Consider the following 55,708-nt stretch of genomic DNA (forward strand, 5'->3'; position numbering starts at 1 on the left):
CGAGCGAGGGCACGGGCGACGGCAGCCTGGACGCCGACCCCGGGCAGACCTCGGGCACCGGCGACGCCGGCACGGCCACCACCAAGCCGACGGACCCGGGCCCCGACGGCACCCTGGGCACCTCGGACGACCCGACACCCCCCTCCGACACGAAGACGCCTTCGGCTTCGGCCACGGGGACGAAGGGGTCGTCGGGGGGCGGGACGACACACTCGCCGTCGGCGTCGCCTTCCAAGTCGCCGTCACCGTCGAAGTCGCCGTCCCCGAGCCCGTCGAAGTCCGAGTCCCAGCCGGCGAGCCCGTCGCCGTCGCCCTCGTCATCGGCCCCGAGCGAGACCCCGTCCACCAGCGACTCGGCGAGCGGCCCCGCTTCCGACTCCCCGAGCGTCGCGACGTCGAGCGCGTCGGAGAGCAGCGGCACGGGAACGTCGACCGGCACCCTGATCTGAGACCGGGCGTCCCACGCGCCACGCGTGGGACGCCCAGGCCCGTCTCAGGGAACCGCCGCCGAGCCCGGCTCGGGCCGGTCCGGCACCGCCGGACACCGCCGCAGCGGCTGAGCGCCGTCGCGGCGGTGTCGGGTGGCGGGGGAGAAGCGGGACGGGGACAACTGAGGCAGCAGCCGGCGGGAGTGGCCGTCGGCGGTCCTGGAACCGGCCCTGGTTCGTCGGCCTTGTTCAGGGCCCTCGGCCCGGCTGGTCAGAACAGGCGCAGCTTGTCGTCCTCGATGCCGCGCAGGGCGTCGTAGTCGAGGATCGTGCAGCCGATGCCGCGGTCCGTGGCGAGGACCTTTGCCTGGGGCTTGATCTCCTGGGCCGCGAAGATGCCCCGGACGGGGGCGAGGTGGGGGTCGCGGTTCAGGAGTTCCAGGTAGCGGGTGAGCTGCTCGACGCCGTCGATCTCGCCGCGGCGTTTGATCTCGATGGCCACCGTCTGGCCCTCGGCGTCGCGGCAGAGGATGTCCACCGGGCCGATCGCCGTCATGTACTCGCGCCGGATGAGGGTGTAGCCGTCGCCGAGGGTCTCGATGCGGTCGGCCAGGAGTTCCTGGAGGTGCGCCTCCACGCCGTCCTTGATCAGGCCGGGGTCGACGCCCAGCTCGTGCGAGGAGTCGTGCAGGACCTCCTCCATCGTGATGATGAGCTTCTCGCCCGCCTTGTTGATGACGGTCCAGACGCCGGCCTCGTCACCCGTGCCCTCCTTGAGGGTGCACGGCGGCGACATCCAGTTGAGGGGCTTGTAGGCCCGGTCGTCCGCGTGGATCGAGACACTGCCGTCCGCCTTGACCAGGATCAGGCGGGGAGCGGAGGGAAGGTGGGCGGTGAGCCGGCCGGCGTAGTCGACGGAGCACCGGGCGATGACGAGACGCATGGTCGGCAACGCTACTCGACGCGCCGCCCTCGACGCGATTCGCCCAGCCCCCTCCAGCCCCCTCCGGCCGGCCCCTCGCGACCGGTCCTGGAGAGTCTCCTGCACACGCCTGTTCAACCCTGGCCGATTGTGTGCCTAAAGGGACCGTCGCATATACGCAATCTCCTGGTGGGGGCACCGCAGGTTGCCTACCGTAGTAAACGGGAGGTCGCGGATTGTGTACTCAGCGTGTTCGGTATCGCGAACTCCCTTACCTGTCCGCCAACCCCTGCTGTTCGGGGGTGCGAGAGGAGTACCCATGTCGCTCGACGTCTCACCGGCCCTACTCGAACAGGCCGAGCGAGGCGAGGTCGACGAAGCAGATTTCGTCGACTGCGTCCGGACCTCCCTGCCTTACGCATGGGAGATGATCAGCTCCCTGGTGGCCCAGCTGAAGGTGGACGGCGGAGAGTTCGCCGACAACCAGACGCCCCCGCCGGACGAGCAGGCACGCGGTCAGCTGTTGCGTGCGCTCGCGAGTGACGCCATACGCGGCGCCCTGCAGCGGCACTTCGGTGTGCGGCTGGCCTTCCAGAACTGCCACCGTGTGGCGGTGTTCCCGCTGGACGCCTCGGTCGACGAGACGCTGGCCCGCTTCACCTCTGTGCGCAACCAGCTCCTGAACCAGTCCCCGGAACTCCGGGACTGCTGACGCCGTGCTCCGCCACTGCTGACGCAGTGAGCCGCTTGCTTGCCGCTCCACACGCGGGAGGTGCATCAGTCACTGGGGCGGCAAGCTCCCCGCGGCGGTGGGGTCACCGGAGGTGCGGCAGCACCTCGGCCCCCAGCCGTCGTACGTTCTCCTCCGTGGCCGCCAGATCCCCCGAGCCTTCGGTCAGCAGGGCGAAGCGGGAGATGCCGGTCCGCTCGGAGGTCGCGGCGAGCCGGTCGGCGCACAGCCGCGGGGTACCCACCGGGTGGAGTCCGCAGAGCAGTTCGGTGTATGCGAGCGGATCCCGCATCGAGCGGAACCGGCCGTCCACCGTCACATGCGCCTCCAGGCCCTGTTTCAGCCAGCCCGGCATCGCCTTCGTCAGGGTCTCCGCGGCGTCGGTGCGGCTGTCGGCGATCTGGCAGACGCCGGCCGAGACATGGGCCGCCGCGGCGATCTCGTCGCCCGGTCGCCCGGCCGCCCGCGCGTGCTGCCGCCACAACGCGACCATCTCGGCCTTCTCCTCGTCGCCGACGTGCATCCCGAGCAGCATCGGCAGCCCCCGCTCGGCCGCCAGCCGGATGCTCGCCGCGGAGGTGCAGGCGACCACCACCTCCGGCCCGGGTTCCTCCGTCAGCGCCTCCGACGGCCGCGGTACGACGGGGACTTCACGGAACGAGAAGCGCGGACCGGAGGCCGACACGGCGGGTTCGCGCAGCCAGCGCATCAGCAGATCGAGTGATTCGGGGAAGCCCTGTTCGTACGCCTCCAGGCCCGCTCCGAAGACCTCCAGATCCACCCAGGGCCCGCCCCGCCCCACGCCGAGCGTGAAGCGGCCGCCGCTCGTCACGTGCAGCAGCGCGGCCTGCTCGCCGAGGGCGACCGGGTGGACGGTGGGCAGCACGCTCACCGCCGTACCGACCCGCAGCCGCCGGGTACGGCCCAGCAGCAGGGCCGCCAGCGTGACCGCGGACGGGCAGGTGCCGTACGGCACGAAGTGGTGCTCGGCCAGCCAGACCGCGTCCAGACCGGACTCCTCGGCCACCTCCGCCGTGCGCACCGCCCGGTGCAGGGCCTCCCCTTGGCCCTGGCCCGGGAACTGGGCGGCCAGCACAAAACTACCTACGCGCATCGTTTCTTCCTGCTTTCCTGGCTCCGACCCGGAGCTCCCCCACCGGGCATAACCGTCTGACACGTGCCGAGGACACGGCCTGACGGAGAGATTTGCGGATTGTCTGGAGAATGGGTCGCCCTGGAGGGGGACTTGTCTGGGTTGGTGCCCTACGCGTACCCCCGCGCGCGCGTCGTAGGCTGGACACAGCCCGTGCTTCCTGTATAGCCCCGAGAGGTGTCCCGTGTCCCCGCGTCGCAACCGACCCAAGGGCCCGAACGGAGCGGCCTCGTCCGGCCGGAGCGCCGAGGACGACCGTGCGGACCGCTATGGCGGCTGGCAGTCCAGCGAGAGCTGGCAGGGCGAGGAGTGGAGCGTGCGGCACGTGGCCGGCGCCAGTGCGGTCGGCAAGACGTACCGCTGCCCGGGCTGCGACCAGGTGATCGCCTCCGGCGTCCCGCACGTGGTGGCGTGGCCGGAGCACTCCGGCGTGGACGAGCGCCGGCACTGGCACAAGGCCTGCTGGAACGCGAAGGACCGCCGCACCACGCGGGTGCAACGGTCCAGGAACGCGCCGAAGTTCTGAAGTTACGGAGCCGAGGTTCCGGGGCGGAATCAGACGTCCCGCTTCTCCAGCAGGGCGTAGGCGCCCGCGAACGCGACGGCCGTCACGCCCAGGATGATCCACAGCGGGTCCCAGCCCGAAGGGCCGGAATCGCTGAGGGAGTTGGAGTAGAAGACGCTCAGCTGGTTCGGGATCGAGTACTCGAACAGGGCGGTGCGCACCTTCTCCAGCGACTGGGAGAACATGAACAAGGCGATCACCAGCGGGGCGAGCACCGCGCCGATCATGATGGTGATGGCACCCGCCGAGTGCCGGATGACCGAGCCGATGATCAGCGAGAGCAGCCCGAGCAGCGCGATGTAGAGGCTGACGCCGACGGTGCCCTTCAGCCATTCCCCGCCGGTCGGCGTCCGGGCGACGCCGCTCAGCATCGACACCTGCGTCATGGCCACGAACGCGCTGGCCGCGAGGGTGATCACGAACGCCACCGCGAAGAAGACGATCGCCTTCGCCGCGAGTACGCGCGCACGGGAGGGGCAGGCCACCATCGTCGTACGGATCATGCCGGTGCCGTACTCCGAGGCGGTCGTCAGGACGCCGAGCGTGATGATGCACATGCTGCCGAGCAGCAGGCCGAAGAAGCCGAGCGACAGCGCGCTCTCGCCGGACAGGTCGCCGGACGAGGAGGAGTCGCTGACCACCGCGCCGGCCAGGAGGCCGATGCCGATCACGAGGAGAACGAAGACACCGAGCGTCCAGAGCGTCGAACGCACCGACCTGATCTTCGTCCACTCGGAGGCGATCGCGTGGCCGAGGTGGGTGCGCACCACCGGGATCGGCGAGACGTATCCGGGATACGAACCGCCGGGCGCCGCCTGCCAGTCGGGCGCGGACGGGGCGGCCTGCGGCAGCGGAGGCTGGTGGGTGCTCATCGGGCGTCCTCGGGCTTGGTCAGGTCGGCGGGAGCGGGGGCAGGTGCAGGGGCGGGGGCAGGGGCCGCATAGGGGTTGGGAGCGGCTTGCGGAGGCCCGTAGGGGCCCTGCGGGGCGGGAGGTGCGACGGGCGCCCTCGGCGGTCCGTACAGCCCCCCGAACGGCCGGCCGTCCTGCTGGGGCGGCGGCGGGGCGTACCAGCCCGGCTGGCCCTGTCCCGGCACCGGCATCGGCGGCAGGGCGCCCGGCGGCAGGGGCTGCTGGAGGCCCGCCTTCTGGTCGGTCGAGGACCGGTAGTCGACGGCGCCCTGCGTCATCCGCATGTACGCCTCCTCGAGGGAGGCCTGGTGCGGCGAGAGCTCCCACAGCCGTACGTCCGCCTCGTGCGCGAGGTCGCTGATCCGGGGCAGCGGCAGCCCGGTCACTCTGAGCGCGCCGTCCTGCTCCGGCATGACGTGGCCGCCGGCCTCGGTCAGCGCCGAGCTGAGCTTCTCGCGCAGCTGCGGCTCGGTGTCCGGGGTGCGCACGCGGGCGAAGTCGGCGGAGTTGGCCGAAATGAAGTCCGTCACGCTCATGTCGGCGAGCAGCTGGCCCCGGCCGATGACGATGAGGTGGTCGGCCGTCAGCGCCATCTCGCTCATCAGATGGGAGGAGACGAAGACCGTACGGCCCTCGGCGGCGAGGGACTTCATCAGGTTGCGCACCCAGAGGATGCCCTCGGGGTCGAGGCCGTTGACCGGCTCGTCGAAGAGCAGCACCTGGGGGTCGCCGAGCAGCGCGGCGGCGATGCCGAGGCGCTGGCCCATGCCGAGCGAGAAGCCCTTGGAGCGCTTTCCGGCCACTCCCTGGAGGCCCACCACGCCGAGCACCTCGTCGACCCGGCGGGCCGGGATGGCGGACAGCTGGGCCAGGGAGAGCAGGTGGTTGCGGGCGGACCGGCCGCCGTGCACCGCTTTGGCGTCGAGCAGCGCGCCGACCTGGCGGGCGGCGTTCGGGAGCTTTCGGTAGGGGAAGCCGCCGATCGTCACCGAGCCGGCGGTCGGGTTGTCCAGGCCCAGGATCATCCGCATGGTCGTCGACTTGCCCGAGCCGTTCGGCCCGAGGAAGCCGGTGACGGCTCCGGGGCGTACCTGGAAGGAAAGGTTGTAGACGGCGGTCTTGTCGCCGTAGCGCTTGGTCAGGCCGACAGCCTCGATCATGCTCCGCACCCATCGAAAGGATCAGGACAGCGGGGCAGACGCCCCCCGTAAGGGTTAGGAGGATATCGGGGCGCTGACGGTTCCGCCCAAGAGCATGTAAAGACTTCCGGCGACAGACCCGGTCACTGGGCGTCGCGCCGCTTCAGCAGGACGTACCCGCCGGCCAGTGCCGCGACCACCCACAGCGCCATGATCCCGAGCCCGCCCCAGGGTCCGTAGGGGACGTCGTCGCCGACCCTCGGCACCACCTGCATGATGTGGCTGCCCGCCTGGTCCGGCAGGAACCGGCCGATCTTCTTGGTGGCGTCGACGTTGCCGAGGATGTTGGAGATCAGGAAGAAGAACGGCATCAGGATGCCCAGCGACAGCATCGGCGAGCGCAGCATCGCGGCCACCCCCATGGAGAACATCGCGATCAGCGTCATGTACAGCCCGCCGCCGACGACCGCGCGCAGCACCCCGGGGTCGCCGAGGTGGGCCCGGTGCGAGCCGAGCATCGCCTGGCCGAGGAAGAAGGCGGCGAAGCTGGTCACCATGCCGACCACCAGCACCAGGCCGGCCGCGACCGCGATCTTGCTGAACAGGAAGGTGGCCCGCTGCGGCACGGCGGCCAGCGAGACCCTGATCATGCCGGTGCTGTACTCGTTGGAGACGACGAGCACCCCGAACACGATCATCGCCAGCTGCCCGAGCGTCATCCCGGCGAAGCTGATGTTCGTCGGGTCGAAGGAGAGCCGCTCCCGGGCCGGCATGTTGGAGAACTGGCTGTTCGCGAGCCCGGAGAGCAGCGTCCCGATGGCCACGGTGACCACCACGGCCAGCGACAGCGTCCACACCGTCGAGGCGACGGACCGGATCTTGGTCCATTCGGACCGTACGACCTGGGTGACGACGGCCATGTCAGGCTCCCTTGTCCCAGCCGGTGCCCCAGGCCTCTGTCACCGGGGGCGAGTCGGCGTGCGCGTGGTACTCCACGGACTCCGCCGTCAGTTGCATGAACGCCTCCTCCAGCGAGGCCTGCTGGACGCTCAGCTCGTGCAGCACGACCCCGTTCTGCGCGGCCAGCTCCCCGATCGGCTCGGCCTTCCCGCCCTCCACCTCGAGGGCGCCGGTGCCGGTCTCGACGACGGTGATGCCGGCGCCGTGCAGCACGTCGAGCAGCCGCTCGCGCTGCGGGGAGCGGACCCGGACGTACGACCGCGAGTTGGTCCGGATGAAGTCCGCCATGGAGGTGTCGGCGAGCAGCCGTCCCTGCCCGATGACGACGAGGTGGTCGGCGGTCAGCGCCATCTCGCTCATCAGGTGCGAGGAGACGAACACGGTCCGCCCCTGGGCGGCCAGCGATTTCATCAGGGTCCGGATCCAGTGGATCCCCTCCGGGTCGAGCCCGTTCACCGGCTCGTCGAACATCAGGATCCGCGGATCGCCCAGCAGCGCCCCCGCGATCCCGAGCCGCTGCCCCATGCCGAGCGAGAACCCCTTGGCCTTCTTCCGCGCCACCGCCGTCAGCCCGACGGTGTCAAGGACCTCGGCCACCCGCGCCCGCGGGATCCCGTTGCTCTGCGCGAGGCAGAGCAGGTGGTTGAAGGCACTGCGGCCACCGTGCACGGCCTTCGCGTCGAGCAGCGCCCCGACGTACGACAGCGGGTCCTTGAGCTGCTCGTACCGCTTGCCGTCGATCCGCACCCGGCCGGCCGTGGGGTGGTCGAGCCCGAGGATCATCCGCATGGTGGTGGACTTCCCGGCACCGTTGGGTCCGAGGAACCCCGTGACGATGCCGGGTCTGACGGTGAACGTGAGGTCGTCGACCGCCGTCTTGTCGCCGTAGCGCTTGGTCAGGCCCGCCAGCTCGATCATGCGGCCACGCTAAGACCGGCATATGGGGCCTGCCACCGGAGTTACTCCTCCGGGTCCCAGGCCAGGAGCCGGTCGAAGACGCGCCGGTCGCCGTCGGCCTTCAAGGCGGCCACCGGGATCCGGCCGTACAGGACGAGGAGCAGCTCGCCGGCCGGGCCCGTGAGCGAGGCGTCGGGCGTGGGGGCGGGAGCGGGGAGGGGTGCCGTCCGGGCGCCGTCGGCGGAGAGCCACAGGCGCCATGAGCGGCCCTCGGTGGCGTGGTAGTCGACGACGGCGGGCTCGTGCGGCCAGCGGGCCGTGGTCGCGCAGCAGGTGGACAGGAACTCGTCGACACCGTCGAGTGCCAGCTCGTCGGGCAGCGGCCGCGGGGCGTCCGCGGTGAGCTGGGCGTCGTAGGTGTGCAGCGCGATCTCGTACAGCTGGTGCCGGGCGGCGGCACCGGCGGTCTGCGGCGACTGCGACGTACCCCACCAGGTCCAGCAGCCGCGGTCCGGGCCGTACCGGCGCAGTGCGTCCAGCAGCTGCCGCGCCGATGCGGTCCACCAGTCCAGCAGGGCCTCCCGGTCCCGAGGCGCCGCCGGGGTGTCCCACACGGACCTGGCCGGGGGAGCGTCGGCGGGTCCCGCGGCGACGATGGCGGCCCACTTGCGCCGCCCCTCCCCGAGGTGCCGTACCAGGTCGAAGAGGGTCCACTCGGGGCACGTCGGCACCTGTATGCCGAGGCCGGGCGCGGCGGCCACCGCGGCACCGAAGGCGGTCGACCGTTCGTCGATCAGCCGCAGCAGATCGGTGAATTCCGGAGTCTTCTGCACCCCGGATGTGTATCACCGGGCTGCATCGGCGGGACACGGATTTTCCGGCCCCCGCCAACCAGGACGAGCAGGCCGAACAGGCCGAAGGCCCGCACCGCCCCCGGGAGGGAGATGCGGGCCTTCGTTCGGACGGCGAGGAGGCCGTTCTCGGGCGGTGCGTCAGCGGGACTGCTGGGCCGGAACCCCGCGGGAGATCGGCTCGTCCTCCGCCGGGGAGCTGGCAGCGGCCACCGCGGCGCCGGTCAGCGTGGCCAGCATCTCGCGGACGTTGGTCAGCTGGGCGTTGATGCTGTCGCGGCGGTTGGTCAGCGCGGCGAGCTCGCGCTCGGATTCCGAGCGGATCCGGTCGGCCTTGGCGTTCGCGTCCGCAACGATGTCCTCGGCCTGGCGCTGCGCCGTCTCGACCGTCTGGCGGGCCCGGCGCTCGGCGTCGGTGCGCAGCTTCTCGGCCTCCAGGCGCAGCTGCTCCGCGCGGTGCTCGATCTCCGCGAGACGCTTCTCCGCCTTCTGCTGACGCGAAGCGAGGTCACGCTCGGACTGCTCGCGGCGCTTGGCGAGGTTCGTCTCGAAGTCGGCGGCGGCCTGTGCGGCCTTCGCGCGGGTCTCCTCGAAGAGGGCGTCCGCCTCCTCGCGCTTGGACTGCGCGTCCTTCTGGGCCTCGGCGCGCAGCTGCGAGGCGTCACTCTTGGCCTTCTCGACGATCCGGACGCCCTCGTCCTCGGCCTTGGACTTGCGCTCCGCAGCGAACGATTCTGCGTCGTTGCGCACCTGCTGGGCCGCCGACTCGGCGAGCTCGCGGTGCTGCTCGGCCGCGCGCCGGGCCTCCTCGCGCAGGTCCTTCGCCTCCTCCTCGGCGAGGCGGAGGATCTTCTCGACACGCGCGCCGAGGCCGGCGTACGACGGCTCCGCGTCGGTTACCTGGGCCTGGGCGTTCTGCGTCTCGAGGTGGAGCTCCTCGATGCGCTTTTCCAGAGCGGTGATGCGGGCGAGAGCGCTGTCACGGTCGGAGACGAGCTTGGAGATCCGTTCGTCCACCTGAGCGCGGTCGTACCCACGCCGCACTAGCTCGAAGCCGTAGGGGGAAGTGTCGCTCATGGGGTTCCTGTCGAAAGAGACCGGTGAGGTGATAGGGGGAATCCTAGGGGCCGAAGCGGTGTGTCATCGAGCGGATACGTGTTTGATCTGGAGAATGACACCCCTTTTGGGTGGCTAGCTGTGAGATCGCTTGCCAAAGCCTCTGCCGCAGATTTAATCAAAAGCCTCAGAACACTACAGAACCGGCCCGGCTCTCTAGCCTTCTGACGACTTGCCACCCGATCGGGGTGCGCCCACCGTGCTGCCCGCCTTGACCCCGCCGTCCTTGCCGGCCGACGGGGCCTCGAAGGATTCCAACGCCTCCAGGACGTCCTGGACACGGGAGATCTCGCCGTTGATGTTCTCCCGCCGGCGCTCCAGGATCTCCAGTTCGCGCTTTCCCTCCTCGACCGTGCGGCGGGCCTCGCGGATCGCCTCGGCCTTGAGCTCCTCGGCCTCCCGGACCAGCGTGGCCTTCTTCTGCTCGGCCTCCTTGAGCAGCCCCTCGGCCTTCTTGACGGCGGCGATCCGGACCTTGCCCGCCTCCGAGTTGGCCTCCGAAACCAGGTCCTTGGCCTTGGCCTGGGCCTTGGCGAGCTGCTCCTCGGCGGCCTTGATGAGCGCGTCACAGCGGTCGCCGGTGGACTTCATGGTCTCGGCGGCCTCACGGCGGGCCCGCTCGTGCAGCTCCTCGATCTCGGCGGTGATGCGCTCGCGCAGCTCCTCCGCCCGCTCCCTGATGGCGGTGGCGTCCCGGCGGGCGCCGACGAGCAGCTCGTCCGCGTCCGTACGGGCCTTCTCCACCCGCGTGTTGCCCTCGACCGTGGCCTCGGACACCAGCCGGTCGGCCTCCTTGCGGGCCGCGCCCACCATGGTGTCGGCCTGCGACTCGGCGTCCGCGGTGGTCTTCATCGCCTGCTGCTGAGCCTCGGTGAGCAGCTTGTCCGCCTCGGCGGTCGTCTCGTTGATGAGCGTGTCGACCTGCTCGGCCACGTCCTGACGGCGCTTGTTGGCGTCCTTGCGGGCCTCGTCGAGGGTGCGGTCGGCCTCCTCGCGGGCCGCGTTCAGCATGCGCTCCGCCTCGGCCTCCGCGTCCGCCCTGAGCCGCTCGACGTCGGCACGGGTCCGGTCGGCGTGCAGCTGGGCGGAGCCGACCGTCTCGGCGGCCTCGGCCCGCAGCCGCTCCGCGTCGCCGGTGGCGTCCGAGATCAGCTTCTCCGCCTTGGCGATCGCGTCGGCGCGGACCCGGTCGGCCTCGGTGATGGTCTCGTTCTGGAGCCGCTCGGCCTCGCTGCGCGCCTCGGTGATGAGGGTGTCGGCCTGGGTCGCCGCGTCCGAACGCATCCGGTTGGCGTCCTCACGCGCCTCGGCACGCGTGCGCGCGGCGTCCTGGTCCGCCTGGGCGATGGTGTCGGAAGCCTCGGTGCGCACCCGCTGGGCGTGCGCCGCCGCCTCGGAACGCAGCCGCTCCGACTCCGCCACCGCGTCGGCGACGGTCCGCTCGGCCAGCGCCTTCGCCGCTTCGGACGCCTCGTTGGCCTCGCGACGGATCCGGGTCGCGTCCTCGCTGGCCCGCTCCCGCTCGGCGTAGGCATCGGCGCGGACCCGGTCGGACTCCTCCTCGGCCTCCCGCCGGGTGCGGTCCGCGGCGTGCTCGGCGGCCGAGCGCAGCCCGGTGATCTCCTCCTGCGCCTGCTCGTGCAGCCCGGATACCGAGTCCCGCACCTGCTGGGCGTGGAGTTCGGCGGCCGACACCATCTCGGTGGCCCGCCGGTCCGCCTCCTCGACCAGCCGTACGGCCTCGGCCTGTGCCTCCTCGACCCGGTTGCGCGCCTGCGCCAGCAGGTCCTCGCTCTGCTCGCGGGCCCGCTCGCGCTCCTGGTCGGCCTCCTGACGGGCCGAACCGAGGAGCTCCTCGGCCTCCCGGCGCCGCCGGGCGGCCTCCTCCTGGGCGGCGGCCAGCGTCTCGGACGCCTCGGTGGACAGCCGCTCGGCGGCCGCCTGCGCCTCGGCGCGGACCCGGTCGGCGGTGTCCTGGGCCTCCTGCTTGAGCCGCTCCGCCTCGGCCGCGGCCTCGGACCGCAGCCGTACGGCGACGGCCTCGCCCTCCGCCCGGGACACGGACGCGTCGGCGGCCGCCTCGTCGCGCAGCCGCACGGCCTCGGCCTCGGCCTGCTGCTGGAGCGTGCGGATCCGCTCGGCGGCCTCGCCGCGCAGCCGGTCGGTCTCCTCGGCGGCCTCCCGGCGGATCCGGCCGGCCTCCTCGCGCGCCTCGGTCAGCGCCTGGTCGGCGGCCGTGAGCCGGTCCTCGGCCTCGGTGTGCAGCCGGGTGAGCTCCTCGGCGGCCTCCGCGCGCCGGGCCTCGACGCCCCGCTCGGTCTCCTCGCGCAGCTCGGCCGCGGCCCGCTCGGCGTCCGCCCGCATCGCGTCGGACTGCTCCTGGGCCTCCGCACGGAGCCGGTCGGCCTCCTGGCGGGTGCGCTCCAGCGTCTCCTCGGCCTGCCGGCGCAGCGTGGTGGCGCGCTCGATGGCCTCGGTGCGGACCTTCTCGCTGTCCGTGGTCGCGGTCTGCCGCAGCTCGTCGGCGTCCGCCTTGGCCTTGGCGAGCAGCTCCTCGGCGGACTTCGCCGCCTCCTCGATCTGCTGCACGGCCTCGCGCCGGGCCTCGGCACGGATCGACTCGCCCTCGGCGACCGCGTCGGACCGCAGCTGCTCGGCCTCGCCGCGCAGCCGGCGCGCCTCCTCCTGGAGCTCGACGGTCTTGGCGCGGTACTCCTTGGTGTCGTCCTTCGCCGTGCCCTTGAGCTGCTCGGCGATGTCGTGCGCCTCGGCACGCAGCCGGTCGGCCTCGGTCTCCGCCTCGGTGCGGATCCGCTCGGCCTCCTCGGCGGCGGCCTTGGTGGTCCGCTTGGCTTCCTCGGACGCCTTGTTCAGGACGTCCTCGGCGGTCTTGGCGGCCTTCGCCAGCTGGGAGGCGCTCTCCTCGGCGGTGAGGCTGCGGGCCTTCTCGGAGGCCTCGGCGATGATCTTCTCGGCCTCGGCCCTGGCGTCGGCGACGACCTGCTCGGCGCTCGCCTTGGTGGCCTCGGCGTCCTTGGTGGCCTCGCTGACCAGCCGGGCGACCTGCTCCTTGGCGGTGCGGGTGCGCTGCTCGTTGGTGGCCTCGGCGCTGGAGAGGGCCTTCGAGGCGTTGGCCTCGGCCTCGGCGACCAGCTTCTCGGCCTCGGACTGCGCCTTGCGCAGCGCCTCCTCGGCCTCCGCCATCCGCTGCTCGGCGGCCCGGCTCAGCTCGCTCGCCTGCCGACGGGCGGCGTCCGACTCCGTCGCGGTGGAGCTGCGGAGCTGCTCCGCGTGGTCGGTGGCCTCCTGGGCCTGCGTGGACGCGGCGTTCAGCAGCCGTTCGGCGTCCCGGCGGGCGCGCAGCAGGATCTGCTCGGCCTCCGTGCGGGCCGCCTCGGCGTCGCTGGTCAGCCGCTGCCGGGCCTCGTCGGTCAGCCGCTGGGCCTCGGCCCGGGCGGCGGCCATGGCCTGCTCGGCCTCGGCCCGCGACTCGTCGAGCAGCCGCCGGGCCTGCGACTCGGTGCGCGCCCGCAGCTGCTCGGCCCACGACACGTTCTCGTTGACGTGCGACTCGACGGTCTGCCGGCGCTCGGCCAGCTCCTGGTCCAGCTGCTGGCGGCGGGTCACCGCCTCCTGGTGCAGCTCGGCCTGGAGCCGCGCGGCCTGCTCGGCGTGCTCCTGGAGGATCCGCTGGGTCTGCGCCCGGGCCTCCGCGGCCACCCGCTCCGCCTCCTGGCGGATCTGGTCGGCCTGCACCTGGGCGTTCCGCAGCAGCTGCTCGGCGTGGTAGCCGATGTCACCGCCGTCGAACGCGGGCCGGGACATGATGGTGCGCCGCGCCTCGTGCAGCTTGGCGCGCAGCACCTCGACCTGGTAGCCGAGGTCCTCGGCATGCTGGATCGCCTTTTCCCGCTCGGTCTTCAGCCGTTTCATCTCGGCCTCGAACCGAGAGAGGTGGTCGACGTCAGCCGCCGGCTCTCGCTCCTGGCTCTCGTAGCCCCGCACTGCGCGGTCCCATCCGTCCCCTGGTCGCAACCTTCTCCGAACGAGCTCCGTCCATCCGCCGAACGGGGCCCCCGGGGAATGGTGTCAGATCAACGGCGGAGCACGGGCTGCTGCCCCGACGCTCGTCCCCCGAAACCCGGACCCCGGCATGCGGCCGCCCCGGCCCTGCGAACGTGCGAAGGGACGACCGCCCCCAACCCTACCGGCCCATATGTACGAGGGTCAGTGCTCAGGTGACTCAACAGCCGCCGAAGTGACCAGTTCTGTCAGTACGCCGTGGCAGTCCTTCGGGTGCAGGAAGGTGATCCGCGACCCCATGGAGCCGATCCGTGGCTCGTCGTACAGAACGCGTACGCCCTTGCCGCGGATCTCGGCCGCGTCCCCGTCCACATCCGCCGTACCGAAGGCGATGTGGTGCACCCCCTCGCCGTTCTTCGCGAGCCACTTGCCGACCGCCGAGTCCTCCCGGGTCGGTTCGAGAAGCTGCAGGTAGGAGGCACCGCCGTCGGACGTCTCGTTGATCTTGAGCATGGCCTCGCGCACGCCCTGTTCCTCGTTGACCTCGGTGTGGAACACCTCGAAGCCGTACGTGGCCCGGTAGAACTCGACGGTCGCGTCGAGGTCGTGGCAGGCGATCCCGATGTGGTCGATTCGCGTCAGCATGGATTCAGTGCAGCGCCACGGCGGTGGTTACGCAACGTGCCAGCGATCACACTGACGGCCCGATGACGGCACGGAGTGCCACGCAATACATTCGAAGTAAACCCTCGTTCACTCCTCGGCAGTGCAGCCGGAAGGGGATTCGCAGCTCATGACTTCTGGAACCTCTGGAACTACCTCGGTGATCGTCGCGGGCGCGCGTACGCCCATGGGACGACTGCTGGGCTCGCTGAAGTCCTTCTCCGGAGCCGACCTCGGCGGCTTCGCGATCAAGGCCGCCCTCGACCGTGCGGGAATCGGGGGCGACCAGGTGCAGTACGTGATCATGGGACAGGTGCTCCAGGCCGGCGCGGGGCAGATCCCGGCCCGCCAGGCCGCCGTGAAGGCCGGCATCCCGATGAGCGTCCCGGCCCTCACGATCAACAAGGTGTGCCTCTCCGGCCTGGACGCCATCGCGCTGGCCGACCAGCTGATCCGCGCCGGCGAGTTCGACATCGTGGTCGCGGGCGGCCAGGAGTCCATGACCAACGCCCCGCACCTGCTCCCCAAGTCCCGCGAGGGCTTCAAGTACGGCGCGATCGAGATGCTCGACGCGATGGCGTACGACGGCCTGACCGACGCCTGGGAGAACATCCCGATGGGCGAGTCGACCGAGAAGCACAACACCCGCCTCGGCCTCGGCCGCGAGCAGCAGGACGAGATCGCCGCCCTGTCCCACCAGCGGGCCGCCGCCGCCCAGAAGAACGGGATCTTCGAGGCCGAGATCACCCCGGTCGAGATCCCGCAGCGCAAGGGCGAGCCGGTCGTCTTCAGCAAGGACGAGGGCATCCGCGGCGACACCACGGCCGAGTCGCTGGGCAGGCTCCGCCCGGCGTTCACCAAGGACGGCACGATCACCGCCGGCAGCTCCTCCCAGATCTCCGACGGCGCGGCGGCCGTGGTCGTGATGAGCAGGGCCAAGGCCGAAGAGCTGGGCCTGGAGTGGCTCGCCGAGATCGGCGCCCACGGCAACGTGGCCGGACCGGACAACTCCCTGCAGTCCCAGCCGTCGAACGCCATCAACCACGCCCTCGAGAAGGAGGGCCTGGAGGTCGGCGACCTGGACCTCATCGAGATCAACGAGGCCTTCGCCGCCGTTGCCGTCCAGTCAATGAAGGACCTCGAGGTGTCCACCGAAAAGGTGAACGTGAACGGCGGAGCCATCGCCCTGGGGCACCCCATCGGCATGTCCGGCGCCCGGCTCGTCCTGCACCTGGCCCTGGAGCTCAAGCGCCGGGGCGGCGGGGTCGGCGCGGCCGCGCTGTGCGGTGGCGGCGGCCAGGGTGACGCGCTGATCGTGCGGGTACCGAAGGCCTGAGTACGTTTCGCTGAGCCTTACGGAAGCGAACGCAAGCGAAACGGAGCGAACGGAGCTGTGATGCAGGACGTCTCCTCACTGGTGGCCCAGGCCAGGGAGGGCCGACCGCGTGCGGTGGCCCGTCTGATCTCCCTGGTGGAGGGGGCGTCCCCGCAGCTCAGGGAGGTCATGGCGGCGCTCGCGCCGCTGACCGGCAATGCCTACGTCGTGGGCCTGACCGGCTCGCCGGGAGTCGGCAAGTCGACCTCGACGTCGGCGCTCGTGACCGCCTATCGCAAACAGGGCAAACGGGTCGGCGTGCTGGCGGTCGACCCGTCGTCCCCCTTCTCCGGAGGCGCCCTGCTCGGCGACCGCGTCCGCATGTCCGACCACGCGTCCGACCCCGGCGTCTACATCCGCTCGATGGCGACGCGGGGCCACCTGGGCGGCCTCGCCTGGGCGGCTCCCCAGGCCATCCGTGTCCTGGACGCGGCGGGTTGCGAGGTGATCCTGGTGGAGACGGTCGGCGTCGGCCAGTCGGAGGTCGAGATCGCCTCCCAGGCGGACACCAGCGTGGTGCTGCTGGCCCCCGGCATGGGCGACGGCATCCAGGCCGCCAAGGCCGGGATCCTGGAGATCGGCGACGTGTACGTCGTCAACAAGGCCGACCGGGACGGCGCGGACGCCACGGCCCGCGAGCTGAACCACATGCTGGGCCTCGGCGAGTCGCGCGGCCCGGGCGACTGGCGGCCCCCGATCGTCAAGACGGTCGCCGCGCGGGCGGAGGGCGTCGACGAGCTGGTGGAAGCCCTGGAGAAACACCGCGCCTGGATGGAGGAGCGGGGCGTCCTTGCGGAACGCCGCGTGGCCCGCGCCGCCCGCGAGGTCGAGACCATCGCGGTGACGGCCCTGCGGGCGCGCATCGGCGACCTGCACGGCGACCGCCACATCGACGCTCTCGCGGACCGCATCGTGGCCGGCGAGCTCGATCCCTACCGGGCGGCGGACGAGCTGGTGGCGGGGTTGACGGAGGGCTAGCCGCCGTAGGGGCGCGGGCCGTCCCCCGGCTGCGGGCGGGAGGGGGCTGGTCGCGCAGTTCTCCCGCCAGCCTTCGGCCGGTGGTACCCCCAGCGCCCCTTTGGGGCGCGCTGTCCAGCCGTGTCATTCATCCAGCCGCGGGCAGTCGTGCCGCTGGGGCGATGGGGGTTCCCCCCGCGCGAGCGAAGCCGAGCGTGGGGGAGGGTGGGCGCGGGCGGCGACCTGTAAACGCCGGTGAGCGTCCCCGCCCAGATGCGGCAACAGCGCGGACGAGTCCTCGTCCGTGCTGCTAGCTTGAGCGGCATGTTCCTCTCCTTGGCGTAAGAGCGCACCCGGCGCCGCCACCGGCATGTGAAGACCCCATGCCGTGGCGCGCTCAGGTGTCCCCTCTTCCGCCTCTGCCCGAGGAACTCACTCATGTCCGCGTTGACCTCGTCGCGCCCTTCACCTGCCCGGCGGCCCTCCTACGCCGCCGTCCTGCGCGTCCCGCACGCGCGCCACACCTTCCTGGCCGCCCTCGCGGCCCGTCTCTCCTACGGCACGGTCTCGCTGTCCGTGCTGCTCTCCGTGACCAGGGCGTCCGGCTCCTATGCCGTCTCCGGTCTGGTGATGGCACTCTTCGGCGGCACCGTGGTCGTCCTGCTGCCCGCCCGGGCGGCCCTGGTGGACCGCTACGGCCCACGGCGCGCCCTGCCGCCCCTGGCGGCCGTCTACAGCGTTCTGCTCTGCCTCCTGGCCGCCCTGACCTGGCGGCCGGGTACGCCACCGGCGGCCCTCGCCGTGGCCGCCGCGCTCACCGGCTGCGTCGCACCGCCGCTCGGCCCCGCGATGCGCGCGGTATGGGGCGAGCTGGTCGACGACCCCGCCCTGCTGCGGCGGGCGTACAGCCTGGACGGAGTCGCAGAGGAACTGCTGTTCGTGTCGGGGCCGGCGCTGGTGGGCCTGCTGCTGCGGTTCGGTCCGCCGCCGGCGGGGCTGCTGCTGAGCGCGGTGCTGATGCTGGCCGGGACGTGTGTGTTCGTGATGTCACCGGCGGTGCGGGGGGCCGTCCCGCCGAAGAGGGAGCGGGGCCGATCGCCCGGACGCTTCCCGGCGGCGCCGGTCGTGGCGGCCGCCGGCCTCGGTCTGGCGCTGAGCGCGGCGGACCTGCTGGTGATGGCGTTCGCGGAGCAGCGGTCGTACGGCGACGGGGCCGTCCCCTGGGTACTGGCCGCGCTCTCCGCGGGCAGCGCGGTGGGAGGGCTGCTGAACGGGGCGGTGGAGTGGCGCCGTCCGGCGGGGGAGCGGCTGGCGTGGCTTGCGGCGGGGCTGGGGGTGGTCCTGGTGGCCGCCGGGTCCGCGCCCGGGATGTGGACGCTGGCGGCGGCCATGGCGGTGGCGGGGGCGTTCGTGGCTCCGACCCTGACGACGGCGTATCTGCTGGCCGACGAGACGGCGGCGGAGGGGGAGCGGACCCGGGCCGGGGCCTGGGTGAACGCGGCGGTGAACGCCGGGAGTTCGGGTGGGTCGGTGGTGGCCGGCCTGCTGGTGGGATCGGTTCCGCTGTGGGTGTGCTTCGCGCTGTCGGGGGGTGTCGCGGTCGTGGCCGCCGTCGCCGTGCGGGCCGTCTCCGCGGCGGGCCGGTGGGGGCTGCTCGCGCCCATGCGGCGGTAGCAGCGCCGTAGGTCACACCGGCCCCATCCGGAGAAAACGAACGGCGGACGGGACCTGAACCCCCGTCCGCCGTTCAGCTACCGCACAGCCGTCACGGGCGCCCGCGCTGCCCCCGCAGGTGCTCCGCGATCGGCTTGAGGCCCTTGTCCAGCTCTATGAGTGCCTCCGGCGACAGCAGGTCGATGAAGTGCCGTCGCACGGAGGCGACATGATGTGGCGCCACCTTCTTCATCGTCTCCATGCCGTGCTCGGTGAGGACGGCGAACAGCCCGCGGCGGTCGGACTCGCAGTTCTCGCGGCGGACCAGGTTCGCGTTCTCCATGCGGGTGATCTGGTGGGACAGCCGGCTCTTGGACTGGAGGGTGGCGGAGGCGAGGTCGCTCATCCGCATCCGGTAGTCCTCCGACTCGGACAGGTTCACCAGGATCTCGTAGTCGTTCATTGTCAGGCCGAACGGCTGCAGGTCCTTTTCGAGCTGGTACGTCAACAGCCTGTTGACCTCCAGGTGGGTGCGCCAGGCGCACTGCTCCGCATCGGTCAGCCAGCGCGTGGCCGTCTCGGTCTCCATGATTGAAGTCTACCTAAAATGTTGAAAGGCGAACTAGTGAGGGTGGTGTGACGGTGCGCACGCGTTCGATGTCACACTCCGCAGACTACCGCTCACAGCCCGAAGCGACGCTGGAGGTCCCCCAGCTGTCCGGGAAGGCGCGGTGCGCCCGGTTGTTGTGAATGACCTGTGGAGGGGACGCCTCCACCGGGCACTCCGGGCTCGTGCGGAACCGCTCCCGCGGCCTGCTCGGCCATCAGGGTCTCGGTGGACTGGAGCAGGACCGTGCCGGCCCCTGTGAACTCGAACTGATGCTCCTCTCCGGAGGCCCCGCCGAGGCCTGTCAGTGCACGTAGACCGCCCATCACGCCGGTCATGTACCCATGGTCGTAGTGGTGGCACGGGGAGGGGCAGTCGGCCCACCCCACCAGTGCCTGCGGGTCCACCCGGATGGGGGGTTCCATGAACACCACCGGACCGTTGGACGCGGCCACAAACTTTCCGGTTCCGATAAGGGTCAGAAAACCGGGAACGATTGATTGCTTCAGCGCGAGACTTGGCTGAAAAGCGAGCAGGTTGCCGGAGCGAATGGTCAGGTTGCCGTCGTCCAGGTCGTAGGAGTTCACGTCGAACGCCCGGTCGGCGAGGAGCATCTTGCCCGAGCCCGCCGCCACCACCCAGTCGCTCGCGTGCAGAGGCGAATGGAAGGACGTACGGACAAGTCGGTCCAAACGGCCGTGTCCGATGCCGTTGAAGTCGATCGAGCCGTAGTAGGCGATCATCTTCCCCTTCTGCAGGAACCACTCGCTGCTCTTGAGCTCCACGCAGAAGGTGTACTTGTTGACGTTGTCGTCGACGGGGAGGGTCATCGGGTCGTACACGACCGGTCCGGCCGCTCCGTATGCGCTCACAGCTTCTCCTCCGACGCCTGCACGTACACCATGCCGTTGCCGCTGAGCTCCAGCTGGAACGCCTCGCCGGAGCCGCGGCCCACCATCTCCCGCCAGCCGAGCGCGGACGACAGCTTGTTGCGCACGTCGCCGTGGTGGGCGACGTAGGCCTGGGGGTCGACGTGGACCGGGCGCTGCGGGGTGACCGGGATCTCGAAGACCCCGCCGTGGGCCATCACGGCGACCGCGCCGTGGCCCTTGAGGGTGGTGGTGAACAGGCCCTGGCCGGTGACCTGGCCGCGCACCATGCCCATCACACCGCCCTGGGAGCCCATGAACATCGTCCCCTGCTGCAGCGTGCCCTCGAAGGCGAGCAGCCGGTCCGCCTCGACGTAGAGGGTGTCGCCGGTGAGGGCGATGACGTGGACGTGGTGGCCGCCGTGCCCGAAGAAGACGGTGCCGCTGCCCTCGACGGTCATCAACGGGGTCGCCTCGCCGGCGACCCGGCGGCCGAGCATCGACATCAGCCCGCCCTGGCCGCCCTGGATGTTGGGCGTGAAGGACACCTCGCCCTGGTAGGCGAGCATCGCGCCGCGCTGGCTGAACAGCCGCTGCCCGGGCACGACGGTCGCCTCGACCATCTTGGAGTTCACCTCGCGCAGGGCCATGTCAGACGTCCCCCGCGATCGTGTTGCGCTCGCTCGGCTGTACGTACACCAGGCCGTCCCCCTCGAACCGGATCTGGAAGGCCTCCCCGCCGCCCTCTCCCAGGAACGTGCGGAAGGTCACACCCGACTGGAAGGACTGGCGGAGCTCGCCCTGGTGGGCGATGTAGGCACCCGGGTCGACGGTCAACGGGTACTGCGGGCTGACCCTGAGCACCACCGCCGGGCCGTCCGACATGATCGCCGCCTGGCCGTGGCCCTCGACCGTGGTGGTGAACAGGCCGTTGCCCTGGGAGGCGCCGCGCAGGCCGGTGAACGTCGTGCCGGTGCGCAGGCCGGCGTCGGTCGCGAGCAGGTTGCTGGACTCGACGTACAGCTTGTCGCCCCGGAGACCGACCAGGTTGATCTCGGAGGCCCGGTCCGCGAACCAGCACGTCCCGTGCCCCTTCACCTCCATCACCGTCATCTGCTCGCCGGTGAGCCGCCGGGTCACCATCCCGCGCAGCCCCTCGCCGCCGCCGCTCAGCTTCTTGAACGCCATCTGCCCGTCGTACGCGACCATCGAGCCGTTCTTCGCCTTCACGGCGTCCCCGGTCATGTCGACGGCGAGCACCTTGCTGCCCTGGAGTCGGAACATCGCCACGCTGCGAAGGTAGCCGCAGGCAGGCGGCGGCGACAGGTCCCGTGGGTGGACATCACCCCGGATCCGCCCCCTAGGGGTGCGGCGGGCAGGGGTGCGGCCGTCAGGGGTGCCGGCACTCACCGGGGAGGCGTATCACCGCCGTACCGGCCGGCAGGTCGACCGTGGACTTCGGCGGCGCGCCGTCCTCCTCCTCGTCGTCGCGCAGTACCGGCGCGCTCTGCCGCTCCTTGAGCTCGTTCTGCTTGCCGGGGGAGAGGGCCGCGTGCAGCTGCTTGAAGCCGCGATGAAGAACTGCTTGAAGCCACGATGAAGAACACGAACTGCACCCCCGCCCCTCTCGTCGCGCCGCCCGGCCGGCCACCCCCGCGCCGGGTCCGCGCCGTCCCTTTGCCACAATGGGTGGACGTTTGTGCTCGCGTTCACAAAGAGTGGACGTCTCTCCCACCGAAGGTGACTCGTGGACATCAAGACCGCCACCGCCATCCGCCGCCTGCGCCTGGTCTCCGCCCCTGAGGCCGTTTCCTTCCTGATCCTCCTCGTCTGCTCGGTGCTCAAGCGGACCACGGACTTCAACGCGGTGCCCGTGATGGGCGCGATCCACGGTGTCCTGTTCATCCTCTACGTGATCTTCTGGGCCGACGCCTGGAACCGCACCAAGTGGCCCCTGAAGACCGGCCTCTTCTACTTCGTCCTCTCCGTCCTGCCGACCGGCGGCTTCTTCGCCGAGCGCAGGCTCAAGCGTGCCGCCGAGGACGAGGTCATCGCCGCCCGTGCCCGCAAGGAAGGGGTCGTGAACGCATGATCGTCGCTTTCTCCGTGACGCCGCTCGGCGTCGGCGAGGACGTCGGGGAGTACGTCGCCGACGCCGTCCGGGTGGTCCGCGAGTCCGGGCTGCCCCACCGCACCGACGCCATGTTCACCTCGATCGAGGGCGAGTCGTGGGACGAGGTCATGGACGTCGTCAAGCGGGCCGTCGCCGCCGTGGAGGCGCGCGCCCCGCGCGTCTCCCTGGTCCTCAAGGCGGACATCCGGCCGGGCGTCACCGACGGACTCACCAGCAAGGTGGCGACGGTGGAGCGGCACCTCGCCCAGTAGCCGACAGCGGCACACGGAAAACCCCGGCACGCGCGGCCGGGGTTTTCTTCCGCCTTCTGATTGAGCGATCGCTCAAAACTCGGTACGGTCATCACCGGAGAGTTTGAGCGGTCGCTCAAAAGGCGCTCCGAGGACCAGGTGACGGGGGTAACAACACTGATGGGGCTCTACATAGAGGCGCACATCCGCGCCGATCTCGACGAACTCTGGGCCCGAACGCAGGACCCGGCCCGGCACCAGCGCTGGGACCTGAGGTTCACCGAGATCGACCACCTCCCGCGCACGGCGGGCGAGCCGCAGCGCTTCCGCTACGCCACGCGCGTGCTGCCGTTCCTGACGATCGCCGGCACCGGCGTCTCGGCGGGGGAGAAGGAGCGGCCCGACGGCACCCGCACCTCGGCCCTGCGCTTCGCCTCCCCGCACCCCCTCTCACTGCTCGCCGAGGGCAGCGGCTACTGGCGGTACGTCCCGGTCGCCGACGGCGTCCGCTTCCTCACCGGGTACGACTACCGGCCCCGCTGGGGTGCCTTCGGCGCGCTCGCCGACCGGCTGGTCCTCCGCCCCCTGATGGGCTGGGCGACCGCCTGGTCCTTCGACCGGCTGCGGCTGTGGCTGGAACGCGGGATCACCCCGGAGCGGGCCCGCCGGAACTGGCTGGCCGAACTGGCGGCCCGCGCGGTGACGGTCGCCGGGTGTGCCACCGCCCTCGGCCGGGGCCCGGGCCTCGGCGCGCCCTCGCCCACCGTCGCCTTCCTGATCCCGCTTCTCCTCGTGGTCGCCCTCTCCCTGGCCCTCTTCGCGGCCCCGCTCGCGACCACCCCCGCCGCCCGCCGCTGCCTGCGCACCCCGCCGGTCAAGGTCACCGCGCCCCGGGTCCTGCACACCCTGGAGAAGCAGTCGTGACCTCCATGTTCCGCACGGTCATGGGTGCCGGCTTCGACCGGCTCCACCCCGAACTGCGTCGGCGTTTCTCGGTCGGTCTGGCAAGCGGTGAGGCCTGCACCGGCCGGGGCGTGATGGAGCGCATCTGGCACGGGCCGGCGTTCGTGAAGCCGTTCCTTGCGCTGGGCGCCACCCGCAACATCCTGGTCCCGGAGGCCGCCCGGAACGTGCCCTTCAAGATCGAGAATGTGCCCTACGCGGACACCTACGGCCGTGAGACGGTGACCTTCGTGCGCACCTTCGACCTGCCCGGCCGCTCCCGTCGCTTCGACGCCCAGATGGTGCTCAGCCCCAAGGGCGACCGCATCCTCGACTACCTCGGCACCCACCAGCACCTCGCCAGCGAGCTGCACTTCCACGCCGAGGCCGACGGCTCGCTGCTGATCCGCTCCGGCGAACACCGGTTCCGGGAGGGCCCGGTGGACGTCCGCGTCCCCGAACTCGCCGGTGCCACCGCCGAGGTGCGCGAGTCCTACGACGACCGCGCCGGCCGCTTCCGGATCCGGGTGCGGGTCGTGAACCGGTACTTCGGGCCGCTCTTCGGCTACCAGGGCTCCTTCGAGGCGTCGTACAGCGATGTCCGCCGCCGCGGGGTCCGGCCGGGGCTGCGGCCGGTCCGTGAGGAGTCGCGCGCGTGAGCCCGGAGACCGCCAAGTCGCTGGAGACCAAGAACAAGCTGCTGGAGGGCGCGCTGCGGACGCTCACCGAGCAGGGCATCGCCAAGACCTCGGCCCGTACCGTGGCGGCGGCGGCCGGGGTCAACCAGGCACTGGTCTTCTACCACTTCGGATCCGTGGACGAACTCCTCTCCGCCGCCTGCCGGTACGGCGCCGAGCAGGCCGTCGCCCGCTTCCGCCCCCGCCTCGCCGCGGTCGGCTCGCTCTCCGAACTCCTCACCGTGGGGCGGCAGATCCACGAGGAGGCACGCGCGGGCGGCCATGTCGCCCTGCTCGGCCAGCTGCTGGCCGGCGCCCAGACCCACGAGGCGCTCGGGCCCGCCACGGCGGCCGGGCTCGACCTGTGGATCGCCGAGATCGAGGAGGTGCTGGTCCGCGTCCTCGCGGCCACCCCGTTCGGTGAGTTCGCCGACCCGGCCGGGCTCGCCCGCGCGGTCGCCGCGTCCTTCGTCGGCATCGAGCTGTACGAGGGCGTCGACGCGACCGGCGCCCATGCGGCCCTGGAGGCCCTTGAGCAACTCGGCGCCCTGGTGGCCGCGCTGGAGGACCTCGGCCCGGTGGCCCAGCGCGCGGTCCGCCACCATCTGCGCCGGGCCGGGCGCCGGTAGGGCCGTCGGGGCTCAGGGCCGCCGGGGCTCGGACGCCAGTGCGATGCCCAGCGGGGTCCGCTCGTACAGCACCTGGTGGCCGTAGCGGCGCGAGGTCAGCAGGCCCGCGTCGCGCAGTGCCGCCAGGTGTGCGGAGACCGAGGAGGGGGCGAGGCGCAGCCGGTGCGCGAGGGCGGTGGTGGTGGCCGGTTCGGCGAGGGCGGCCAGGACCGTGGCGCGGCCCCGGCCCAGCAGCCGTACCAGGGCGTCGGGCGTGGCCTCGGCCGGGTCCGTCCACAGGCCGCCGATGCCCCGGGCCGGGTAGACCAGCGTGGGCCGGGCCGGCGGCTCGAAGGTGCTGACGACGTCCGGCCAGGTGAAGACGCTCGGCATCAGCACCAGGCCCTGCCCGCCCAGCCGCCGCTCGTACGCGCCGCCGGGCGAGGCCACGGTCAGCGTGCCGGACCGCCAGCCGAACCGGTGGTGGATCTCCGGCAGCAGGCCGCCCAGACCGACCTCCGCGAGCCGCCGTGAGTGGAAGGCGATGTCCGCCTCCAGCAGGGCGCGCAGCCGGGGCCAGTCCGGGGCCACCAGCACGCGCCAGGCCTCCTCCAGCGCGTCCGTCAGCTCCCGCACCAGGCGCGGCGGGTCGGCCAGCCAGGCCCGGCCGGTCGCCGACTCCAGCGCGCCCGGCGTGTCCGCGAGCGAGCGCGCGGTGTCCGCCCGGGCCGTCTCCGGGTCCACCGCCCGCAGGGCCGCCAGCTCCTCCTCGACGGAGGCGGCCGGACCCGTCGGCGGCGCCACCAGCCAGTCCGGCGAGTGGCCGCGCCGGGGCATCAGCAGCCACAGCGGCCTCAGGTCGAGACCGGCCGCCACCGCCCTGATCCGCCGCAGCCAGGGCGCGTGATAGCCGTGCCGGTCCGGCCGCCGCAGCGTGCGCACCGCCTCCTGCGTCTCCCACAGCGGCGACACGGCGAACCGGCACCGGAGGAAGTCGTCCTCGTCGAAGTGGAGGTGGGAGGGCATGGCGGGACCGGTCCGGGGCGATGAGGCGAAGATTCGGCTGGTGCCGAAACTCTAAGCGGTGGGCCGGAGCGCGGTCAGGCTGCCGTCCATGTCCGTGCCTGCCCTCCAGCGACCCGCCGGCTACGGCCGGGTCCTCGCCGTGCCCGAGTTCCGTGCCGTCTTCGCCGCCCACGTCCTGTCCATGCTCGGCGTGATCGTCAGCGAGATCGCGCTCTCCGTGCTGGTGTACGACCTCACGGGATCACCCCTGCTCAGCGCCCTGACCTTCGCGCTGGGCTTCCTGCCCTACCTGGTCGGCGGCACCCTCCTGGCCCCGGTCGCCGACCGGTTCCCGGCGCGCCGGGTGCTGGTGGTGTGCGACCTGGTGTGCGCGGGCTGCGTGGCCGTGATGACGGTCCCGGGGACCGGGATCGGCGTGCTGCTCGGACTGCGCTGCGCGCTCGCCGTCGTCTCACCCGTCTTCGCCGGCACTCGCATGGCGACCCTCTCCGAGGTCCTCGGCGGCGGCGACCTGTTCGTGCTCGGCCGCTCCCTGCTGCGGATCGTCGCGCAGAGCGCCCTGCTGGCCGGCTACGGCCTCGGCGGACTGCTCCTCGCCGTCCTCGCCCCGCGGCACGCGCTGCTGATCACCGTCGGCACCTTCCTCGCCTCGGCCGCGCTGCTGCGCCTCGGCACCCGGCGCCGCCCCGCCCGCGCGCAGGCCCGGGAGCGCGGCGGCACCCGGCAGCTGCTCGCCGACCGCCGCATCCGCCTGCTGCTCCTCCTCTTCTGGGTCCCGGCGATGTTCGCCGTCGTCCCCGAGGCGCTCGCCGCCCCCTACGCCGACGTGCTCGGCACCGGATCGCCGGGGCTCGGCCTGCTGATGTGCGCGCTGCCGGTCGGCACGGTCGCCGGGGAGCTGTACGCGGGCGCCCGGCTCGGCCCGGCCGCCCGGGAGCGGATCGCCCTCCCGCTGGTCTGCCTCGCCCTGCTGCCGTACCTGGGGTACGCCCTGCACCCGTCGCTCCCGCTCTCGCTGCTGCTCCTGCTGGCGGCGGGGGCCGGGTCGGCGTACACGCTGGGCCTGGACCAGTGGTTCGTGCGGGCCGTGCCCGAGGAGTTGCGCGGCCGGGCCATGACCGTGCTCAGCGCCGGGCTGATGACCGTGCAGGGCGTCGGCATGACGCTGGCGGGGCTGGCGGCGGAGGCCGTGGGCGTGCGGGCGGCCGTGACGGGCGCCGGGGTGATGGGGGCGGTGTGCTGCTGCGGCCTGGCGGCGGCCGCCCGGCGGCTGCCGCGGCCGGTGCCGTAGCGGTGGTCCGGGAGGGTGCGGTGCGGGTGCCGTGGCGGTTGTCCGGGAGGGTGCGGGGCCGGTGCCGCGGGGGCCCGCCCTGGGCAGAGGTGACCGAAAGCCGAGACAGGGCTGACCGCTATATGACCGGCCGGTAGGGTCGGTGACGTGCCCAAGCCACTCAGTCTCCCCTTCGACCCCATCGCCCGTGCCGACGACCTCTGGAAGCAGCGCTGGGGGAACGTCCCGTCGATGGCCGCGATCACGTCGATCATGCGGGCCCAGCAGATCCTGCTGGCCGAGGTCGACGCGGTGGTCAAGCCGTACGGGCTGACGTTCGCGCGCTACGAGGCGCTGGTGCTGCTCACCTTCTCCAAGGCCGGCGAGCTGCCGATGTCCAAGATCGGTGAGCGGCTGATGGTCCACCCGACCTCGGTGACGAACACCGTCGACCGGCTGGTGAAGTCCGGCCTGGTCGACAAGCGTCCCAACCCCAACGACGGGCGCGGCACGCTCGCCACCATCACCAAGAAGGGCCGTGAGGTCGTCGAGGCGGCCACCCGTGACCTGATGGCGATGGACTTCGGGCTCGGGGTGTACGACGCCGAGGAGTGCGGGGAGATCTTCGCGATGCTGCGGCCGCTGCGGGTCCACGCGAACGACTTCGACGAGGATTGAACCCGCCGTCCGCCGAGCGGTGACCCGGGGCAAGATCTCCCGGAACGGGTGGTTACGCTCGTCCCCATGAAAAAGAGCGTGCTGACCCGCTACCGCGTCCTGGCCTACGTCACCGGTGTGCTGCTGGTGCTGCTGTGCCTGAGCATGATCGCCAAGTACGGGCTGGACATCGACGGTGCGGCCGACGTCACGCGCGTCGTCGCCATCGCGCACGGCTGGCTCTACGTCGTCTACCTGGTCTTCGCCTTCGACCTGGGCTCCAAGGCGAAGTGGCCGGTCGGCAAGCAGCTGTGGGTGCTGCTGGCGGGCACCGTCCCGACCGCCGCCTTCTTCGTGGAGCGCAAGGTCACCCGCGAGCTGGACGCCAAGGTCACCGAGGGTTCTCCGGTGGCCGCGAAGGTCCGGGCCTAGGCCGTAGCCCCCGGACGTACCGCCGTACGGACACCCGTACGGCGGTTCCCCATCGACATTTACTAGGACGTCCTAGTAACTTCGAAGGCATGGACGCTGACGCCATCGAGGAGGGCCGCCGACGCTGGCAGGCCCGTTACGACGCGGCCCGCAAGCGGGACGCCGATTTCACCACGCTCTCCGGGGATCCCGTGGAGCCGGTGTACGGGCCCCGACCGGGGGACACCTACGAGGGATTCGAGCGGATCGGCTGGCCGGGGGAGTACCCCTTCACGCGCGGCCTGTATCCGACCGGCTACCGGGGGCGGACCTGGACCATCCGCCAGTTCGCCGGGTTCGGCAACGCCGAGCAGACCAACGAGCGCTACAAGATGATCCTCGCCAACGGCGGCGGCGGCCTCTCCGTGGCCTTCGACATGCCGACCCTCATGGGGCGGGACTCGGACGACGGCCGCTCGCTCGGCGAGGTCGGGCACTGCGGGGTCGCCATCGACTCCGCGGCCGACATGGAGGTCCTGTTCAAGGACATCCCGCTGGGCGACGTCACGACGTCCATGACCATCAGCGGGCCCGCCGTGCCCGTCTTCTGCATGTACCTCGTCGCGGCCGAACGCCAGGGCGTCGACCCGTCGGTCCTCAACGGCACGCTCCAGACCGACATCTTCAAGGAGTACATCGCCCAGAAGGAGTGGCTGTTCCAGCCCGAACCCCATCTGCGGCTGATAGGCGACCTGATGGAGTACTGCGCCGCCGGCATCCCCGCGTACAAGCCGCTCTCCGTCTCCGGCTACCACATCCGTGAGGCGGGTGCGACGGCCGCGCAGGAGCTCGCCTACACGCTCGCCGACGGCTTCGGCTACGTCGAACTCGGGCTCTCCCGCGGCCTCGACGTGGACGTCTTCGCGCCCGGCCTCTCCTTCTTCTTCGACGCGCACGTCGACTTCTTCGAGGAGATCGCCAAGTTCCGTGCCGCGCGCCGGATCTGGGCCCGGTGGATGCGGGACGTCTACGGCTCCCGGTCGGACAAGGCGCAGTGGCTGCGCTTCCACACCCAGACCGCCGGAGTCTCGCTGACCGCCCAGCAGCCGTACAACAACGTCGTGCGGACGGCGGTGGAGGCGCTGGCGGCCGTGCTCGGCGGGACCAACTCGCTGCACACCAACGCCCTCGACGAAACCCTCGCCCTGCCGAGCGAGCAGGCCGCCGAGATCGCGCTGCGCACGCAGCAGGTGCTCATGGAGGAGACCGGCGTCGCCAACGTGGCGGACCCGCTGGGCGGTTCCTGGTACGTGGAGCAGCTCACCGACCGGATCGAGGCCGACGCCGAGAAGATCTTCGACCAGATCAAGGAGCGGGGGCTGCGCGCCCACCCGGACGGGCGGCACCCGATCGGGCCTGTCACCTCGGGCATCCTGCGCGGGATCGAGGACGGCTGGTTCACCGGCGAGATCGCCGAGTCCGCCTTCCAGTACCAGCAGGCGCTGGAGAAGGGCGACAAGCGGGTCGTGGGCGTCAACGTCCACACCGGGTCCGTCACCGGGGACCTGGAGATCCTGCGGGTCTCGCACGAGGTCGAGCGGGAGCAGGTGCGCGTGCTGGGCGAGCGGCGGGCCGCGCGGGACGAGGGCGCGGTGCGCGCCGCCCTGGACGCGATGCTGGGCGCTGCGCGGTCCGGGGCCAACATGATCGAGCCGATGCTGGACGCGGTGCGGGCCGAGGCGACCCTGGGCGAGATCTGCGGGGTGCTGCGCGACGAGTGGGGGGTGTACACGGAGCCGGCGGGGTTCTAGTCGCGCACCAGGGGGCTCCGCCCCCTGGGCCCCCGAAGCCCATGCGCCCCATCCGACTCGGTGGGTCGAGAAGTGGCCGCCGCCCCGGCCGACTCGGCCGGTCGAGGAGTTGCTGTCCGGGGCGGCTCGGTGGGCTCAGGGGCGGCTGCTGTGAGTGGGTCAGGTCGGCGGTTGGGCGGTGAGGCCCAGGAGGAGGACGCGGGTGAAGTCGCGGACCCACTCCTCGTCCGCCGGCTTGCCGCTCATCAGGGTGCGGTGGACCACCGCACCCGCCACCATGTCGAAGATCAGGTCCACCGTGCGGGCGGCCTCCTCCGGGTCCGGCTCGGAGGGGAGTTCGCCCCGGCACTGCGCCCGCGCCCGGCCCTCCAGGACCAGCCGCTTCTGGCGGTCCACGATGGACGCGCGGATGCGTTCCCGCAGCGCGTCGTCGCGGGTCGACTCGGCGACCGCCGCCATCAGGCCGCTGCGGGCCTCCGGGCGGTCCAGGATCGCCGCGAACTGGAGCACGACGCCCTCGATGTCGTTCGCCAGGCTGCCGCGGTCGGGGAGTTCGAGTTCGTCGAACAGCTCCGCGACCGCGTCGACGACGAGTTCGTTCTTGCCCGCCCAGCGGCGATAGAGGGTCGTCTTCGCGACCCCGGCCCGCGTGGCCACGTCTCCGAGGGTCAGCTTCGACCAGCCCAGTTCGACCAGCGCCTGCCGCGTCGCCGCCAGGATCGCCGCGTCCGCGGCGGCGCTGCGCGGGCGGCCGGTACGTCCGGCGGGGGTGCGGCTCTGCATTCCACGACCATAACCGGCCATTCATGTGATGCCGTGAGGGAGATCACCGGAACGTGGTGTCGCACGGGTCCCCGATGGCATTACGCTACGGGTCGTAGCGAAAGCTCGTGGGTGACGGTACGGGCGACGACCACGGCGTGGGGTGGGGACCCGGCGCCGCCTGAGAAACATACGTTCGGCCCGGCTTTCACAACGCTTTTCACACACGCGCGGGAACGGGGGAGGATAGACGCATGCAGCCACGGAACATGTCCATGAGCGGCGTCGTCGACCTCGCCGCGGTCAAGGCGGCCCAGGAGGCCAAGACCAAGGCCGAGCAGGCGCGCGCCGAAGCGGCCCGGCAGGGTGGTGCCGGTGCCGTGTCCCCGGCCGATCTGGTCATCGACGTCGACGAAGCCGGCTTCGAGCGCGATGTCCTCCAGCGGTCCGCCGAAGTCCCCGTCGTCATCGACTTCTGGGCCGAGTGGTGTCAGCCCTGCAAGCAGCTGAGCCCGGTCCTTGAGCGCCTCGCCGTCGAGTACAACGGCCGCTTCCTGCTGGCGAAGATCGACGTCGACGCCAACCAGATGCTGATGCAGCAGTTCGGGGTCCAGGGGATCCCGGCGGTGTTCGCCGTCGTCGCCGGGCAGGCGCTGCCGCTCTTCCAGGGCGCGGCCGGCGAGGACCAGATCCGCGGGACGCTGGATCAGCTGGTGCAGGTCGCCGAGCAGCGCTTCGGCCTGACCGGCCTCGTCGTCGACCCCGACGCGGAGCCGGGTGCCCAGGCCGGGCCCGCGGCGATGCCCGCGGGACCGTACGACGCGCTCCTGGAGGCCGCCGTCCAGGCGCTGGACGCAGGTGACTTCGGCGGTGCGGTCCAGGCGTACAAGAACGTGCTGAGCGACGACCCGGGCAACAGCGAGGCCAAGCTGGGGCTCGCACAGGCCGAGTTGCTCCAGCGAGTGCAGGGGATGGACCCCCAGCAGGTGCGCAGGGACGCGGCCGAGAAGCCGGCTGACGCCGGGGCGCAGATCGCGGCCGCCGACCTGGACCTGGTGGGCGGGCATGTCGAGGACGCCTTCGGACGGCTGATCGAGACCGTGCAGCGGACGGCCGGGGACGACCGGGATGCCGTACGCCGGCGGCTTCTTGAGCTCTTCGAGGTCGTGGGCACCGACGACCCGCGGGTCGTGGGAGCGCGCAGGGCGCTGGCGCGCGCGCTGTTCTAGGCAACGGTCTGAACACGGTTCTGACCAGTCGCTAAACGTCACGTCCTGTGATGCCCGAGTGAAAGATTTGCCCGGACGGGGTCACGGCGGCCGCTCTTTACCAAATCTTGGTAATCGCGGCCGCTGTTACTCGGAGTAAAACAGGGCTGTTGGTCTGTCTGATTTCGTCCACTGATCAACTGTTTTGATCCTCCCCTGGACGCCACCGAGAGTCGCTTTCCGAGACCGGTGGGTCGTCCTTCGGTTATCCGGCCGTTACTACCGAGTAACGAAGCCCCTTGTGCGGGCGGCGAGAATGCACCACGATCGGCGACGCTCGGTCCATTCCCGTACCCCGACAGCCGGTCGGGCCGCGGGTTCATCTGGGTCCCCACCGAGCAGAGTCGGCGGCAGTGACGCCGGCTCTTGGGCAGGGGGGTCTTCGCCTCACCGCGAAGCCTGTCCAGCAAGGTTGTGCGTGATGCGTGTCAGGCGCGACCAGTGGTTGTCGCTCGGGGGTGATCGCCGGTGATCGAGGTGCGTTCGTGCCTCCGAGTACGGGCGCTCCCCTTCCGAGGACGTAGCACTTCTCCCATCCCTGCCCGGCCGAGCCGCCGTTGGGGGCGATTCCGGGCCAGGAGATGTACGTCCGAGAAGGAGGAAATATGGAGTCCCAGGTGCGTGGCGGGACCAGATGGAAGCGGTTCGCTGTGGTCATGGTGCCCAGCGTCGCCGCCACGGCGTGTATAGGTGTCGCCCTCGCGCAGGGCGCTCTCGCCGCGTCGTTCAGCGTGTCGGGCCAGCAGTTCAAGGTCTCGGCCGACTCGCTCGAGGGTGATGGCTTCGAGCAGTACGGTGCTGTCGACATGGGCAGCAGCGCCACCAAGGCGAACACCCACCCGGTGGCGGTGTCGGCGTTCAACAGCGCGACCATCACCAACCTGTGCCAGTCCGTGGTCACGCCGAACGTGCCGTTCTTCGGGAACGTCAGCCTGATCCTGCACGCGGGCGCCGACGCGAAGAAGCCGGTCGAGGCCACCAAGCTGTACATCGACCTCGACGACCTCACCGCTGACGCGACGTTCACCAACATCAACATCGGTGTCGCCGCCGGAAGCATGAGTAAGGGTCCTGGCATCAAGCAGGACGAGGTCAGCAAGGGGCTGACCAACCCGAACGGGTTCGGACAGGAGGCGGACCACGCCTCGCTGACCGGCGTGAAGCAGACGGCGTGGGCCACCACTGCCGGAACCTTCAAGCTGAGCGGTCTGCACATGTCGGTCTCGACTTCGGGCGCGGAGTGCTACTGAGCACTCCGTGACGGGCGGGGGAGCCGATGGCACCCCCGCCCGTCGACCTTCCGCCCACGGTCTTCACACGTGGTGCACCGCATCACCCCCGCACCACCACAGCAACACCACCACAGCAACGCCGCACCAGGGAGCTGTTTTCCATGAGCGCCGAGACCCCTGCCGCCGCACCCGGCCAGTTCACCCGCCGGAGGCTGCAGTTCCGCGCCTGGCGGGGCACGCGGCCGTTCTGGGCCGGTCTGTACATCCTGCTCGCCGGCTTTCCGATCATGTACTTCCCGTACGCGCATCTCCAGCTCGGCAGCCTGACGGTCGCGATGTCGACCACCGCGGGCGCCGGATCCCTGATCATCGGCGTGCTGCTCGTCGTCCTGGGCGTCAGCCTCTGGTTCCAGAAGCACATCCGCACGTTCGCGGGAGTCGCCGCGATCCTGCTGGCGCTGGTGTCCCTCCCCGTGTCCAACTTCGGCGGCTTCGTCCTGGGCTTCCTGTTCGCCCTGATCGGCGGAGCGATGGCCGTGGCCTGGGGGCCGGGTACGCCCAAGCAGCCGCAGCCGGAAGGTGACGTGCCGCCGGCCGGGGACGACGCCCCGGAGAAGGCCGCCTACTACCCGGGTGCCGACGGCGTGGGCGACGGGGGCACCTCCCAGGCCCCTCAGGCGCTGGGGGAGAACGACCTGTCAGGAACGAGCCCGCTGAACGGGGCGAACGGGAGGCACAGTGCCGGCTGACGAGGTGACCCACGGGACTGATGTGGACGAGTCCCGTGTGAGAACCGGGCCGCGGCATGCGGCGCCCAAGAAGCCGCTGTTCACCAGGTTCCACATGCCGGCGGGCAAGGCGATAGCCTCCGTGGCGATGCCGACGGCCGTGCTCATGGGCTTCGGGTTCACGTCCTCGCTCGCGATCGCCGACACCAACAGCACGTCGTCGGCGTCGTCGAAGAGCCTTGCCGAGGACTACAAGGACTGCGTCTCCGCCCTGGACTCCGCCTCGCCCTCCGCCTCGGCGAGCGCGAGCGACAAGGCCACGGACTCGGCCACGCCGTCGGCGACTGCGTCGGACGGCGCCAAGGACTCGACGTCGTCGGGCAAGTCGTCCTCGTCGGATTCAGGTTCCGACGACACGGCCGCGCCGACGCCGTCCGCCTCCAAGTCGTCCTCGTCCTCGGGCGATTCGGGTTCCTCGGACTCGTCGGGGTCCGGTTCGTCGGGCTCCGGGAGCACGGCGACCCCGTCCGCCTCCGCGAGCAGCACCAGCAGCAGCGGTGGCGGTCTGCTGGACTCGCTCGGGAACGCGATCGGCAGCATCCTGAGCGGCGGCAGCACGACGAGCTCGTCCTCGTCGGACTCCACCGCGAGCGCGACCCCGTCGCCGTCGGCATCCGCGTCCTCCGGCTCGTCGTCATCGTCGAGCAAGGACAGCGGCTCCGACACCGTGTCCAAGACCGTCAAGAAGGTCACGGACACCGTGAAGGACACCACCGACACGGCGACCAAGGCGGCCGGTGACGTCACCAAGACGGCCGAGGGCGCCGCCTCCACCGCCGCCTCCAGCGCCTCGCCGAGCCCGTCCGCGAGTTCCAGCACGTCGGCTGCCAACTGCGATGCCGCCACCGACGACGTGAGCGGTGTCGACAACAAGGTCGCGGTCGCGGACGACCCCTGGTACCTGAACGCCAGCTCGCTGACGCTGAAGAGCGCCGACTACCAGGGCATCGTCGAGGTGAAGACGGCCAGCGGCAAGACGAAGAAGGTGCTGAAGTATGTCATCTCGGGTGGCACCGACATCGGTGACCTGCACCAGACGGTGAAGGACACCAAGATCAACAAGACGTACCACGTGCAGGCCGCGTCGGGTTCGACATCCACGATCCGCAACGGCGCCACGACGATGTACACGGAGTCGATCTCGGGCAACCTGTTCGGTCTGATCCCGATCACGTTCGACCCGGACAACCCGCCGCCGCTGAACATCCCGCTGATCTACTTCACCAACGTGAAGGTCGTCCAGGCGGCCCAGTTCGGCGGGACCCTGCACGTGCCCGGGATGCACGTCTACACAACTGACGGCACCAGCTGAGCGCACCCACAGACCCGTCCGGGAGCCGCGCAGAGAGCTGTGGCCCGGTCGTCCGCCCAGTGCGGCGACCGGGCCACAGTGCTGTCCGGGCTTCCGGTGGCTTGCCTCGGCCTTGATAAGTCATTTACAGCTTTCACACCGTCCTCGTAAGGGTGCGCTTGCCGCGTGCATGACCAAGCACGCGGCGCGGGGGAGGTGCCAGGCGGCCGCGACCGGTTCGCGGCGCCTTCGGCGTATGTGTCCGCGACTTCCCCCGTCGACGCCGACGAGGGGGACCTCACACGCATGGTGACATTCCTTCGCCGCCCGCTCCGCCGGGCGGCGGCGGTCATCGGCGCGCTGGCCGTGACCGCAGTACTCGCCGTGGCCACCGGGCAGATCACGCCACCGACGTCGTCCGGCGAACCGGACTCCGTCCAGGCGGCCCGTACCGACCAGGCACCGCTGCTCCAGCAGGCGGCCGCCGACGGCACCGGCCTCTTTCCGCTCCTGGCCCGGGAGAAGGACGGCCGGCTCTTCGACTGCGAACCCAAGGGCACCGGTGGCTGGAAGCCCCGGACGGATCTGGGCGGTGGCTATTCGGTCGCCTCCGCGATGATCCAGGCCAACGTCTCCGACAACGGCCGGGGCAACGACCTCTAGTACCGGATCGACGACACCCTCTACTACACCGCCGAGCGTGGCACCGACACCAAGGTGCTGGGCACCGGCTGGGCCGCCTGCAACCTCATCGTCTCCGTGGGCAACATGGCCGGTTCCGCCCAGCCCGACCTGGTCGCCCGTGACGCCTCGGGGCAGCTCTGGCGCTACCAGGGCAAGGCCGACGGCACGCTCCGGACCCGGGTCCGGATGAAGAACTCCACCGGCTGGAACGGCATGAGCGTCATCGCCGGACGGGGCGACTACACCGGTGACGGCATCGCCGACCTCGTCACCCGTAACAGCGCGGGCAGCGGTGCGGGCTCTGGACGCCATGCCGATGGATCCCGGGGAGGCTGCAGGGCCGGCCGCGTGCTGGTCCGAGATGGACCATGCGCAGAAACTGGGGTTCCTGCCACAGGTCCGCGAACTCCGGAAGATCCGTCGGCTGCTCAACCCCGTGCGCCCGTTGGCCCCGCTTCTCACCGCTCACCCACGGTGGCAGGAGTTCCGGTCCTGGGAGCGGGTGGCCCAGGACCTGCCGTAGTCCGCCGGCACGGCGAGGGCGCCCCCTGCACAGCGGGAGGCGCCCTCAGCGTCGTACAAGGCCCTTCAGAGGGCCGTCACTTGTTGATGCCGCCGATGTGGTGGACGCGGAGCATGTTGGTGGTGCCCGGGACGCCGGGGGGTGAGCCGGCCGTGATGATGACCGTGTCGCCCGGGTGGAAGCGCTTGATCTTGGCGAGCTCCTGGTCGACCATGTCGACCATTTCGTCCGTGCTGTTCACGAACGGCACCACGTGCGACTCCACGCCCCAGCTGAGGGTGAGCTGGTTGCGGGTGTTCTCGTCGGTGGTGAAGGCGATGATCGGCTGCTGGGCGCGGTAGCGCGACAGGCGGCGGGCGGTGTCGCCGGACTGGGTGAAGGCGACCAGGCCGCGGCCGCCGAGGAAGTCGGCGATCTCGCACGCCGCACGGGCCACCGAACCACCCTGCGTGCGCGGCTTCTTGCCGGGCACGAGGGGCTGCAGGCCCTTGCTCAGCAGTTCCTGCTCGGCCGCGACGACGATCTTCGACATCGTCTTGACGGTCTCGACCGGGTACGCGCCGACGGAGGACTCCGCGGAGAGCATCACCGCGTCCGCACCGTCCAGGATCGCGTTGGCCACGTCGGAGGCCTCGGCGCGGGTCGGGCGGGAGTTGGTGATCATCGACTCCATCATCTGGGTCGCCACGATCACCGGCTTGGCGTTGCGCCGGCACAGCTCGATCAGGCGCTTCTGCACCATGGGGACCTTCTCGAGCGGGTACTCGACGGCCAGGTCGCCACGGGCCACCATGACGGCGTCGAACGCCATCACGACGCCCTCCATGTTCTCCACCGCCTGCGGCTTCTCCACCTTGGCGATGACGGGGACCCGGCGGCCCTCCTCGTCCATCACCCGGTGGACGTCGTCGACGTCCTTGGCGTCCCGCACGAAGGACAGCGCGACCATGTCGCAGCCCATGCGCAGCGCGAACCGGAGGTCATCGACGTCCTTCTCGGAGAGCGCGGGGACGTTGACGGCCGCGCCGGGCAGGTTGATGCCCTTGTGGTCGGAGACGACACCGCCCTCGATGACGATCGTCGTCACCCGCGGGCCCTCGACGTCCGTGACCTTCAGCTCGACGTTGCCGTCGTTGATGAGGATCTGGTCGCCGCGCGAGACGTCGCCCGGCAGGCCCTTGTAGGTCGTACCGCAGATGGTCTTGTCGCCCGGGACGTCCTCGGTCGTGATGACGAACTCGTCACCGCGCTCCAGCTCCACCGGTCCCTCGGCGAAGGTCTCCAGACGGATCTTCGGGCCCTGCAGGTCGGCGAGGACGCCGATGGCACGGCCGGTCTCCTTGGCGGCGGCCCGGACGCGGTCGTACCGCCCCTGGTGCTCGGCGTGGGAGCCGTGGCTGAAATTGAACCGGGCCACGTTCATGCCCGCCTCGATCATGGCGACGAGCTTCTCGTGGGTGTCGACCGCGGGGCCGAGAGTACAGACGATTTTCGAACGGCGCATGGGGGCGATCCTATCGGTTTGTTTCGCTACGGAATATTCCGTCTGGTGGAAGATACAAATGGGCGCTAATGTGCTCAGCTGTTATTTCCGGCCGGCGTCGATCCGGCGCCCACCAGCGCGTACGCCTGGGTGGCGATCTCCAGCTCCTCGTCGGTCGGCACCACGGCGACCGCGACCCGCGCGGCCGCCGGCGATATCAGCCGGGGCTCGTCCGCCCGTACGGCGTTCAGCTCCGGGTCGACCGCGAGCCCCAGCCCCTCCAGGCCCGCCATGGCCGCCTCCCGCACCGGGGCCGCGTTCTCGCCGACGCCCGCGGTGAAGGCCACCGCGTCGACCCGGCCGAGCACGGCGCAGTACGCGCCGATGTACTTCTTCAGGCGGTGAATGTAGATGTCGAAGGCGAGGTGTGCCTCTTCCTCGCCCTCGTCGATCCGGCGCCGGATCTCTCGCATGTCGTTGTCACCGCACAGACCGAACAAACCACTCCTCTTGTTGAGAAGAGTGTCGATCTCGTCCATGGACATTCCGCCAACTCGCGCCAAATGGAAAATGACGGCCGGGTCCAGGTCGCCGGAACGGGTTCCCATCACCAGCCCCTCCAAAGGCGTCAGGCCCATCGAGGTGTCCACGCACCGGCCGCCCCGGACGGCCGACGCGGACGCCCCGTTGCCGAGGTGCAGCACGATGACGTTCACGTCTTCCGGTGTCTTGCCCAGCAGCCGCGCGGTGGCCCGCGACACGTACGCGTGCGAGGTGCCGTGGAAGCCGTACCGGCGGATCCGGTACCGGTCGGCGAGCTTCGGGTCGATCGCGTACCGCGCCGCGTACTCCGGCATCGTCGTGTGGAACGCCGTGTCGAAGACGGCGACCTGCGGCAGGTCCGGGCGCAGCGCCCGCGCGGTGCGGATGCCGGTCAGGTTGGCCGGGTTGTGCAGCGGGGCGACCGGGATCAGCCGCTCGATCTCGGCCAGCACCGCGTCGTCGATCACCGTCGGCTCGGTGAAGAACATCCCGCCGTGCACCACCCGGTGCCCGATCGCGGCCAGTTCCGGCGAGTCGAGCCCGAGCCCGTCCCTCGTCAGCTCCTCCGCCACGGCCTTCAGGGCGGCCTCGTGGTCGGCGATCGGCCCGTTCTGCTCACGGGTGTCACCGCTGCCGAGACAGGTGTGCTTCAGCCGCGAGGTCTGCTCGCCGATCCGCTCGACGAGACCGACCGCCAGCCTGCTGCTGTCCCGCATGTCCAGCAGCTGGTACTTCACCGACGAGGAGCCGGAGTTGAGGACGAGGACACGGGTCGGACTGTGGCTCACTGGGCGGTTGCCTTCTCGCTCGGGGACGCGGCCGCGGACCCGGCCGGGGACTCGGCCGCCTGCTGGGCCGGATTCTGGGCCTGGATCGCCGTGATGGCCACGGTGTTGACGATGTCCTGGACGAGGGCGCCCCGGGACAGGTCGTTGACGGGCTTGCGCAGCCCCTGCAGCACCGGCCCGACCGCGATCGCGCCGGCCGACCGCTGCACGGCCTTGTAGGTGTTGTTGCCGGTGTTGAGGTCCGGGAAGATCAGCACGCTGGCCTGCCCGGCGACCTCGGAGCCCGGCAGCTTGGTCGCGGCCACCGACGGCTCCACGGCCGCGTCGTACTGGATCGGCCCCTCGATCAGCAGGTCGGGCCTGCGCGAGCGGGCCAGCCCGGTCGCCTCCCGTACCTTGTCCACGTCCGCCCCCGAACCCGACGTGCCCGTCGAGTACGACAGCATGGCGATCCGCGGCTCCACACCGAACTGGGCGGCCGTACCCGCCGACTGGACGGCGATGTCGGCGAGCTGCTCGGCGTCCGGGTCCGGGTTCACCGCGCAGTCGCCGTAGACCAGCACCTTGTCGGCGAGGCACATGAAGAAGACGGACGAGACGATCGACGACCCCGGCTTGGTCTTGATGATCTCGAACGCCGGGCGGATGGTCGCCGCCGTGGAGTGCACGGACCCGGAGACCATGCCGTCCGCGAGGCCCTGCTGCACCATCAGGGTGCCGAAGTAGTTGACGTCGGAGACCACGTCGTACGCCAGCTCCACCGTCACGCCCTTGTGGGCGCGCAGCAGCGCGTACTGCTCCGCGAAGGCGTCGCGCAGCTCGGAGGTGGCCGGGTCGATCAGCTGGGCGCCGCCGAGGTCGATGCCGAGGTCGGCGGCCTTCTTGCGGATCTGGTCGACGGGGCCGAGCAGCGTGATGTCACACACCCCCCGGCGCAGCAGCACCTCCGCCGCGTGCAGCACCCGCGTCTCGGTCCCCTCCGGCAGCACCACCCGCCGCTTGTCGGAACGCGCCTGCTCCAGGAGCTTGTGCTCGAACATCATCGGGGTGAGGCGGCCGGTGCTCGGCGCCGAGACCCGCTTGTTGAGGCCGGCGGTGTCGACGTACCGCTCGAACAGGCCGAGCGCGGTCTCCGCCTTGCGCGGGGTGGCCGCGTTCAGCTTGCCCTCCAGGGAGAACAGCTGGGCGGCGGTCGGGAAGCTGTTGCCGGGCACCGACATCACGGGGGTGCCGGGGGCCAGCCGGGCGGCGAGGGTGAGGATCTCGTCGGCGGGCCGCTCGCCGAGGGTGAGCAGCACGCCGGCTATCGGCGGGGTGCCGGCGCTGTGCGCGGCCAGCGAGCCGACGACCAGGTCCGCGCGGTCACCCGGGGTCACCACCAGGCAGCCCGGGGTCAGGGCGGGCAGGAAGCTCGGCAGCATCGCACCGCCGAAGACGAAGTCCAGCGCGTCCCGGGCCAGCCCCGAGTCGTCACCGAGCAGCACCTTCGCGTCGAGCGCGTGGGCGATCTGGGCGACCGTCGGCGCGGACAGCGCGGGCTCGTCCGGCAGCACGTACACCGGCACCGGCAGCCGCCCGTCGATCCGCCGGGCTATCTCGTCCCGCTCCTCGCGGACGACCCGGTTGGCGATCATCGCCAGCACGTCGCAGCCGAGACCGTCGTACGCCCGGAACGCGTTGCGGGTCTCCGCCAGCACCGACTCCGCGTTCTGGTCACGCCCGCCGACCACCGGGATCACCGAGGCGCCGAACTCGTTGGCGAGCCGGGCGTTGAGGGACAGCTCGTCCGGGAACTGGGTGTCGGCGTAGTCGGTGCCGAGGACGAGGACGACGTCGTAGTCACGGGCGGCCAGGTGGAAGCGGTCGACGAGGGTGGAGACCAGTTCGTCGGCGCCCCGCTCGGCCTGGAGGGCGGAGGCCTCGTGGTAGTCCATGCCGTAGACGGTCGCCGGGTCCTGGGAGAGGCGGTACCGCGCACGCAGCAGCTCGAACAGGCGGTCGGGACCGTCGTGGACGAGGGGGCGGAAGACACCGACCCGGTCGACCTGCCGGGTCAGCAGCTCCATCATGCCCAGCTCGACGACCTGGCGGCCGTCGCCGCGGTCGATCCCGGTCACGTACACGCTGCGCGTCACGTGTGCACTCCATCCCTCTGGCCGTCTCTGCGGCAACCGTCTTTGTGGCCGCACGAAAATCGCCCACCGGGGTGAGCGGAACCCTCTTGACAGTACCCCCGGCGCCGGATAAGGCGCCCGTCAGGATCTCACCGCCCCGCGCGGCATGAAACAATCGGATCGGCTCACCGGTAACGACAGCGAGCAGGAGACACACCACCATGCGCATCGGAGTTCTCACCGCAGGCGGCGACTGCCCCGGCCTGAACGCCGTCATCCGATCGGTGGTGCACCGGGCTGTCACCCAGTACGACGACGAGGTCATCGGTTTCGAGGACGGCTTCCGGGGTCTGCTCGACGGCCACTACCGCACCCTCGACCTGGACGCGGTCGGCGGCATCCTGGCCCTCGGCGGCACCATCCTCGGTTCCTCGCGGCTGCAGCGGGACCGGCTGCGCGAGGCGTGCGACCGGGCCACCGACATGGTCGAGGAGTTCGGCATCGACGCGCTGATCCCGATCGGCGGCGAGGGCACGCTGACCGCGGCGCGCATGCTGTCCGACGCGGGCCTGCCGGTCGTCGGCGTCCCGAAGACCATCGACAACGACATCTCCTCTACCGACCGCACCTTCGGCTTCGACACGGCGGTGGGCGTCGCCACGGAGGCGATGGACCGGCTGAAGACCACCGCCGAGTCCCACCAGCGGGTGATGGTGGTCGAGGTGATGGGCCGGCACGCCGGCTGGATCGCCCTGGAGTCCGGGATGGCGGCCGGCGCCCACGGCATCTGCCTCCCGGAGCGGCCCTTCGACCCCGCCGACCTGGTCAAGATGGTCGAGGAGCGCTTCGCCCGCGGCAAGAAGTTCGCCGTGGTGTGCGTGGCGGAGGGCGCCCATCCCGCCGACGGCACGATGGACTACGGCAAGGGCGAGATCGACCAGTACGGCCACGAGCGCTTCCAGGGCATCGGCACGGCCCTGGCGTACGAGCTGGAGCGGCGGCTCGGCAAGGAGGCCAAGCCGGTCATCCTCGGCCACGTCCAGCGGGGCGGCACGCCGACGGCCTACGACCGCGTCCTCGCGACGCGGTTCGGGTGGCATGCGGTGGAGGCGGCGCACCGGGGTGACTTCGGGAAGATGACGGCGCTGCGGGGGACGGACATCGAGATGGTGCCGCTGGCGGAGGCGGTGACCGAGTTGAAGACGGTGCCGAAGGATCGGATGGACGAGGCCGAGTCCGTTTTCTAGGGCTGGGGTTTCGTTTCGGGCTGCGGGTGTGTGGGGGTTGCTCGCGCAGTTCCTCCCCCGGCCTTCGGCCGGGGGTCCCCCAGCGCCCCTTACGGAGCACTTTCCATCCGCTCCCAGAAATGAGTGACGATCCCCGCCAGGAAGTCCCTGCCCTTGTCCTCGGCTGCATCGGTTGTCGGGATGTTGCCCCAGGCCAGGGTTGCCGTCATGCGGCCCTGGTAGTCCTCGTGCAGTTCGCGCAGGGTGTCCTCGATCAGGCGTTTCTCGAGGGGGAGCAGCTTGCTCACCTGGCGGACGTAGGCCTGCCAGCGCGTGGTGACCGCGTTGCGCAGCAGCTCCGCCAGTCTCTCCTCCTTGCCGGTGACGGTGACGAAGTCCGGCAGGGACAGGCGGAGCGTGTCGGCCAGGACGGCGGACTGCCGTTCCGTGCCCTGCCAGTCCTCGTCCTCCTCCATCGCGAGGTAGCCGAGGAGGTCGACGCCGACGGCCAGCGCCACGTCCTCAGGGGCCAGCCCGCGGGCGATCCGGTGTTCGCGCAGGGTGCGCGGACGGCCGATCAGTTCGCCCGGCGTGCACCACAACACGCCCGCCAGCGCGGTGAGTTCCGGACTGCTGGGGATCACCGCCCCGCGCTCCCAGGCGCGGACGAGATCGGGCGTGGCGTACGGCAGTCCGTACGAGGCCCGCAGATCGTGGGCCACGTGTTCGGGCCCCATGCCGAGAGCGGCACGGAGTCTGCGGGCGGCGGGGGCGTTGAAGGGAGGGCCTGGCTGGTTCGGCAGAGCTGGGGGTCGGCGCACAGCCGACAAGGTAGGGGTGCACGGGGGCACTGACTACGGTCCGTTCGGCCAGGAACACGGATTGTGGGAACGTACGGATTCACGGGCGGTGCTCACCTGTTCATCCCTTGACGGCCCCGCCCAGTGCGAACCCGCCTCCCAGCCGGCGCGCGACCAGCACGTACAGCAGGATCACCGGCGTCGAGTAGATGACGGAGAAGGCGGCGAGCTGGCCGTAGGCCACCATGCCGCGGTTGCCGAAGAAGTCGTTGATGCTGACCGAGGCGGGCATCTGGTCCGGCGAGAGCAGCAGCATGAAGGGGACGAAGAAGTTGCCCCACATCATCACGAAGGCGAAGACGGTGACGACGGCGAGACCGGGTCCCATCAGCGGTAGCACGATCCGCACCAGCGACTGGGCGGAGTTGGCCCCGTCCGTCCAGGCGGCCTCCTCCAGTTCCTTCGGGACGCCGTCCATGAAGTTCTTCATGAGCCAGATGGCGAAAGGGAGCTGGGAGGCGGCGAAGAACAGGATCGTGCCCTGCATGGTGTCGATGAGGTTGATCCGTACGAACAGCGCGTACACCGGCACCATGATCGCGGTGATCGGCAGGCTCGTCGCGAACAGGACGGACAGCAGGAACGGCCGGTTGAACCGGGAGCGGTAGCGGGACAGCGGGTAGGCGGCGAGGGCGGCGCAGACGACGGTGAGCGCGGTGGCGCCGCCGCACAGGATCAGGCTGTTGAGCAGCGGCGTGTAGGTGATGTCCGGGGTGAGGACGGCGTCGAAGTTCCCGAAGGTGAACCCGTCCGGGATCCTGACTCGCAGGCCGGCGTGCGGATCGACGGCGGAGAGGGCCACCCAGGCGAGCGGCAGCACGAAGGCGGCGGCCACGATCAGCAGCCCGAGGTCGGCGGCGAGCCGGTGCGAACGGCGTTGACGGCGGGGCATGGTCCGTTCACACCTCCGTGCGCAGCAGCCGCATGTAGACGACGGAGAAGAGCGAACCGACCAGGAGAAGGAGCAGGGCGACCGCGGTCCCGTACCCGATCATGCTGTTCTGGAAGGCCTGTTCGTACATGAACAGGGGCAGTGTCTGGCTCCGGTCGCCGGGGCCGCCCCGGGTCATCACCCAGATCAGCCCGAAGACGGAGAGCGTCTGGAGGGTGTTGAGCATCAGGTTCGTCCCGATGGACCGCCGGATCATGGGCAGCGTGATGTGCCACATCCGCCGCCAGCCGCCGGCGCCGTCCACCTCCGCCGACTCCTCGATCTCGCTGGGTATCTCGTCGAGCGCGGCGGAGTAGACCAGCATCGAGAAGGCCGTGCCCCGCCACACGTTGGCGAACGACACCGCGAGGATCGGCAGCGTGAACAGCCAGTTCTGCGAGGGCAGATGGAGGACGTCGAGGATGGCGTCGAGCGTGCCTTCCCTGCGGAAGAAGGCGTAGAGAAGGAACCCGGCGACGACCTCCGGCAGCACCCACGCCGTGACCACGATCCCCCCGGTGATCGTCCGCACCGGCTTCGACGCCCGCCGCATCAGCGCGGCGAGCGCGAGGCCCAGTGTGTTCTGCCCGACGAGCGAGGACAGCACGGTGAAGACGAGGGTCAGCCAGACGGCGTTCAGGAAGGCGTCGTCGCGGGACGCCCTGCGGAAGTTGGCGAAACCGACGAAGGAGGAGTGTGCCTGGCCGGTGAGCTGGAGGTCGGTGAAGGCGATCCAGGCGCAGTAGACGATCGGCCCGCCCAGGAAGAGGAGGATCAGGACCAGGGCGGGGGTGAGCGGGAGGGCGCGCGCGATGCGACGGGTGATCACCGGGTGACCACTTGGCCGTCGGTGACGTCCTTGAGTGTCGCATCATAGGTACTCGCCGCCTTGTCGACCGACGCGTCACCGGTGGTCACGCTCTCCATGGCCTCCTGGATGGCGGTGGAGACCTTCGGGTAGGCCGTGTAGGCGGGCCGGTAGTGCGTACTGGCGACGAGATCGGTGAAGAACTTGATGCCGGGCTGGGCGGACGCGTACGAGGGGTCGCCCGCGACGTCCTTCCGCACCGCGATCCCCGAGTTGGCGATGTACCACTTCTGGGCGTTCGCCTTGGTCTGCATGGTCTTGATGAAGTCGAAGGCGAGGTCGGGGTTGCCGGCCTTGGCGGGGACGGCCCAGGTCCAGCCGCCGGACATGCTCACCTTGCCGGGGGCCTGACCGTGCTGGGTCGGCATGTAGGCGAGGCCGAGCCGCCTGGACCAGTCGGGCCACTCGTGACCGCTGCCCTGGAGCCAGTTCTGCGGCAGCCAGGACCCGTCGAGGTTGATGCCCAGCTTGCCCTGGGGCATGAGCTCACCCCAGACGGTGTTCCGGTAGTTGGGGTCGAGCGCGTCGGAGACGTCCGGCCCGAGCTTGTCCTTGTACACGGTCTCGACGAACGACAGCGCGTCCTTGAACCCCTGGCTCCCGGCGATCCACCTCTTGCTCGCCTTGTCGTAGAGCGGGTCACTGGTCCCGTCGTCGGTGCCGTACAGCAGCATCTCGAAGCCCTGCATGCTGGCGGTCTCGCCGGCGGCCTTGCCGGTGTAGACGTTGAGGGGCGTGACGCCGGGGACCTTCTTCTTTATCGTCCGGGCGGCGGCGAGCACGTCGTCCCAGTTCCTGGGCTGCCAGTCGGTGGGCAGCCCGGCCTTCTCGAACACCCGCTTGTCGAACCAGAGGCCACGGGTGTCGGTGCCGTCCGGCACGCCGTACGTCTTCCCGTCCTCCCCTTTCGCCGCCGACTTCGCGGTGTCGATGAACTGCCCCCAGTCCGGCCACTTCGCGAGATAGGAGTCGAGGGGCTTCAGGTACCCGCTGGTGATGTCGGAGTTGATGAGGAAGGTGTCCTCGTAGACGAGGTCGGGAGCGGTGCGTGGGGACCTCAGCATCTGCTGGAGCTTGGTGTAGTAGTCCGCGTCCGAGGCCTTGATGGGAACGAGCTCGACCTTCTTCCCCGGGTACTCCTTCTCGAACTGCTTCTTGGTGTCCGCGAGATACGTGTCCGTCACCTTGACGGAGTTGTCCATCGACTGCTTGAACGAGACCTTCACGGTGTCCGGACTGCTGCCGGATCCGCCGCTGCACGCGGTGAGCGAGGCGGCGGCGGTGACGAGGGCGAGAGCAACGATGCTGACGGCGGTGGGGCGCACGGGCACGACCTCCTCGGCGGCCACTGCACTGTGGCCTGGGGGTTCGTCTCTTGCCGTGTGAAGGTAAGTGGAGTGGTCTAGTCAGGTCAATGAGCGTGCGGGGGTTTGCTGGGCCACGGGGGAGGGCGCCGATGATGTCACGCGCGGTTCTCCCACTCCTCGCGGAGCATCCCGAAGAGCACACGGTCGTAGCGCTTCCCCTGTACGAGCACGGCCGACCGGCGGCGGCCTTCCTCGCGAAAGCCCAGCCTGGTGAAGGCGCGCACGGCGCGCTCGTTGCCGCTCCAGGTGTCCAGCTCCAGCCGGTTCAGGCGGAACGCGCCGAACAGGTGGCCCATGAGCAGCCGCACGGCGTCACTGCCGTAGCCGTGACCCCAGAACTCCCGCTCGCCGATGGTGACCCCGAGGGTGGCCACTCCGGCGTAGGGGTCGAGATCGCGGTAGTCGACCATGCCTATCACCGTCCCCTCCGCCAGGTCCTCGACCGTGAACACGGCCGACTCCCTGGGGACCAGTCGCAGCATGGTGTCGAAGCCGATCCGGACCGCTTCGGCCGTGACCGGGCCGAACAAGGGATCTCCGGCTGCGGCCCAGCGCACCACCTCCGGGTCGTTGCGCCACCGGACATGGTGTTCGGCGTCTTCGGAGCGCAGCGCGCGCAGTCTCACCAGGTCTCCTACGAACATCGCGCAACCCTAGTCGATCGAAGGGCTACCGCCCCCGCCCCCACCGATAGACCAGCTCCGGCCTCCCCACCTGCCCGTACAACGGGCTCCGCCCGGCCCGTCCCGCCTCCACCAGGTGCTCCAGATAGCGCCGGGCCGTGATCCGGGAGATCCCCACGCTTTCCGCGAGCGCCGTCGCGGTCAGTCCCTCCTCCGACTCCCGCAGCGCGACCGTCACCCGCTCCAGCGTCGGCGCACTCAGCCCCTTCGGAAGGGCCGCGGGCGAGGGTGCCCGGAGCGCCGCCAGGGCCCGGTCCACCTCGTCCTGGCCGCTGGCCTCGCCCACGGCCGCCCGGAACTCCGCGTACCGGGTCAGCCGGTCGCGGAGGGTCGCGAAGGTGAACGGCTTCAGGACGTACTGGACGACACCCAGCGAGACCCCCTCCCGGACCACCGCCAGATCCCGGGCCGAGGTCACCGCTATGACGTCCGCCTGATGCCCCGCCGCCCGCAGCGAGCGCGCGAACTGCAGGCCGTGCACGTCCGGCAGGTGCAGGTCCAGCAGGAGCAGGTCCACCGGCGTACGGTCCAGGATCCGCCGCGCCTCCGCCCCCGTGTGCGCCTTGCCCACCGCCACGAACCCCGGCACCCGGCCGACGTACATGACATGCGCGTCCGCGGCCACCGGGTCGTCCTCGACGACCAGGACTCTGATCGGCTCCCCGGTCATCCGGCCCCGCCTCCCGTCGACGACGCCCGCAACGGCAGCCGTACCTCGAACACCGCTCCGCCCTCCGGGGCCTCCGTCACCGTCAGGGTGCCGTCCAGCCGTACGACCGCCTGGCGGACGAGGGCCAGCCCGAGGCCCCGCCCGCCCGGTCCCGCCGGCTTCGTCGAGAAGCCGCGCTGGAAGACCAGCTCGGCGTGGGCGGGGTCGACCCCCGCGCCCGTGTCCGTCACCCGCATCACCAACTCGGCGCTCTCCGCGTACGCGGTCACCGTCACGCGGGCCCGTACCGTCCCCTGGGCCGCGTCCACCGCGTTGTCGATCAGGTTGCCGAGGATGGTGACCAGATCGCGCGCCGACAGGCTCTCCGGTAGCAAACCGTCATCCAGCCGGCTCTCGTCCGAGACCACCAGCTCCACGCCCCGCTCGTTCGCCTGGGCGGTCTTGCCCAGCAGCAGGGCGGCGAGGACCGGCTCGCTGACCGCGGCCACCACCTGGTCGGTCAGCGCCTGCGCCAGCTCCAGCTCCGCCGTCGCGAAGTCCACCGCCTCCTCCGCCCGGCCCAGTTCGATGAGCGAGACCACCGTGTGCAGCCGGTTCGCAGCCTCGTGCGCCTGTGAGCGCAGCGCCTGCGTGAAGCCGCGTTCCGAGTCCAACTCGCCCATCAGGGACTGGAGTTCGGTGACGTCCCGGAGGGTGACCACCGTGCCGCGCCGCTCACCGCCCGACACCGGCGAGGTGTTCACCACCAGGACCCGGTCCGCCGTCAGGTGCACCTCGTCCACCCGGGGCTCGGAGGCGAGCAGCGCACCCGTCAACGGTGCCGGCAGCCCCAGCTCCGCCACCGAGCGGCCCACCACCTCTCCCTCCGGGCCCACTCCCAGCAGCTCTCGCCCGCCGTCGTTGATCAGCGCCACCCGGTACTGGCCGTCCAGCATCAGCAACCCCTCGCGCACCGCGTGCAGCGCCGCCTGGTGGTAGTCGTGCATGTGGCTCAGCTCCGCGGCGTTCATGCCGTGGGTGTGGCGGCGCAGGCGCGCGTTGATGACGTACGTGCCCAGCGCGCCCAGCAGCAGCGCGCTCGCCGCCACTCCGAGCAGCGCCGTCACCTGTTCCTGGACCCGCTGGCTGATCGCCTCCACCTTGATGCCGGCGCTCACCAGGCCGATCACCCGGCCGTTCTCCTTCACCGGGGTCACCGTGCGCACGGAGTAGCCGAGGGTGCCTTTGTAGGTCTCGCTGAAGGTGTCGCCCCGCCGGGCCGCCTCGATGTGGCCGAGATAGTGCTTGCCGATCTGGTTGCGGTCGGGGTGGGTCCAGCGGATGCCGTCCGGGGTCATGATCGTGATGAAGTCGACCTCGGTGTGGCCCATCACCTGGAGGGCGTACGGCTGGAGCTCCTTCGAGGGGTCCGCCGTGTGGATCGCCGCGCGGACGGAGGGGGCGTCGGCGACCGACCGGGCCACCGCCGTCGCCTGCCGGGTCGCGGCCTCCTCCGCCTGGTGGCGGTCGCTGACGTACGTGAACAGTGCGTAACCGGCGACCACGACCGCTATCAGCACGGCCTGCATGGCGAAGAGCTGGCCGGCCAGGCTGCGGGGGCGGGGGGCGGACGGAAGACGCATGTCAGCAGTGTGCCTGCCGGCACGGGCGTGAACTCAATGAACGGAAGGGTGACCACCCTCACAGACCGGGAGATAGTCACGGCATCCCCCACATCGCCCGGACGTGAGCCGCACGCCGGTGGTACCGACGAAGACGTCAAGGAGGGCAGCCGTGGCCGCAGCCAGCACCCCCGATACGGCACCTGCCGCACCCGCTGTGAAGCGGGACCGCACCCATTACCTGTACATCGCCGTGATCGCAGCGGTGGCCCTCGGCATCGTCGTGGGGCTCGTCTGGCCCGACGCCGGCGTCGAGCTGAAGCCGCTCGGGACCGGCTTCGTCAACCTGATCAAGATGATGATCTCGCCGATCATCTTCTGCACGATCGTGCTCGGGATCGGGTCCGTACGGAAGGCCGCCAAGGTCGGTGCCGTCGGTGGCATCGCGCTCGGCTACTTCCTGGTGATGTCGCTGGTCGCGCTCACCATCGGCCTCGTCGTCGGCAACATCCTGCACCCCGGTGACGGACTGCACATCACCAACGCCCTCAAGGCCACCGGGCACGCCCAGGTGGACTCCGAGGCGCTCGGCGGTGTCGACTTCGTCCTGTCGATCATCCCGACCACGTTCGTCTCCGCCTTCACCGAGGGCCAGGTGCTGCAGACGCTGCTGATCGCGCTGCTCGCCGGGTTCGCGCTGCAGGCCATGGGGTCGGCCGGGCAGCCGGTGCTGCGCGGTGTCGAGCACATCCAGCGGCTCGTCTTCCGCATCCTCGGCATGATCATGTGGGCCGCGCCGATCGGTGCGTTCGGTGCCATCGCGGCCGTCGTCGGGTCCGCCGGCATCGACGCGCTCAAGAGCCTCGCCGTGCTGATGCTCGGCTTCTACGTCACCTGTGTGCTGTTCGTCTTCGTGGTGCTGGGCACGGTGCTGCGGGTCGTCACCGGGCTCAACATCTTCCTGCTGTTCAAGTACCTCGCCCGCGAGTTCCTGCTGATCCTGTCCACCTCCTCCTCCGAGTCCGCGCTGCCGCGGCTCATCGCGAAGATGGAGCACCTCGGCATCAGCAAGCCGGTCGTCGGCATCACCGTGCCGACCGGGTACTCCTTCAACCTCGACGGCACCATGATCTACATGACCATGGCGTCGCTGTACATCGCGGACGCGCTCGGTACGCCGATGTCGGTCGGCGAGCAGATCCCGCTGCTGCTCTTCCTGCTGCTGGCCTCCAAGGGCGCGGCGGGCGTCAGCGGCGCCGGCCTCGCCACGCTGGCCGGCGGTCTCCAGTCGCACAAGCCCGCGCTGGTGGACGGGGTCGGCCTGATCGTCGGCATCGACCGGTTCATGAGCGAGGCCCGCGCGCTGACCAACTTCGCCGGCAACGCGGTCGCGACCGTGCTGATCGGCACGTGGACCAAGGAGATCGACAAGGCGCGGGTGCAGCGGGTGCTGGCGGGTGAGCTGCCGTTCGACGAGAAGACGCTGCTGGATGAGGGGGAGCCGGTGGTTGCGCCTGACCTTCCCGAGCAGCGGGAGGAACTGGCGAAGGCGTAGTGCGCCGTCGTCGGGTGCGGGTGGGTGGGGGCTGGTCGCGCAGTTCCTCCCCCGGCCTTCGGCCGGGGGTACCCCCAGCGCCCCTTACGGGGCGCCACGCAAGCCGCCGGACGTCCGGCTCGGCCTGAACCCGGGCCGGCCGTCCGGTCCACCCCTCGGTGCCGTCTGTCGGCCGTATCCACTAACGTGCCGTTCCTGTTCAACGGGAACGGCACGTCGGTATGGGGAGGCACGGGGGATGGCGATCGACTGGGACCGTCGGCACTGCGCACGCAAGGGGCATGTGACCTATGCCCCGGACGATCCGCGGCTGCGGGTGCGGCTGCACGCGCAGACCGCGGTCGGGGACACCTGGCGGTGTCTGCGGTGCGGCGACTTCGTGCTCGGCGAGCCGCACGGTTCGGGACCGGCGGCGGAAGCCCCGCTGGTGCCGCGCGGGAAGGTGCTGCGGGACCTGTTCATCCTGCGCTTCCTGGCCATCGAGCGGGCCGTGCGCGGGGTGTTCATCGTGCTGGTCGCAGTCGCGGTGTGGAAGTTCAGCAACAGCCAGGACGCGGTGCGCAGGCTCTTCAACGAGTACCTGGACACCTTCCGGCCGGTCTTCAGGCACTTCCACTACGACCTCGACCATTCGCCGGTCGTCGGGTCCATCCAGAAGGCCTTCGGCTACAAGCACTCCACGCTGCTGCTGGTGGCCGGACTGCTGCTGGCGTACGCGCTGATCGAACTCGTCGAGGCGGTCGGGCTCTGGTACGCCAAGCGGTGGGCGGAGTACCTGACGGTGGTCGCCACCGCCGCCTTCCTGCCGCTGGAGATCTGGGAACTCACCGAGAAGGTCAGCTATCTGAAGATCGCGACCCTGGTGCTGAACATCCTCGCCGTGCTCTACATCGCCCTCGCCAAGCGGCTGTTCGGGCTGCGGGGCGGGCGCAGGGCCTTCGACGAGGAACGGCGGAGCGCCTCGCTGCTGGAGGTCGAGGAGTCCGCGGGGGTCGAGCCGAGCTTGCCTTGACGTCGGCGTCAGGTCCTACGGTCGTAGGCATGCGAATCGGCGAGCTGGCCGCACGGGCCGGGACCACCACGCGGGCCCTGCGGTACTACGAGGCGCGCGGGCTGCTGCCCGCGCGGCGGGCCGGGAACGGGCACCGGACCTACGACGAGAGCGATCTGCGGCTGCTCAAGCAGATCCGGACGCTGCAGGACTTCGGGTTCGAGCTGGAGGAGACCCGGCCGTTCGTGGAGTGCCTGCGGGCCGGGCACCCGGAGGGCGACACCTGCCCGGCGTCGCTCGCGGTCTACCGGCGCAAGCTGGCGGAGCTGGACTCGCTGATCGGCGAGTTGCAGGCCGTGCGGGCGAAGGTCGGGGCCCAGCTGGAGCGGGCCGAGCAGGCCCGGGACGTGCTGGCCGTCGAGGCGCTGGTTCCGGGGGGTCCGGAGCCGACCTGTGAACTGGGAGGGACCGGGCGATGATCAAGGCGGCTGGTGTGGCCGAGGTGACGGACGCGGACTTCGCGGCGGAGGTGATCGGGGCGGAGCTGCCGGTGCTGGTGGAGTTCACCGCCGACTGGTGCCCGCCGTGCCGGCAGATGGGCCCGGTGCTCACCGCCCTCGCGGCGGAGGAGGGCGAGCGGCTGAAGGTGGTGCAGCTGGACGTGGACACCAATCCGGAGACGACGAACGCGTACAAGGTGCTGTCGATGCCGACGTTCATGGTGTTCCGGGGCGGTGAGCCGGTGCGGTCGATGGTGGGCGCCCGGCCCAAGCGGCGGCTGCTGGAGGAGTTGTCCGAGGCGCTGCCCGACGTACTGCGCTGAACTGCCGGTAATACGAAGAATCCCCCGGACAATTGCGTCCGGGGGATTTCTTTGCGTATATTGAAGAGTTCGTGACCTGAGGTCGAGGTGAAGTCGATGAAGTCACGGAGAAGTTCAGTGGGCACAGTATATCCGGGCGGGAGCGGAATTGTCAAACACCGAATTTCCAGACGATGAATTGCGCCACGAGCAGGAATTCATCGATGGACTGTACGCACGGGTGGACGCCCTGCGCGGCGACACCGAGGACTCGGTCGCGGACGCCCTCGCCCTCGGCGACAAGCCGATGCAGGCCCGCCTGGAGCGGGACATCCTGGTCGCCGAGCGCTCCGGCCTGCTCGCCGCGCTGAACGCCGTGGACGGCTCGCTGTGCTTCGGCCGCATCGACCTGACGTCCGGTACGAAGCACCACATCGGGCGGATCGGGCTGCGCCTGGACGACGCCGAGCGCACCCCGGTCCTCGTCGACTGGCGCGCCGAGGTCGCCCGCCCCTTCTACCTGGCCACCGGCCACACCCCGATGGGCCTGCGCCGCCGCCGGCACATCGCCACCGACGGCCGCCGGGTCGCCGCCCTGCACGACGAGATCCTCGACCTCGGCGACCGGGAGCGCACCGGCCACGAGGACCCGTCCGGCGACGCGGTGCTGCTCGCCGCGCTCAACTCGGCCCGTACCGGGCGGATGACCGACATCGTGCAGACCATCCAGGCCGAGCAGGACGAGATCATCCGGGCGCCGTACCGCGGGGTCCTGGTGGTCGAGGGCGGTCCGGGGACGGGAAAGACGGCGGTCGCGCTGCACCGCGCCGCCTTCCTCCTCTACGAGTACCGGGAACTGCTCGCCAAGCGGGCCGTCCTGATCGTCGGCCCCAACCCCGCCTTCCTCGGCTACATCGGCGAGGTGCTGCCCTCGCTGGGCGAGACGGGGGTGCTGCTGGCGACGGTCGGCGAGCTGTTCCCCGGCGTGAAGGCGACGGCGTCCGACACCCCCGGGGCCGCCGCCGTGAAGGGCCGCGCGGACATGGCCGAGGTGCTCGCCGCCGTCGTACGCGACCGGCAGGCGCTGCCCGACCCCGTCCTCACCGTCGAGCACGACCGCGAGGTGCTGATGCTCGACGACGGCCTGGTGAACATGGCCCGCGAACGCACCCGCGCCGCCCGGCTCCCGCACAACGTGGCCCGCGAGCACTTCGAGGGCCACATCCTCAACACCCTCACCGACCTCTACGCCGAACGCGTGGGCACCGACCCCTTCGACGGCAGCAGCCTGCTCGACCCCTCCGACATCACCCAGATCCGCGACGAACTCGCCGAGAACCCCGAGGTCTGGTCCGCCATCGACCAGCTGTGGCCGCGGCTGACCCCGCAGCGCCTGGTCGCCGACTTCCTCGCCGGGCCCGAGGGATACCTGAGCGACGAGGACGCGGACGCGATCCGCCGCCCGGTGACCCGGGCCTGGACGGTCTCGGACGTGCCCCTCCTCGACGAGGCGGCGGAGCTCCTCGGCGTGGACGAGCGGGTCGCGCGGGCCCGCGCCGAGCGTGAGCGCGAGACCCAGATCGCCTACGCCCAGGGCGTCCTCGACGTCTCCTACGCCTCCCGCACCTACGAGTTCGACGACAAGGAGGACAGCGACCCCGAAGCCTCCGAGGTGCTGTCCGCGCACGACATCATCGACGCCGAGCGGTTCGCCGAGCGCCAGGAGGAGGAGGACTTCCGCAGCGCGGCCGAACGGGCCGCGGCCGACCGCACCTGGGCGTTCGGGCACATCATCGTGGACGAGGCGCAAGAGCTGTCGCCGATGGCCTGGCGGCTGCTGATGCGGCGCAGCCCGACCCGCTCGATGACCCTGGTCGGCGACCCGGCGCAGACCGCGGAGGCGGCCGGCGTCGGCTCCTGGGCGGACATCCTCCAGCCCTACGTGGAGGACCGCTGGGAGCACACCCGCCTCGGCGTCAACTACCGCACCCCGTCCGAGATCATGGACCTCGCGGCGGCCGTGGTCCGCGCCGAGCACCCGGACTTCGAACCCCCGAGCTCGGTCCGCTCGACCGGCGTACGGCCGTGGGTCCGCTCGACGGACGACCTTCCCGGCGCCGTCCAGAAGGCGGTCGCCGAACTCACCCCCACCGAGGGCCGGCTGGCGGTGATCGCCCCCCGCGACCTGCACCGCGCCCTCGCCGCCCGCCTGGACGGCGTCACGGCCGGCACCGAACCCGACCTGACGCGCACCGTCGTCCTGCTCGACCCGCGCCAGGCCAAGGGGCTCGAATTCGACTCCGTCCTCGTGGTGGAACCGGACCGCTACGGCACCAGCGACCTGTACGTGGCACTGACCCGGGCCACCCAGCGGCTGGGCGTGCTGCACACCGGCTCCCTGCCGGACGGGCTCAGGCAGGCCGCAGCCACACCGTAGCCAGCGGCGGCAGGGTCAGCCGGATGCTCGCGGGGCGGCCGTGGCTGCCCTGCGGCTCCGGTTTGACCGGGTCGGGGTGGGTGACGTCGCTGCCGCCGTAGCGGGCCAGGTCGGTGTTGAGGGTCTCGTGCCAGGCGGGGACCTCCTCCGGCACGCCCAGGCGGTAGTCGCGGACCACGGGGGAGAGGTTGGAGACGGCGAGGAGCGGCGTGCCCTCGGCGTCCAGGCGGAGGAAGGCGAAGATGTTGTCCTCCGCCGCGTCCCCCACGATCCACTGGAAACCGGCGGGTGCCGTGTCCCGCTGCCACAGGGCCGGGGTCGCCCGGTACACCGAGTTGAGGTCGCGGACCAGATCCCGGACGCCCCGGTGGTCGGCCGCCGCGCCGTACTCCGGGTCGAGCAGCCACCAGTCCGGGCCGTGCGCCTCCGACCACTCCGAGCCCTGCGCGAACTCCTGCCCCATGAAGAGGAGCTGCTTGCCCGGGTGGGCCCACATGAAGGCCAGGTAGGCGCGGTCGTTGGCGCGCTGCTGCCACCAGTCGCCGGGCATCTTCGAGACGAGCGAGCGCTTGCCGTGCACGACCTCGTCGTGGGAGATGGGCAGGACGTAGTTCTCGCTGTACGCGTACACCATCGAGAAGGTCATCTCGTGGTGG

Annotated in this window: 54 protein-coding genes and 1 pseudogene; 26 read left to right on the forward strand and 29 right to left on the reverse strand. The window is 70.9% G+C overall.

From position 1 onward, the window contains the following. A pseudogene (locus JF597_RS26645) lies at positions 1 to 439 on the reverse strand (hypothetical protein); the annotation flags it as partial. 260 nt (positions 440 to 699) lie between these two features. After that, positions 700 to 1,371 carry an endonuclease NucS gene (gene nucS, locus JF597_RS26650; protein WP_217554505.1) on the reverse strand — a complete coding sequence of 224 codons (672 nt, stop codon included), beginning with the start codon at positions 1,369 to 1,371 and terminating at the stop codon, positions 700 to 702. Between the two features lie 298 nt (positions 1,372 to 1,669). Here nucS and JF597_RS26655 point away from each other — a divergent pair, with 298 nt between their 5' ends. Next, positions 1,670 to 2,062, forward strand: a complete 393-nt coding sequence (locus JF597_RS26655) for an SCO5389 family protein (RefSeq protein WP_093499046.1) — start codon at positions 1,670 to 1,672, stop codon at positions 2,060 to 2,062. Between the two features lie 103 nt (positions 2,063 to 2,165). Here the strand turns inward: JF597_RS26655 and JF597_RS26660 are convergent, their stop codons facing one another. Next, on the reverse strand, positions 2,166 to 3,194 hold the full coding sequence (locus JF597_RS26660) for an LLM class flavin-dependent oxidoreductase (protein ID WP_293999732.1): 1,029 nt from the start codon (positions 3,192 to 3,194) through the stop codon (positions 2,166 to 2,168). 223 nt (positions 3,195 to 3,417) lie between these two features. Here JF597_RS26660 and JF597_RS26665 point away from each other — a divergent pair, with 223 nt between their 5' ends. Further along, a complete protein-coding gene (locus JF597_RS26665) occupies positions 3,418 to 3,759 on the forward strand; it encodes an ATP/GTP-binding protein (RefSeq protein ID WP_293999735.1) in 342 nt (113 codons plus the stop codon). A gap of 29 nt (positions 3,760 to 3,788) precedes the next feature. Here JF597_RS26665 and JF597_RS26670 read toward each other — a convergent pair whose 3' ends face one another. From JF597_RS26670 to mce, 8 genes are all read right to left on the reverse strand, one after another. Beyond that, positions 3,789 to 4,670, reverse strand: coding sequence for an ABC transporter permease subunit (locus JF597_RS26670; RefSeq protein WP_293999737.1), 882 nt, complete (start codon positions 4,668 to 4,670; stop codon positions 3,789 to 3,791). Further along, complete coding sequence (locus JF597_RS26675) at positions 4,667 to 5,869, reverse strand: ATP-binding cassette domain-containing protein (RefSeq protein WP_293999740.1); 1,203 nt, start codon at positions 5,867 to 5,869, stop codon at positions 4,667 to 4,669. Before JF597_RS26675 ends, JF597_RS26670 begins: the two co-directional genes overlap by 4 nt. A gap of 122 nt (positions 5,870 to 5,991) precedes the next feature. After that, entirely contained in the window at positions 5,992 to 6,768 is a 777-nt protein-coding gene (locus tag JF597_RS26680; RefSeq protein ID WP_293999743.1) for an ABC transporter permease, read from the reverse strand. Between the two features lies 1 nt (position 6,769). Continuing rightward, positions 6,770 to 7,726 (reverse strand): ABC transporter ATP-binding protein, encoded by a 957-nt coding sequence (locus JF597_RS26685; protein WP_293999746.1) that lies wholly within the window; start codon positions 7,724 to 7,726, stop codon positions 6,770 to 6,772. Positions 7,727 to 7,767: 41 nt separating this feature from the next. Next, entirely contained in the window at positions 7,768 to 8,538 is a 771-nt protein-coding gene (locus tag JF597_RS26690) for a maleylpyruvate isomerase family mycothiol-dependent enzyme (protein ID WP_293999749.1), read from the reverse strand. Positions 8,539 to 8,697: 159 nt separating this feature from the next. Beyond that, positions 8,698 to 9,633, reverse strand: coding sequence for a cellulose-binding protein (locus tag JF597_RS26695; RefSeq protein WP_093499039.1), 936 nt, complete (start codon positions 9,631 to 9,633; stop codon positions 8,698 to 8,700). Between the two features lie 195 nt (positions 9,634 to 9,828). Continuing rightward, complete coding sequence (gene scy / locus JF597_RS26700; RefSeq protein WP_293999753.1) at positions 9,829 to 13,677, reverse strand: polarized growth protein Scy; 3,849 nt, start codon at positions 13,675 to 13,677, stop codon at positions 9,829 to 9,831. Positions 13,678 to 13,899: 222 nt separating this feature from the next. Continuing rightward, on the reverse strand, positions 13,900 to 14,340 hold the full coding sequence (mce, locus tag JF597_RS26705; protein ID WP_293999756.1) for a methylmalonyl-CoA epimerase: 441 nt from the start codon (positions 14,338 to 14,340) through the stop codon (positions 13,900 to 13,902). 148 nt (positions 14,341 to 14,488) lie between these two features. On the opposite strand from mce, the gene JF597_RS26710 reads away from it, so the two are divergent. The 3 genes from JF597_RS26710 (at position 14,489) to JF597_RS26720 (ending at position 18,364) form a co-directional block, all read left to right on the forward strand. Next, positions 14,489 to 15,694 (forward strand): acetyl-CoA C-acetyltransferase, encoded by a 1,206-nt coding sequence (locus tag JF597_RS26710; protein WP_293999759.1) that lies wholly within the window; start codon positions 14,489 to 14,491, stop codon positions 15,692 to 15,694. Between the two features lie 60 nt (positions 15,695 to 15,754). Then, complete coding sequence (meaB, locus tag JF597_RS26715; protein ID WP_293999761.1) at positions 15,755 to 16,711, forward strand: methylmalonyl Co-A mutase-associated GTPase MeaB; 957 nt, start codon at positions 15,755 to 15,757, stop codon at positions 16,709 to 16,711. A gap of 417 nt (positions 16,712 to 17,128) precedes the next feature. Continuing rightward, positions 17,129 to 18,364 (forward strand): MFS transporter, encoded by a 1,236-nt coding sequence (locus JF597_RS26720; protein WP_293999764.1) that lies wholly within the window; start codon positions 17,129 to 17,131, stop codon positions 18,362 to 18,364. Between the two features lie 91 nt (positions 18,365 to 18,455). On the opposite strand, the gene JF597_RS26725 is transcribed toward JF597_RS26720, so the two are convergent. From JF597_RS26725 to JF597_RS26745, 5 genes are all read right to left on the reverse strand, one after another. After that, positions 18,456 to 18,932, reverse strand: a complete 477-nt coding sequence (locus JF597_RS26725; RefSeq protein ID WP_089098733.1) for a MarR family transcriptional regulator — start codon at positions 18,930 to 18,932, stop codon at positions 18,456 to 18,458. A gap of 92 nt (positions 18,933 to 19,024) precedes the next feature. Further along, positions 19,025 to 19,822: an AIM24 family protein gene (locus JF597_RS26730; protein WP_293999770.1), complete on the reverse strand. Its 798-nt coding sequence runs from the start codon at positions 19,820 to 19,822 to the stop codon at positions 19,025 to 19,027. Next, positions 19,819 to 20,469, reverse strand: a complete 651-nt coding sequence (locus JF597_RS26735; RefSeq protein ID WP_293999773.1) for an AIM24 family protein — start codon at positions 20,467 to 20,469, stop codon at positions 19,819 to 19,821. The genes JF597_RS26730 and JF597_RS26735 overlap by 4 nt, the downstream gene beginning before the upstream one ends. Before the next feature lies 1 nt (position 20,470). Further along, the gene (locus JF597_RS26740) at positions 20,471 to 21,103 is read right to left on the reverse strand and encodes an AIM24 family protein (RefSeq protein ID WP_293999866.1); all 633 of its coding nucleotides are present in this window, start codon (positions 21,101 to 21,103) and stop codon (positions 20,471 to 20,473) included. Positions 21,104 to 21,209: 106 nt separating this feature from the next. Beyond that, on the reverse strand, positions 21,210 to 21,503 hold the full coding sequence (locus tag JF597_RS26745; RefSeq protein WP_293999776.1) for a DUF6191 domain-containing protein: 294 nt from the start codon (positions 21,501 to 21,503) through the stop codon (positions 21,210 to 21,212). Positions 21,504 to 21,566: 63 nt separating this feature from the next. Here JF597_RS26745 and JF597_RS26750 point away from each other — a divergent pair, with 63 nt between their 5' ends. The 5 genes from JF597_RS26750 to JF597_RS26770 all read left to right on the forward strand — a co-directional run bounded on the left by JF597_RS26750 (position 21,567) and on the right by JF597_RS26770 (position 24,431). Beyond that, entirely contained in the window at positions 21,567 to 21,911 is a 345-nt protein-coding gene (locus JF597_RS26750) for a DUF3817 domain-containing protein (RefSeq protein ID WP_293999778.1), read from the forward strand. Continuing rightward, on the forward strand, positions 21,908 to 22,204 hold the full coding sequence (locus JF597_RS26755; RefSeq protein WP_293999780.1) for an MTH1187 family thiamine-binding protein: 297 nt from the start codon (positions 21,908 to 21,910) through the stop codon (positions 22,202 to 22,204). The genes JF597_RS26750 and JF597_RS26755 overlap by 4 nt, the downstream gene beginning before the upstream one ends. A 159-nt stretch (positions 22,205 to 22,363) precedes the next feature. Next, on the forward strand, positions 22,364 to 23,107 hold the full coding sequence (locus tag JF597_RS26760; protein ID WP_293999783.1) for a hypothetical protein: 744 nt from the start codon (positions 22,364 to 22,366) through the stop codon (positions 23,105 to 23,107). Continuing rightward, positions 23,104 to 23,784 (forward strand): DUF4166 domain-containing protein, encoded by a 681-nt coding sequence (locus JF597_RS26765; RefSeq protein ID WP_293999785.1) that lies wholly within the window; start codon positions 23,104 to 23,106, stop codon positions 23,782 to 23,784. The genes JF597_RS26760 and JF597_RS26765 overlap by 4 nt, the downstream gene beginning before the upstream one ends. Then, a complete protein-coding gene (locus JF597_RS26770) occupies positions 23,781 to 24,431 on the forward strand; it encodes a TetR/AcrR family transcriptional regulator (RefSeq protein ID WP_293999788.1) in 651 nt (216 codons plus the stop codon). Before JF597_RS26765 ends, JF597_RS26770 begins: the two co-directional genes overlap by 4 nt. A gap of 12 nt (positions 24,432 to 24,443) precedes the next feature. Here the strand turns inward: JF597_RS26770 and JF597_RS26775 are convergent, their stop codons facing one another. Then, the gene (locus JF597_RS26775) at positions 24,444 to 25,436 is read right to left on the reverse strand and encodes a DUF5937 family protein (protein WP_293999791.1); all 993 of its coding nucleotides are present in this window, start codon (positions 25,434 to 25,436) and stop codon (positions 24,444 to 24,446) included. A gap of 88 nt (positions 25,437 to 25,524) precedes the next feature. Between JF597_RS26775 and JF597_RS26780 the strand changes: the two genes are divergently transcribed. The 4 genes from JF597_RS26780 (at position 25,525) to JF597_RS26795 (ending at position 29,585) form a co-directional block, all read left to right on the forward strand. Next, on the forward strand, positions 25,525 to 26,727 hold the full coding sequence (locus JF597_RS26780) for an MFS transporter (protein ID WP_293999793.1): 1,203 nt from the start codon (positions 25,525 to 25,527) through the stop codon (positions 26,725 to 26,727). 147 nt (positions 26,728 to 26,874) lie between these two features. Next, entirely contained in the window at positions 26,875 to 27,384 is a 510-nt protein-coding gene (locus JF597_RS26785) for a MarR family transcriptional regulator (protein WP_293999796.1), read from the forward strand. Positions 27,385 to 27,450: 66 nt separating this feature from the next. After that, entirely contained in the window at positions 27,451 to 27,795 is a 345-nt protein-coding gene (locus JF597_RS26790; protein WP_293999798.1) for a DUF3817 domain-containing protein, read from the forward strand. Between the two features lie 89 nt (positions 27,796 to 27,884). Then, positions 27,885 to 29,585 (forward strand): methylmalonyl-CoA mutase family protein, encoded by a 1,701-nt coding sequence (locus JF597_RS26795; protein WP_293999800.1) that lies wholly within the window; start codon positions 27,885 to 27,887, stop codon positions 29,583 to 29,585. A gap of 159 nt (positions 29,586 to 29,744) precedes the next feature. Here JF597_RS26795 and JF597_RS26800 read toward each other — a convergent pair whose 3' ends face one another. Next, positions 29,745 to 30,368 carry a TetR/AcrR family transcriptional regulator gene (locus JF597_RS26800; RefSeq protein WP_293999803.1) on the reverse strand — a complete coding sequence of 208 codons (624 nt, stop codon included), beginning with the start codon at positions 30,366 to 30,368 and terminating at the stop codon, positions 29,745 to 29,747. A 233-nt stretch (positions 30,369 to 30,601) separates the two neighbouring features. Between JF597_RS26800 and JF597_RS26805 the strand changes: the two genes are divergently transcribed. From JF597_RS26805 to JF597_RS26830, 6 genes are all read left to right on the forward strand, one after another. Next, the gene (locus JF597_RS26805; RefSeq protein WP_293999805.1) at positions 30,602 to 31,576 is read left to right on the forward strand and encodes a tetratricopeptide repeat protein; all 975 of its coding nucleotides are present in this window, start codon (positions 30,602 to 30,604) and stop codon (positions 31,574 to 31,576) included. A gap of 644 nt (positions 31,577 to 32,220) precedes the next feature. After that, positions 32,221 to 32,865, forward strand: coding sequence for a DUF6230 family protein (locus JF597_RS26810; protein ID WP_293999808.1), 645 nt, complete (start codon positions 32,221 to 32,223; stop codon positions 32,863 to 32,865). Positions 32,866 to 33,008: 143 nt separating this feature from the next. Beyond that, positions 33,009 to 33,596 carry a DUF6114 domain-containing protein gene (locus tag JF597_RS26815; protein ID WP_293999811.1) on the forward strand — a complete coding sequence of 196 codons (588 nt, stop codon included), beginning with the start codon at positions 33,009 to 33,011 and terminating at the stop codon, positions 33,594 to 33,596. Beyond that, a complete protein-coding gene (locus JF597_RS26820) occupies positions 33,586 to 34,947 on the forward strand; it encodes a hypothetical protein (RefSeq protein WP_293999813.1) in 1,362 nt (453 codons plus the stop codon). The genes JF597_RS26815 and JF597_RS26820 overlap by 11 nt, the downstream gene beginning before the upstream one ends. A 285-nt stretch (positions 34,948 to 35,232) precedes the next feature. Then, on the forward strand, positions 35,233 to 35,589 hold the full coding sequence (locus JF597_RS26825) for a hypothetical protein (RefSeq protein WP_293999816.1): 357 nt from the start codon (positions 35,233 to 35,235) through the stop codon (positions 35,587 to 35,589). Between the two features lie 382 nt (positions 35,590 to 35,971). Beyond that, entirely contained in the window at positions 35,972 to 36,133 is a 162-nt protein-coding gene (locus JF597_RS26830; RefSeq protein ID WP_293999818.1) for a hypothetical protein, read from the forward strand. Positions 36,134 to 36,209: 76 nt separating this feature from the next. Here JF597_RS26830 and pyk read toward each other — a convergent pair whose 3' ends face one another. The 3 genes from pyk to pta form a co-directional block, all read right to left on the reverse strand. Next, complete coding sequence (gene pyk, locus JF597_RS26835; protein ID WP_293999821.1) at positions 36,210 to 37,637, reverse strand: pyruvate kinase; 1,428 nt, start codon at positions 37,635 to 37,637, stop codon at positions 36,210 to 36,212. Positions 37,638 to 37,711: 74 nt separating this feature from the next. Beyond that, positions 37,712 to 38,947, reverse strand: coding sequence for an acetate kinase (locus tag JF597_RS26840; RefSeq protein WP_293999824.1), 1,236 nt, complete (start codon positions 38,945 to 38,947; stop codon positions 37,712 to 37,714). Further along, the gene (gene pta / locus JF597_RS26845; protein WP_293999827.1) at positions 38,944 to 41,082 is read right to left on the reverse strand and encodes a phosphate acetyltransferase; all 2,139 of its coding nucleotides are present in this window, start codon (positions 41,080 to 41,082) and stop codon (positions 38,944 to 38,946) included. The genes JF597_RS26840 and pta overlap by 4 nt, the downstream gene beginning before the upstream one ends. Before the next feature lie 200 nt (positions 41,083 to 41,282). Between pta and JF597_RS26850 the strand changes: the two genes are divergently transcribed. Further along, positions 41,283 to 42,308 carry an ATP-dependent 6-phosphofructokinase gene (locus tag JF597_RS26850; RefSeq protein ID WP_293999829.1) on the forward strand — a complete coding sequence of 342 codons (1,026 nt, stop codon included), beginning with the start codon at positions 41,283 to 41,285 and terminating at the stop codon, positions 42,306 to 42,308. A gap of 89 nt (positions 42,309 to 42,397) precedes the next feature. On the opposite strand, the gene JF597_RS26855 is transcribed toward JF597_RS26850, so the two are convergent. From JF597_RS26855 to JF597_RS26885, 7 genes are all read right to left on the reverse strand, one after another. Continuing rightward, positions 42,398 to 43,117 carry an XRE family transcriptional regulator gene (locus JF597_RS26855; protein WP_293999831.1) on the reverse strand — a complete coding sequence of 240 codons (720 nt, stop codon included), beginning with the start codon at positions 43,115 to 43,117 and terminating at the stop codon, positions 42,398 to 42,400. 91 nt (positions 43,118 to 43,208) lie between these two features. Then, a complete protein-coding gene (locus tag JF597_RS26860) occupies positions 43,209 to 44,039 on the reverse strand; it encodes a carbohydrate ABC transporter permease (protein ID WP_293999833.1) in 831 nt (276 codons plus the stop codon). Between the two features lie 7 nt (positions 44,040 to 44,046). Continuing rightward, complete coding sequence (locus JF597_RS26865; RefSeq protein WP_293999836.1) at positions 44,047 to 44,907, reverse strand: carbohydrate ABC transporter permease; 861 nt, start codon at positions 44,905 to 44,907, stop codon at positions 44,047 to 44,049. Then, positions 44,904 to 46,271, reverse strand: coding sequence for an extracellular solute-binding protein (locus JF597_RS26870; protein ID WP_293999839.1), 1,368 nt, complete (start codon positions 46,269 to 46,271; stop codon positions 44,904 to 44,906). Before JF597_RS26870 ends, JF597_RS26865 begins: the two co-directional genes overlap by 4 nt. A 137-nt stretch (positions 46,272 to 46,408) precedes the next feature. Continuing rightward, positions 46,409 to 46,957: a GNAT family protein gene (locus tag JF597_RS26875; RefSeq protein ID WP_293999842.1), complete on the reverse strand. Its 549-nt coding sequence runs from the start codon at positions 46,955 to 46,957 to the stop codon at positions 46,409 to 46,411. Positions 46,958 to 46,982: 25 nt separating this feature from the next. Continuing rightward, positions 46,983 to 47,666: a response regulator gene (locus JF597_RS26880; protein WP_293999844.1), complete on the reverse strand. Its 684-nt coding sequence runs from the start codon at positions 47,664 to 47,666 to the stop codon at positions 46,983 to 46,985. After that, positions 47,663 to 49,288 (reverse strand): sensor histidine kinase, encoded by a 1,626-nt coding sequence (locus tag JF597_RS26885; RefSeq protein ID WP_293999847.1) that lies wholly within the window; start codon positions 49,286 to 49,288, stop codon positions 47,663 to 47,665. The genes JF597_RS26880 and JF597_RS26885 overlap by 4 nt, the downstream gene beginning before the upstream one ends. A gap of 151 nt (positions 49,289 to 49,439) precedes the next feature. On the opposite strand from JF597_RS26885, the gene JF597_RS26890 reads away from it, so the two are divergent. The 5 genes from JF597_RS26890 to JF597_RS26910 all read left to right on the forward strand — a co-directional run bounded on the left by JF597_RS26890 (position 49,440) and on the right by JF597_RS26910 (position 55,052). Next, positions 49,440 to 50,822: a cation:dicarboxylase symporter family transporter gene (locus JF597_RS26890; protein ID WP_293999850.1), complete on the forward strand. Its 1,383-nt coding sequence runs from the start codon at positions 49,440 to 49,442 to the stop codon at positions 50,820 to 50,822. 238 nt (positions 50,823 to 51,060) lie between these two features. Next, on the forward strand, positions 51,061 to 51,834 hold the full coding sequence (locus JF597_RS26895; RefSeq protein WP_293999853.1) for a DUF2127 domain-containing protein: 774 nt from the start codon (positions 51,061 to 51,063) through the stop codon (positions 51,832 to 51,834). A gap of 29 nt (positions 51,835 to 51,863) precedes the next feature. Beyond that, on the forward strand, positions 51,864 to 52,292 hold the full coding sequence (locus tag JF597_RS26900; RefSeq protein WP_293999855.1) for a MerR family transcriptional regulator: 429 nt from the start codon (positions 51,864 to 51,866) through the stop codon (positions 52,290 to 52,292). Next, on the forward strand, positions 52,289 to 52,636 hold the full coding sequence (locus tag JF597_RS26905) for a thioredoxin domain-containing protein (RefSeq protein ID WP_293999857.1): 348 nt from the start codon (positions 52,289 to 52,291) through the stop codon (positions 52,634 to 52,636). The genes JF597_RS26900 and JF597_RS26905 overlap by 4 nt, the downstream gene beginning before the upstream one ends. Positions 52,637 to 52,814: 178 nt before the next feature. Continuing rightward, on the forward strand, positions 52,815 to 55,052 hold the full coding sequence (locus JF597_RS26910; RefSeq protein ID WP_293999860.1) for an AAA family ATPase: 2,238 nt from the start codon (positions 52,815 to 52,817) through the stop codon (positions 55,050 to 55,052). Here JF597_RS26910 and JF597_RS26915 read toward each other — a convergent pair. Next, positions 55,027 to 55,708: alpha amylase C-terminal domain-containing protein (locus JF597_RS26915; RefSeq protein ID WP_293999863.1), on the reverse strand; the 682-nt coding region annotated here is incomplete at its 5' end. The two genes, JF597_RS26910 and JF597_RS26915, sit on opposite strands and share 26 nt — an antisense overlap.

The organism is Streptomyces sp. (assembly GCF_019510245.1).
Taxonomy (GTDB): domain Bacteria; phylum Actinomycetota; class Actinomycetes; order Streptomycetales; family Streptomycetaceae; genus Streptomyces.

Excerpts from the sequence above, each read along its gene's own strand:
- nucS (WP_217554505.1), bottom strand. The coding sequence starts at position 1,371 with ATGCGTCTCGTCATCGCCCGGTGCTCCGTCGACTACGCCGGCCGGCTC.
- JF597_RS26655 (WP_093499046.1), top strand. The coding sequence starts at position 1,670 with ATGTCGCTCGACGTCTCACCGGCCCTACTCGAACAGGCCGAGCGAGGC.
- JF597_RS26660 (WP_293999732.1), bottom strand. The coding sequence starts at position 3,194 with ATGCGCGTAGGTAGTTTTGTGCTGGCCGCCCAGTTCCCGGGCCAGGGC.
- JF597_RS26670 (WP_293999737.1), bottom strand. The coding sequence starts at position 4,670 with ATGAGCACCCACCAGCCTCCGCTGCCGCAGGCCGCCCCGTCCGCGCCC.
- JF597_RS26675 (WP_293999740.1), bottom strand. The coding sequence starts at position 5,869 with ATGATCGAGGCTGTCGGCCTGACCAAGCGCTACGGCGACAAGACCGCC.
- JF597_RS26680 (WP_293999743.1), bottom strand. The coding sequence starts at position 6,768 with ATGGCCGTCGTCACCCAGGTCGTACGGTCCGAATGGACCAAGATCCGG.
- JF597_RS26685 (WP_293999746.1), bottom strand. The coding sequence starts at position 7,726 with ATGATCGAGCTGGCGGGCCTGACCAAGCGCTACGGCGACAAGACGGCG.
- JF597_RS26695 (WP_093499039.1), bottom strand. The coding sequence starts at position 9,633 with ATGAGCGACACTTCCCCCTACGGCTTCGAGCTAGTGCGGCGTGGGTAC.
- mce (WP_293999756.1), bottom strand. The coding sequence starts at position 14,340 with ATGCTGACGCGAATCGACCACATCGGGATCGCCTGCCACGACCTCGAC.
- JF597_RS26710 (WP_293999759.1), top strand. The coding sequence starts at position 14,489 with ATGACTTCTGGAACCTCTGGAACTACCTCGGTGATCGTCGCGGGCGCG.
- meaB (WP_293999761.1), top strand. The coding sequence starts at position 15,755 with ATGCAGGACGTCTCCTCACTGGTGGCCCAGGCCAGGGAGGGCCGACCG.
- JF597_RS26720 (WP_293999764.1), top strand. The coding sequence starts at position 17,129 with ATGTCCGCGTTGACCTCGTCGCGCCCTTCACCTGCCCGGCGGCCCTCC.
- JF597_RS26725 (WP_089098733.1), bottom strand. The coding sequence starts at position 18,932 with ATGGAGACCGAGACGGCCACGCGCTGGCTGACCGATGCGGAGCAGTGC.
- JF597_RS26735 (WP_293999773.1), bottom strand. The coding sequence starts at position 20,469 with ATGGCCCTGCGCGAGGTGAACTCCAAGATGGTCGAGGCGACCGTCGTG.
- JF597_RS26740 (WP_293999866.1), bottom strand. The coding sequence starts at position 21,103 with ATGTTCCGACTCCAGGGCAGCAAGGTGCTCGCCGTCGACATGACCGGG.
- JF597_RS26755 (WP_293999780.1), top strand. The coding sequence starts at position 21,908 with ATGATCGTCGCTTTCTCCGTGACGCCGCTCGGCGTCGGCGAGGACGTC.
- JF597_RS26760 (WP_293999783.1), top strand. The coding sequence starts at position 22,364 with ATGGGGCTCTACATAGAGGCGCACATCCGCGCCGATCTCGACGAACTC.
- JF597_RS26775 (WP_293999791.1), bottom strand. The coding sequence starts at position 25,436 with ATGCCCTCCCACCTCCACTTCGACGAGGACGACTTCCTCCGGTGCCGG.
- JF597_RS26780 (WP_293999793.1), top strand. The coding sequence starts at position 25,525 with ATGTCCGTGCCTGCCCTCCAGCGACCCGCCGGCTACGGCCGGGTCCTC.
- JF597_RS26790 (WP_293999798.1), top strand. The coding sequence starts at position 27,451 with ATGAAAAAGAGCGTGCTGACCCGCTACCGCGTCCTGGCCTACGTCACC.
- JF597_RS26795 (WP_293999800.1), top strand. The coding sequence starts at position 27,885 with ATGGACGCTGACGCCATCGAGGAGGGCCGCCGACGCTGGCAGGCCCGT.
- JF597_RS26800 (WP_293999803.1), bottom strand. The coding sequence starts at position 30,368 with ATGCAGAGCCGCACCCCCGCCGGACGTACCGGCCGCCCGCGCAGCGCC.
- JF597_RS26805 (WP_293999805.1), top strand. The coding sequence starts at position 30,602 with ATGCAGCCACGGAACATGTCCATGAGCGGCGTCGTCGACCTCGCCGCG.
- JF597_RS26810 (WP_293999808.1), top strand. The coding sequence starts at position 32,221 with ATGGAGTCCCAGGTGCGTGGCGGGACCAGATGGAAGCGGTTCGCTGTG.
- JF597_RS26815 (WP_293999811.1), top strand. The coding sequence starts at position 33,009 with ATGAGCGCCGAGACCCCTGCCGCCGCACCCGGCCAGTTCACCCGCCGG.
- JF597_RS26825 (WP_293999816.1), top strand. The coding sequence starts at position 35,233 with ATGGTGACATTCCTTCGCCGCCCGCTCCGCCGGGCGGCGGCGGTCATC.
- JF597_RS26830 (WP_293999818.1), top strand. The coding sequence starts at position 35,972 with ATGGACCATGCGCAGAAACTGGGGTTCCTGCCACAGGTCCGCGAACTC.
- pyk (WP_293999821.1), bottom strand. The coding sequence starts at position 37,637 with ATGCGCCGTTCGAAAATCGTCTGTACTCTCGGCCCCGCGGTCGACACC.
- JF597_RS26850 (WP_293999829.1), top strand. The coding sequence starts at position 41,283 with ATGCGCATCGGAGTTCTCACCGCAGGCGGCGACTGCCCCGGCCTGAAC.
- JF597_RS26860 (WP_293999833.1), bottom strand. The coding sequence starts at position 44,039 with ATGCCCCGCCGTCAACGCCGTTCGCACCGGCTCGCCGCCGACCTCGGG.
- JF597_RS26875 (WP_293999842.1), bottom strand. The coding sequence starts at position 46,957 with ATGTTCGTAGGAGACCTGGTGAGACTGCGCGCGCTGCGCTCCGAAGAC.
- JF597_RS26880 (WP_293999844.1), bottom strand. The coding sequence starts at position 47,666 with ATGACCGGGGAGCCGATCAGAGTCCTGGTCGTCGAGGACGACCCGGTG.
- JF597_RS26885 (WP_293999847.1), bottom strand. The coding sequence starts at position 49,288 with ATGCGTCTTCCGTCCGCCCCCCGCCCCCGCAGCCTGGCCGGCCAGCTC.
- JF597_RS26895 (WP_293999853.1), top strand. The coding sequence starts at position 51,061 with ATGGCGATCGACTGGGACCGTCGGCACTGCGCACGCAAGGGGCATGTG.
- JF597_RS26900 (WP_293999855.1), top strand. The coding sequence starts at position 51,864 with ATGCGAATCGGCGAGCTGGCCGCACGGGCCGGGACCACCACGCGGGCC.
- JF597_RS26905 (WP_293999857.1), top strand. The coding sequence starts at position 52,289 with ATGATCAAGGCGGCTGGTGTGGCCGAGGTGACGGACGCGGACTTCGCG.